44 protein-coding genes and 2 tRNA genes (2 of these 46 only partly in view) are annotated in these 57671 nt (G+C 64.4%); 19 read left to right on the forward strand and 27 right to left on the reverse strand.

Features of this window, described 5'->3' with window-relative positions; all coding sequences use genetic code 11:
• From SH602x_RS19705 to SH602x_RS19720, 4 genes are all read right to left on the reverse strand, one after another.
• Positions 1 to 2873, reverse strand: the 5' portion of a protein-coding gene (locus SH602x_RS19705; protein WP_479473935.1) for a transglutaminase family protein. The gene continues 565 nt to the left of window position 1, outside the view; only the first 2873 of its 3438 coding nucleotides appear in the window; it begins with the start codon at positions 2871 to 2873; its stop codon lies beyond the left edge, outside the window.
• Positions 2874 to 2929: 56 nt separating this feature from the next.
• Positions 2930 to 4033: an alpha-E domain-containing protein gene (locus SH602x_RS19710; protein WP_479473936.1), complete on the reverse strand. Its 1104-nt coding sequence runs from the start codon at positions 4031 to 4033 to the stop codon at positions 2930 to 2932.
• 36 nt (positions 4034 to 4069) lie between these two features.
• On the reverse strand, positions 4070 to 5521 hold the full coding sequence (locus SH602x_RS19715; RefSeq protein ID WP_479473937.1) for a circularly permuted type 2 ATP-grasp protein: 1452 nt from the start codon (positions 5519 to 5521) through the stop codon (positions 4070 to 4072).
• A gap of 328 nt (positions 5522 to 5849) precedes the next feature.
• A complete protein-coding gene (locus tag SH602x_RS19720) occupies positions 5850 to 7568 on the reverse strand; it encodes a SpoIIE family protein phosphatase (RefSeq protein WP_479477120.1) in 1719 nt (572 codons plus the stop codon).
• 252 nt (positions 7569 to 7820) lie between these two features.
• On the opposite strand from SH602x_RS19720, the gene SH602x_RS19725 reads away from it, so the two are divergent.
• A complete protein-coding gene (locus tag SH602x_RS19725; protein WP_479473938.1) occupies positions 7821 to 8444 on the forward strand; it encodes a DUF6580 family putative transport protein in 624 nt (207 codons plus the stop codon).
• 3 nt (positions 8445 to 8447) lie between these two features.
• Here SH602x_RS19725 and SH602x_RS19730 read toward each other — a convergent pair whose 3' ends face one another.
• Positions 8448 to 8882, reverse strand: a complete 435-nt coding sequence (locus tag SH602x_RS19730) for a hypothetical protein (RefSeq protein WP_479473939.1) — start codon at positions 8880 to 8882, stop codon at positions 8448 to 8450.
• Between the two features lie 348 nt (positions 8883 to 9230).
• On the opposite strand from SH602x_RS19730, the gene SH602x_RS19735 reads away from it, so the two are divergent.
• The 11 genes from SH602x_RS19735 to SH602x_RS19785 all read left to right on the forward strand — a co-directional run bounded on the left by SH602x_RS19735 (position 9231) and on the right by SH602x_RS19785 (position 22397).
• Positions 9231 to 10586 carry a formylmethanofuran dehydrogenase subunit B gene (locus tag SH602x_RS19735; RefSeq protein WP_479473940.1) on the forward strand — a complete coding sequence of 452 codons (1356 nt, stop codon included), beginning with the start codon at positions 9231 to 9233 and terminating at the stop codon, positions 10584 to 10586.
• Positions 10583 to 11686 (forward strand): DNA polymerase III subunit delta, encoded by a 1104-nt coding sequence (gene holA / locus SH602x_RS19740; protein WP_479473941.1) that lies wholly within the window; start codon positions 10583 to 10585, stop codon positions 11684 to 11686. The genes SH602x_RS19735 and holA overlap by 4 nt, the downstream gene beginning before the upstream one ends.
• The gene (locus SH602x_RS19745) at positions 11683 to 12453 is read left to right on the forward strand and encodes a phosphatase PAP2 family protein (protein ID WP_479473942.1); all 771 of its coding nucleotides are present in this window, start codon (positions 11683 to 11685) and stop codon (positions 12451 to 12453) included. The genes holA and SH602x_RS19745 overlap by 4 nt, the downstream gene beginning before the upstream one ends.
• A gap of 289 nt (positions 12454 to 12742) precedes the next feature.
• Positions 12743 to 13555, forward strand: a complete 813-nt coding sequence (gene pstB, locus SH602x_RS19750; RefSeq protein WP_479477121.1) for a phosphate ABC transporter ATP-binding protein PstB — start codon at positions 12743 to 12745, stop codon at positions 13553 to 13555.
• A gap of 26 nt (positions 13556 to 13581) precedes the next feature.
• The gene (locus SH602x_RS19755) at positions 13582 to 14202 is read left to right on the forward strand and encodes a riboflavin synthase (protein ID WP_479473943.1); all 621 of its coding nucleotides are present in this window, start codon (positions 13582 to 13584) and stop codon (positions 14200 to 14202) included.
• A 230-nt stretch (positions 14203 to 14432) separates the two neighbouring features.
• The gene (locus tag SH602x_RS19760; RefSeq protein WP_479473944.1) at positions 14433 to 15005 is read left to right on the forward strand and encodes a hypothetical protein; all 573 of its coding nucleotides are present in this window, start codon (positions 14433 to 14435) and stop codon (positions 15003 to 15005) included.
• A 153-nt stretch (positions 15006 to 15158) separates the two neighbouring features.
• Entirely contained in the window at positions 15159 to 15647 is a 489-nt protein-coding gene (locus tag SH602x_RS19765) for a hypothetical protein (RefSeq protein ID WP_479473945.1), read from the forward strand.
• A gap of 93 nt (positions 15648 to 15740) precedes the next feature.
• Positions 15741 to 16862, forward strand: a complete 1122-nt coding sequence (locus SH602x_RS19770; RefSeq protein ID WP_479473946.1) for a sialidase family protein — start codon at positions 15741 to 15743, stop codon at positions 16860 to 16862.
• A 263-nt stretch (positions 16863 to 17125) separates the two neighbouring features.
• Positions 17126 to 18733: an SHD1 domain-containing protein gene (locus SH602x_RS19775; RefSeq protein WP_479473947.1), complete on the forward strand. Its 1608-nt coding sequence runs from the start codon at positions 17126 to 17128 to the stop codon at positions 18731 to 18733.
• Between the two features lie 165 nt (positions 18734 to 18898).
• Positions 18899 to 20119 carry a GTP cyclohydrolase II gene (gene ribA / locus SH602x_RS19780; RefSeq protein WP_479473948.1) on the forward strand — a complete coding sequence of 407 codons (1221 nt, stop codon included), beginning with the start codon at positions 18899 to 18901 and terminating at the stop codon, positions 20117 to 20119.
• Positions 20120 to 20372: 253 nt separating this feature from the next.
• Positions 20373 to 22397, forward strand: a complete 2025-nt coding sequence (locus tag SH602x_RS19785) for a vWA domain-containing protein (protein WP_479473949.1) — start codon at positions 20373 to 20375, stop codon at positions 22395 to 22397.
• Positions 22398 to 22497: 100 nt separating this feature from the next.
• Here the strand turns inward: SH602x_RS19785 and SH602x_RS19790 are convergent, their stop codons facing one another.
• From SH602x_RS19790 to SH602x_RS19825, 8 genes are all read right to left on the reverse strand, one after another.
• Positions 22498 to 24669, reverse strand: a complete 2172-nt coding sequence (locus SH602x_RS19790; protein WP_479473950.1) for an alpha-amylase/4-alpha-glucanotransferase domain-containing protein — start codon at positions 24667 to 24669, stop codon at positions 22498 to 22500.
• Between the two features lie 264 nt (positions 24670 to 24933).
• Positions 24934 to 25992 carry a galactose-1-phosphate uridylyltransferase gene (locus SH602x_RS19795; RefSeq protein ID WP_479473951.1) on the reverse strand — a complete coding sequence of 353 codons (1059 nt, stop codon included), beginning with the start codon at positions 25990 to 25992 and terminating at the stop codon, positions 24934 to 24936.
• A 581-nt stretch (positions 25993 to 26573) separates the two neighbouring features.
• Complete coding sequence (glgA, locus tag SH602x_RS19800; protein WP_479473952.1) at positions 26574 to 28070, reverse strand: glycogen synthase GlgA; 1497 nt, start codon at positions 28068 to 28070, stop codon at positions 26574 to 26576.
• A 225-nt stretch (positions 28071 to 28295) separates the two neighbouring features.
• A complete protein-coding gene (locus tag SH602x_RS19805; protein ID WP_479473953.1) occupies positions 28296 to 29753 on the reverse strand; it encodes a DUF1501 domain-containing protein in 1458 nt (485 codons plus the stop codon).
• A gap of 128 nt (positions 29754 to 29881) precedes the next feature.
• The gene (locus tag SH602x_RS19810) at positions 29882 to 32356 is read right to left on the reverse strand and encodes a DUF1549 domain-containing protein (RefSeq protein WP_479473954.1); all 2475 of its coding nucleotides are present in this window, start codon (positions 32354 to 32356) and stop codon (positions 29882 to 29884) included.
• A gap of 211 nt (positions 32357 to 32567) precedes the next feature.
• The gene (locus tag SH602x_RS19815) at positions 32568 to 34034 is read right to left on the reverse strand and encodes a hypothetical protein (protein WP_479473955.1); all 1467 of its coding nucleotides are present in this window, start codon (positions 34032 to 34034) and stop codon (positions 32568 to 32570) included.
• Between the two features lie 83 nt (positions 34035 to 34117).
• A tRNA-Gln gene (locus SH602x_RS19820) sits at positions 34118 to 34188 on the reverse strand.
• A 214-nt stretch (positions 34189 to 34402) separates the two neighbouring features.
• Positions 34403 to 35089, reverse strand: a complete 687-nt coding sequence (locus SH602x_RS19825) for a hypothetical protein (RefSeq protein WP_479473956.1) — start codon at positions 35087 to 35089, stop codon at positions 34403 to 34405.
• A gap of 735 nt (positions 35090 to 35824) precedes the next feature.
• On the opposite strand from SH602x_RS19825, the gene SH602x_RS19830 reads away from it, so the two are divergent.
• Positions 35825 to 36856 (forward strand): DUF1559 family PulG-like putative transporter, encoded by a 1032-nt coding sequence (locus SH602x_RS19830; RefSeq protein ID WP_479473957.1) that lies wholly within the window; start codon positions 35825 to 35827, stop codon positions 36854 to 36856.
• A gap of 94 nt (positions 36857 to 36950) precedes the next feature.
• On the opposite strand, the gene SH602x_RS19835 is transcribed toward SH602x_RS19830, so the two are convergent.
• The 5 genes from SH602x_RS19835 to SH602x_RS19855 all read right to left on the reverse strand — a co-directional run bounded on the left by SH602x_RS19835 (position 36951) and on the right by SH602x_RS19855 (position 44126).
• A complete protein-coding gene (locus SH602x_RS19835; protein ID WP_479473958.1) occupies positions 36951 to 37124 on the reverse strand; it encodes a hypothetical protein in 174 nt (57 codons plus the stop codon).
• Positions 37125 to 37250: 126 nt separating this feature from the next.
• Positions 37251 to 37323: transfer RNA gene (locus SH602x_RS19840), tRNA-Ala, on the reverse strand.
• A gap of 239 nt (positions 37324 to 37562) precedes the next feature.
• Positions 37563 to 38147, reverse strand: a complete 585-nt coding sequence (locus tag SH602x_RS19845) for a hypothetical protein (RefSeq protein ID WP_479473959.1) — start codon at positions 38145 to 38147, stop codon at positions 37563 to 37565.
• 104 nt (positions 38148 to 38251) lie between these two features.
• The gene (hrpA, locus tag SH602x_RS19850) at positions 38252 to 42202 is read right to left on the reverse strand and encodes an ATP-dependent RNA helicase HrpA (RefSeq protein WP_479473960.1); all 3951 of its coding nucleotides are present in this window, start codon (positions 42200 to 42202) and stop codon (positions 38252 to 38254) included.
• A gap of 229 nt (positions 42203 to 42431) precedes the next feature.
• Positions 42432 to 44126, reverse strand: coding sequence for a S8 family peptidase (locus SH602x_RS19855; protein WP_479473961.1), 1695 nt, complete (start codon positions 44124 to 44126; stop codon positions 42432 to 42434).
• 603 nt (positions 44127 to 44729) lie between these two features.
• Here SH602x_RS19855 and SH602x_RS19860 point away from each other — a divergent pair.
• The 5 genes from SH602x_RS19860 (at position 44730) to rpiB (ending at position 49063) form a co-directional block, all read left to right on the forward strand.
• Positions 44730 to 45611 (forward strand): hypothetical protein, encoded by an 882-nt coding sequence (locus SH602x_RS19860; protein WP_479473962.1) that lies wholly within the window; start codon positions 44730 to 44732, stop codon positions 45609 to 45611.
• A 106-nt stretch (positions 45612 to 45717) separates the two neighbouring features.
• Entirely contained in the window at positions 45718 to 45978 is a 261-nt protein-coding gene (gene rpmA / locus SH602x_RS19865) for a 50S ribosomal protein L27 (RefSeq protein ID WP_479473963.1), read from the forward strand.
• Between the two features lie 121 nt (positions 45979 to 46099).
• Positions 46100 to 47116: a GTPase ObgE gene (gene obgE, locus SH602x_RS19870; RefSeq protein ID WP_479471313.1), complete on the forward strand. Its 1017-nt coding sequence runs from the start codon at positions 46100 to 46102 to the stop codon at positions 47114 to 47116.
• A gap of 238 nt (positions 47117 to 47354) precedes the next feature.
• A complete protein-coding gene (locus tag SH602x_RS19875) occupies positions 47355 to 48506 on the forward strand; it encodes an arsenate reductase/protein-tyrosine-phosphatase family protein (RefSeq protein ID WP_479473964.1) in 1152 nt (383 codons plus the stop codon).
• Between the two features lie 77 nt (positions 48507 to 48583).
• Positions 48584 to 49063 (forward strand): ribose 5-phosphate isomerase B, encoded by a 480-nt coding sequence (gene rpiB / locus SH602x_RS19880; protein WP_479473965.1) that lies wholly within the window; start codon positions 48584 to 48586, stop codon positions 49061 to 49063.
• Positions 49064 to 49227: 164 nt separating this feature from the next.
• Here rpiB and SH602x_RS19885 read toward each other — a convergent pair whose 3' ends face one another.
• The 8 genes from SH602x_RS19885 to SH602x_RS19920 form a co-directional block, all read right to left on the reverse strand.
• Positions 49228 to 49623, reverse strand: coding sequence for an ASCH domain-containing protein (locus tag SH602x_RS19885; protein ID WP_479473966.1), 396 nt, complete (start codon positions 49621 to 49623; stop codon positions 49228 to 49230).
• Positions 49624 to 49722: 99 nt separating this feature from the next.
• Positions 49723 to 49914 carry a hypothetical protein gene (locus tag SH602x_RS19890; RefSeq protein WP_479473967.1) on the reverse strand — a complete coding sequence of 64 codons (192 nt, stop codon included), beginning with the start codon at positions 49912 to 49914 and terminating at the stop codon, positions 49723 to 49725.
• Positions 49915 to 49939: 25 nt separating this feature from the next.
• Complete coding sequence (gene ettA / locus SH602x_RS19895; protein WP_479473968.1) at positions 49940 to 51613, reverse strand: energy-dependent translational throttle protein EttA; 1674 nt, start codon at positions 51611 to 51613, stop codon at positions 49940 to 49942.
• Positions 51614 to 51869: 256 nt separating this feature from the next.
• Positions 51870 to 52709 carry a GNAT family N-acetyltransferase gene (locus SH602x_RS19900; protein ID WP_479473969.1) on the reverse strand — a complete coding sequence of 280 codons (840 nt, stop codon included), beginning with the start codon at positions 52707 to 52709 and terminating at the stop codon, positions 51870 to 51872.
• 150 nt (positions 52710 to 52859) lie between these two features.
• Entirely contained in the window at positions 52860 to 53327 is a 468-nt protein-coding gene (locus tag SH602x_RS19905) for a hypothetical protein (RefSeq protein ID WP_479473970.1), read from the reverse strand.
• A gap of 62 nt (positions 53328 to 53389) precedes the next feature.
• A complete protein-coding gene (locus SH602x_RS19910; protein ID WP_479473971.1) occupies positions 53390 to 54403 on the reverse strand; it encodes a DUF1559 family PulG-like putative transporter in 1014 nt (337 codons plus the stop codon).
• A 235-nt stretch (positions 54404 to 54638) separates the two neighbouring features.
• On the reverse strand, positions 54639 to 55049 hold the full coding sequence (locus tag SH602x_RS19915) for a hypothetical protein (RefSeq protein WP_479473972.1): 411 nt from the start codon (positions 55047 to 55049) through the stop codon (positions 54639 to 54641).
• A gap of 56 nt (positions 55050 to 55105) precedes the next feature.
• Positions 55106 to 56092 carry a DUF1559 family PulG-like putative transporter gene (locus tag SH602x_RS19920; protein WP_479473973.1) on the reverse strand — a complete coding sequence of 329 codons (987 nt, stop codon included), beginning with the start codon at positions 56090 to 56092 and terminating at the stop codon, positions 55106 to 55108.
• 375 nt (positions 56093 to 56467) lie between these two features.
• On the opposite strand from SH602x_RS19920, the gene SH602x_RS19925 reads away from it, so the two are divergent.
• The gene (locus tag SH602x_RS19925) at positions 56468 to 56797 is read left to right on the forward strand and encodes a FliM/FliN family flagellar motor switch protein (RefSeq protein WP_479473974.1); all 330 of its coding nucleotides are present in this window, start codon (positions 56468 to 56470) and stop codon (positions 56795 to 56797) included.
• Between the two features lie 128 nt (positions 56798 to 56925).
• On the opposite strand, the gene SH602x_RS19930 is transcribed toward SH602x_RS19925, so the two are convergent.
• Positions 56926 to 57671: the 3' portion of a hypothetical protein gene (locus tag SH602x_RS19930; RefSeq protein WP_479473975.1), read on the reverse strand. It continues 256 nt past the right edge of the window; 746 of the gene's 1002 nt are visible here — the last part of the coding sequence; its start codon lies beyond the right edge, outside the window; its stop codon occupies positions 56926 to 56928.

Below are 57671 nucleotides of genomic sequence, written 5' to 3' on the forward strand. Positions count from 1 at the left end.
AAATGCGGAGCGAACCATTCCCAGGGAAGCGAAACGCCCCGACGCTCCAATTCGCCGAGCGCCCGGCGGAAGTCCCGTATCGCGATCAGGGGGAGCATGAATTCGTCGTGCAGCCGGGTCCCCCACTCCGCGAGCGGCCGTTCGTACGGCTTCTCCCAGAACGCGGCGACGATGCCGCGAATCAGGAGTTGCTGCACCAGACTCATCCGCGCGTGAGGCGGCATCTCCATCGCGCGAAGCTCGACCAGACCCAGCCGCCCCGTCAGCGAGTCGGGCGAAAAGAGTTTGTCGATGCAGAACTCGGCCCGATGCGTGTTTCCGGTCAGGTCGACTAGCAGATGGCGATAGAGCCGGTCGACCAGCCAGGGGGGACAGTGTTCTCCTGCGGGAGGCGTCTGGGCGAACGCGATCTCCAGTTCGTAGATCGAATCGCGGCGACCTTCGTCGACCCGGGGCGCCTGACTGGTCGGGCCGATGAACTTCCCGGAGAAGAGATATGACAGCGACGGGTGGTTGTTCCAGAACCCGAGCATGCTCTTCAGCAGATCGGGCCTGCGAAGAAACGGACTGTCCTGCGGCGTCGCTCCGCCGAGCACGATGTGGTTGCCGCCGCCCGTTCCTGTATGACGCCCGTCGACGTCGAACTTGTCAGTGCCGAGCCGGACCTGCCGCGCCTCTTCGTAGATCGCCTGCGTCGTCTCGACCAGTTCCTGCCAGTTCTCCGACGGGTGAACGTTGACCTCGATCACGCCGGGGTCGGGCGTATTCTTCAGCGCGTTCAGCCGCGGATCGTGAGGCGGAAGGTAGCCTTCGAGCACGATCGGCATGTCGAGTTCGACCGCCGTCGCTTCGACCTGCGCGACGAGATCGAGGTAATCCTCCAGTCCGTAGACGGGCGGCATGAAGACGTGCAGCCTGCCGTCGCGCGGCTCGACGCAAAGAGCCGTTCGCACGATCTCCGCATCGACGACGGGATCCTCGTCCGTTTCGACCGCCTGCTTTCCGGTACCGCTCCCGCTAGCCACCTTCGCCCACGCTTCGCGTCGCACCTTGCGGACGCGTTCGACCTCTTCCGGCGGAATCTCGAGCGTCTGAAACGCGAGCCGAGAACGATCCGTCGAGAGCGAGAAGTCGACGTACGGTTGCCCCGCGATCCCGTCGACCAGCGCCAGCGGATGGGCGGGAAGCGCGTCGAGTTCCTCGAACGGATCCCGCTCCGGATCGACGGGAAGCAGCTTGGTCGGAACCCACGGTAGCGTATCGATCGGCAGCCGCAGACCCATCGGCGAATCGCCGGGAAGCAGGAACATCTTCTCCGCGCGGACGGGCCACTTCCCGCTGATCCACGGGGCACGCGCCTGCTGCGACTGACGCTTGATCGGCAGGACGCAGCCGACGGGCGCGTTCACCCCGCGTTGAAAAATGCGGATCAGTCGGTCGCGTTCCTCCGCGTCGCCGAACTTCGGATCCCAAGGCGGAACGTTATAAGGAAGCTTGTTCTCTTTCCAGAGATAGTAGAAGACGTCTTCGTACGCGAGGACGACATGCTGCGAACCGACGCCCAGCCGGTCGGCGAGTCGCGAACCGAACGCTCTCGCCTCCGCGGGACCGAAGCCGTAATCGGTTTCAAGATCGGCGAACAGATCGTCGTTGATCCAGATCGGGACGCCGTCCTTCCGCCAGTAACAGCCGAAGGACCAGCGGGGAAGCGATTCGCCCGGATACCATTTGCCCATGCCGAAGTGAAGCAGTCCGCCCGGCGCGAAGCGTTTCCGCAGGCGAAGAAGCAGGCTCTGCGCGATGCGGCGCTTGTTCGGCCCGACTGCGGCGCCGTTCCACTCCGCTCCTTCCATATCATCGATGGAGACGAACGTCGGCTCGCCGCCCATCGTCAGGCGGACGTCCTGGCGATCGAGCTTTTCGTCGATCGCGTCGCCCGCTTTCAGAATGTCCTGCCACTGCTCGTCGGTGTAAGGCTTCGTGACGCGCGGCGCCTCGATCTGACGCTCGACCGTCATCTCGTGATCGAGAACGCTCTTCGCCTCCTCCATCATTCCGGTGATGGGCGCCGCGCTCGTCGGATCGGGACTGGCCGCCAGCGGAATGTGCCCTTCGCCCGCGAGCAGACCCGACGTCGGGTCGAGCCCCACCCAGCCCGCGCCGGGCAGATAAACCTCGCACCAGGCGTGCAGATCCGTGAAATCGCAGGTCGGACCTTCGGGACCTTCGAGCGGCTTTTCGTCGGGCGCAAGCTGGATCAGATAGCCCGAGACGAATCGAGACGCGATGCCCAAGTGGCGGAAGATCTGCACGAGCAGCCAGGTCGAATCCCGGCAGGATCCCGACGCTTTCTCCAGCGATTCGTCGGGCGTCTGAACTCCGGGCTCCAGGCGGATGACGTACTTCAGCGCCTGCTGCACGCGACGGTTGACTTCCACCAGGAAGTCGTTCATCGGCACGTCGGTCTTCCGGAGTTCGGCGACCATCGCGTCGAACGCCGGTCCGTGTTCAGTGATCTCGAAGAACGGATCGAGTTCGTGCTTGAGCGCCTTCGGATACTCGAAGGGATACTTTTCCGCGAACGGTTCGAGGAAGAAGTCGAACGGGTTGATCGTCACCATCTCCGCCAGGAGATGGACGTCGATCTCCAGATGGTCGGTCTTCTCCGGAAAGACGAGCCGGGCGAGATAGTTCCCCTGCGGATCCTGCTGCCAGTTGAGGAAGTGCGTCTCCGGCTTCACGGTGAGCGAGTACGCCAAGATCGGAGTGCGGCAATGCGGCGCCGGACGAAGTCGAACGACCTGCGGGCCCAGCGAAATCGGGCGATCGTACGTGTAGCTGGTGCGGTGGCGCAGGGCGACCCGAACGGACATCGAGAACTCGTTCTATCTCAAGAAGCGGGGCAGGGCGGCGGCGAAGGAGCGCTGGTTCAACCTTGGGTCTGCGACCGCGTCTGACCCTGCGTCTGAATCAGGACCGGCGATCGGCTGGCCGGTCGATGCGGGGCGCCGTTCGAGGAGGGTTCGACGTTCGCGGCAGACGAAGCGGTCGAAGTCTCTTCGTCGTCCGTATCGGCCAGGCTGCGGTACTGCAGAAAGGTCTCGTAGATACCGCCGCCGATCTCGTTGAGTCGTCTCTGAAAGCCGTCGACGAACTCGTGCAGGCCGTATAGCAACACGGCCTCGACCGAGGCGTACTCGAACTCGCCGATCAGATTCCGCAGCAGGATCTCGGGAACTAGGCGAGGCTGGTCGATCGAGTTGCCGCTGATCGCGTGGAGCGAACGACTGGCGCTCTGCAGGCAGTGCAGGGCAGATCGCGGAAACTCGCGGTCGAGGAGCAGAAACGCGACGACCTTCGAGGGTGCGATGAGATGATGCTGCTTGCGGTACATCTCGAAGCCGGAGACTGATCGCAGCACGGCGGTCCACTGCAGGTTGTCCGTCGGCGAACCGACGTCGCTGATTCGCGGCAGGATCGTGAAGTACTTCACGTCGATCAGCCGGGAAGTCTTGTCCGCCCGTTCGACCAGCCGACCCATATTGAAGAAGTGCCATCCTTCTCCGCGGGTCATAATGTCGTCGGCGATTCCGTGGAACAGGTGGGACTCCATGCGGATGCGCTTGTAGAAATCCGCCAGCTCGTCGGACGCCATCCGGTCGGCCGACTGATCGCGCACGAGATGGTAGAAGCCGTTGAGCTGCTCCCAGAGCTCCGACGGGATCGCCTCGCGAACGGATCTCGCGTTCTCGCGAGCGCATCGCAGGCAGGCGAGTATCGAATTGCCGTACTCGCGGTCGAACGTGAGAAACTTGATTACGTTCTGCCGCGTGGGGGCGCCGTAACGTTCCTCGAAGATCTTGTCGTCGCCCGTGGCCGCTACGAGCGGGCTCCACGACTTGGCGCCATGATCGGGCAGGTCGATCTCCAAGTAGAGATTCACCTCGACGAAGCGGGCGACGTTGTCGGCCCGTTCGACCAGGCGACTCATCCAATAGATCGAGTCCGCGACGCGGCTGAGCATGCTGGGCATCGACTCGCTTTCGAGATCGTCAGTCCGAGGTGAACCTTAGGCGGTGTTCTCCACCACCCACGTATCCTTGCTGCCCCCGCCCTGGGACGAGTTGACCACCAGCGAGCCCTTGCGCAGCGCGACCCTCGTCAGCCCGCCGGGCAGCACCCAGATCTCTTCGCCGTACAGTATGTAGGGCCGCAAGTCGACGTGCCGGCCCTCGAACTTATCGTCGCAGACGGTCGGAACCCGCGACAGCGCGAGCGTCGGCTGGGCGATGTAATTCCGCGGATTGTCGCGAATCAGTTGCCCGAACTTCGTCCGCTCTTCGGGCGTGGCGCGGGGTCCGATCATCATGCCGTAACCGCCCGACTCGTTCGCGGCCTTCACGACCAGTTCGTCGAGATGCGCCAGCACGTACTCCCGCTCGTCCTGGTAACAACAGCGGTACGTCGGCACGTTCGGCAGGATCGCTTCCTCGCCCAAGTAATACCGGATGATGTCCGGCACGAAGGCGTAGATCACCTTATCGTCGGCGATGCCCGTGCCCGGCGCGTTCGCCATCCCGAGGTTTCCGCTCCGGTAGACGTCCATCAGGCCGGGGGGTCCCAGCACCGAATCCGCGCGGAAGCATTTCGGATCGATGAAGTCGTCGTCGATTCGGCGATACAAGACGTCGACCCGCTCGAACCCGGACGTCGTCCGCATGTAGAGAAAGTCGTTCTTCACGACCAGGTCGCGACCCTCGACCAGTTGCACGCCCATCTGCTGGGCGAGAAACGAGTGCTCGTAATAGGCGGAGTTGTACATGCCCGGCGTCAGCACCGCGATCGTCGGATTCGCGACGCCTTCCGGCGCGACGTGCTGCAGCGTCTCGAACAGCTTCCCGGGGTAGTCCGAGATGGGGCGGACCGCCGCCTTCTCGAAAATCTGCGGAAAGGTCTGCTTCATCACCAGACGATTCTGAAGAACGTACGACACGCCCGAGGGGCAACGGAGGTTGTCTTCCAGAACGTAGATCTTCCCGTCGCCGTCGCGAACGAGATCCGTCCCCGTGACGTGGCACCAGATACCCCGAGGAGGATTGAGCCCTCGACACTGGTCGCGGAACGTCGTCGCCGACTCGACGACATGAGCCGGGATGACGCCGTCCTTCAGGACGCGCTGCTCGTGGTACATGTCGTCGATGAAGGCGTTCAGCGCCTTGATGCGCTGTTTCAGCCCTCGCTCGATCAGGTTCCACTCGTTCAGCGCGACGATCCGCGGAACGACGTCGAACGGCCAGATCTTCTCCGTCCCGGCTTCGTGACCGTAGACGGTGAACGTGATGCCCATCTGCATCAGGGCTCGGTCGATCGCCTTCTGCCGGCGCTGAAGATCGCCCGGTTCGAGCGCATCGAGGGCCTGAATCAGCAGAGTCGTCTCCGGCCGCGGGGCGCCGCGGGCGGTGAAGTACTCGTCGTAGAAGTCATCCGGCGAGTAGGCGCCGAACGTGAGCTGATCCGCCATTTCCCCTCCCGCGTCGATGCGTCGACGCGCCGATTCTACGCGCGGATATGCAGAGCCGCGTCGTCCGCTGAATCGCTCGAAACGCTCCGCGAAGCGGAGCAGCCCGAGCGCAATGTCGCACGTGGGTTCGTCGCACAGGGGAGGGAGAGACGCCGCGCGAAGAACGCCTGGATTGTAGACCGACGCTTTTCGTCCGCAAGGCGTAAGACTTACGTCGCCTGTAACGCGGGTCCGACCTGATGCGTGTCGCACTGACCAATAGCGTGCGCGGCGCACTGAATCAGGGCGAAATCGGCGAAAGAGCCGCTACAGTTTCGCGAAAGACGCTCTAAGGTCGCCTGCCGAACGTGACCAGACACATATCGTCGTTCTGCATCGCGTCGCCCAGAAATCCTCGCACGTCCCGGACGATCGAGCCTCCGAGCGCCCCGGCGACCGGCTCGCTCGCGCGCACCATGTCGCGGATCCGGTCGATCCCGAAGAAGTCTCCCGCTCCGTCCATGCATTCGTTAATGCCGTCGGTATAGAGCGTCGCGATCGCCCCGGGCGGGAAAGGGACGACGACCTGTTCGTAGTCCATCTCCTCCATGATTCCCAGCGGCATGCCGGCCTCTTCTTCGCCCGGTTCGACCAGTTGTCCGTCGGGCATCCGAATGATCGGCGCCATGTGCCCCGCGTTCACGACGGTCAACTCGCCTTTGACCGGATCGACGACGGCCATGACCATGGTGATGAACCGGTCCAGCGGCAGGGCGCTGAGCGCGTCGTTCAGCCGCGTGACCGCCTTCGCCGGATCGTTCTCCGCGGCCAGTCGGTAACGAATCTCCGACGAGAACTTCGCCATCATCAGCGCGGCTGCGATCCCGTGACCGACCACGTCCGCCACGACGACGGCCAACCGGCCGTCAGGCATCGGGATGTAGTCGAAGCAGTCGCCCCCGATGCCGGTCGCGGGCTCGTAGTAGTCGTAGAATTCGAAGCCTTCGATCTCCGGCGGATGGTCGGGCAGGAAGCCCTTCTGCACTTCGTGAGCGAGTTCCAGATCCTTCTCGATCGCATGCTGCCGGATGGCTTCTTCATGCAGGCGCGCGTTGTCGAGCGCGACGCCCGCCTGTGCGGCGACCGCGATCAGAACTTCCAGGTCGGACTCGCGGAACTTGCGACGCTGGTCGGCGGTATCGATCTGCAACACGCCGAAGGCACGGTCTTCGCTGTCGAGCAACGGCGCGCACATCATCGAACGGATCTTCACGTTCGCGATGCTCTCGGACATCTCGAACTTCGAATCGTTCTGCAGATCGGCGGAAAGAATGGCCCGCTTGCTCCGGATCACTTCCCGGACGACGGTCCGGCTGATGCGGATCGTTTCGTTCTCGGCGCCCGCGCGGCGACTCTCCGCCCACTTGGGAACGAGTTCGTCGTCGTCCGTCTGAATGACGATGAGGCCGCGGTCGGCCTGCAGGAAGATACGGAACAGCGAACGCAATACCTGCGGCAGCACCTGCTCCAGCGCGAGCGCCCGGGCCAGCGCGCGGTTGATCTCCAGCAACGCCTGCAGAGTCTGTTCCGGGGACGCGGAGAGACCGCCGTACGACGACGACGCGTCGAGTTGCTTCATGATGGTCGACGACGATGCGTCGTCGTCGACCATCACCGCGCCCGTCGGAGGCGACGCGGGACGGAGCAGGGGATTCGCGCTCCGGAGGCCGGCGTTGGAGGGCGTCTCCGGCGCGGCGGGAAGCGGCGCAGCGGACACGAAGCGATACCGCCGGCCGCAGATATCGAGCACGTCGTCGTGCTTCAGCAGCACCTTCTGCGCCACCTCGCCGTCGTTGAGCAGCGTTCCGTTCCGGCTCTTCAGATCCTCGAGCAGAAATCCGGTCCCGCCCCAGGTGATCACCGCGTGGCGTCGCGACACGGCGACGGCATCGATCGGGATCGTGCACTGGGCGGGATCGCGTCCGAGAAGGGTCTCCCCCTCGCGCAGGTCGAACAGCGCTCCCTTGTCAGGACCGTTCAGCGCCTCGAGCCGGGCCGTGATCTGCATCGCGTGCACGTCAGATACGCTGGAAAGAGATGCGAAGGCGGCGACGGGGCGTCGGCCTTCCGGCAAGTGCAGCGCCGATTCTAGTTGTCGTCAATTCCGACGGTCAATCTGGCGCGAAACCGTAAGCCGGGCCAGCTTTTCCGGCAGGCGAACCGGCCGAGGCTCTCCAGGACCTGAACGTTCGATTTACAATCTAATGAGTCGCAGGCGGCTTCGGCGCCTTCCCCTCCCCGCACGTTCGTTCGATCCGGCATGGTTTACCTGCTCCTGTTTCTCGTGGCGGCGCTGAGTCGTTACCTGCCTCACCCTCCGAACGTCACGGCGATCGTCGCGGTCTCCGTCATCGCCGGCGCCTACGTAAGCCCCCGGTGGGCCTGGCTCATTCCGCTGGCCGCGATTCTGGCGACCGACGTTTTCTTCCTGGAGCCCTACGGCGCGACCGAGATGGCGTTCGTCTACGTCGGTCACGCGATCGCGATCGCCGTCAGCCTGTTCGGCAGTTGGGCCTTCGTCCGCGAACGGAACCACCGCCGCAAGGAACGAGAAGCCGACGGGGCGAACCGGGTCAGCATGCGGTCGCTGCTCGACGGTTACGTGCTTTGCGGAGCGGCCGCGTTCGCCGGATTGTTCTTCTGGACGATCTCGAACTTCGGCTCGTTTCTCGCCTACTACCCGCAGACGCCGAACGGCCTGGCGACCTGTTACTGGCTCGCCCTGCCGTTCTTGAGGAATCAGCTTCTGGGAGATGTCCTGATCACCGGCGGGCTGTTCCTGACCGTCGAATCGCTTCGCGCCGTCGCCGGACCGGCGTGGGTGGGCTGGGGCCTGGGACGGACGCAGCGATCTGCGAAGCCTCTCTCGCGCCGAGAAAGCTGATCGTCAGTTCTTCAATCGCCACAACCCGTCGACGCGCACGAAGAGCAGCGGCCGGGCGACGCCATCCCCCAGCAACGTCAGACGATCCTGATCGGGTCCGGCTTCTGCGGGAGGTTCGGCGGCGACCGCTTGCAGGGCGGCGAGAAGGTCTTTCGCCTGCCGACCGCCGAAGTGTTCGACCAGCGTAGTGAGCGCCGCTTCGCGAGACTCTTCCAGCGTGGCGCCGGCAGCCGCGTCCGCTTCCACGCGACGTTGCAGGGCCTCCTCCAGATCGGAGGGGTCGACGTAGTTCTCGATCAGTTGCCGGTATTCCTGCTTCTCCAGCAGCGAAACCATCGCCGGTAGCGTCGTACCGATCTGCCGTCGGGGATCCTCAGCGGGTTCGCCGACCTGACACAGCGCGAGAGCGCCGATCCAGACGATTGCAAGCGAATTCATGCGGGAAGGCAGCGTTGGAAAAGCGATACGGAAGGCGGGCAGGCGAGGCAGGGGGGAATCGCTGATGCTCGCGAGCGACAAGCGAATCCGAAATCACGATAGCGGAGCGAGCGCCGATAGCCAAGCAACAATCCGATTTCTCGGATCAGTCTTCCGGCAGAGATCCGTGGCGATCCTCCAGGCAGCCGCGATCGATCCCGATAAAAAACGCGGGTCCCAATGAACCTGGTCGGCCTCCGAAATGCGACGGCGCTTGTCGAGGCCGTCTCGGGATAGAATCTCCCGTCGCAGGCGCCCCGATACGATACGCGGCAGCGTTCTCCTCCGTTCGATTCGATTCGCGACGCGATGACCGGCTCCGATTTCATCGTCCACGACGTCGCCTGCACGCTGTGCGGATGTACGTGCGATGACATCGGCGTCCATGTCCGAGGAGACCGTGTGGTCGAGGCGGAACGGGCCTGCGAACTCGCTCGTCCCTGGTTTCTGAAGCAGAACCAAACGACGTCTCCTGCCTGTGAAATCGAGGGAAAGCCCGCGCCCTACGCGGCTGCGATCGCGAGGGCGGCGGAAATCCTGAAAGCGTCGGACGCGCCGCTCCTGTACGGCCTCTCCCGGAGCAGTACGCCGGGCCAGCGAGTCGCCATCGAACTCGCCGATCGCCTCGGGGCAGTCGTCGATACCACCGCATCGCGACGGCACGCGGCGTCGATCATGGCGCTGCAGCGGGTAGGCGAGTCGACCTGCTCCCTGGGCGAAGCGAAGTCGCGGTGCGATCTCGTCATCTACTGGGGCTCGAATCCTGTCGAGACTCATCCGCGACACCTCGAAAGGTATTCCGTCGACGCTCCCGGCGCCTTTCTGGAGGGGCGTAAGCGGACGCTCGTCGTCGTCGACGTGAAGGAGACGCCGACCTCCCGCCGGGCCGATCTGTTTCTGAAGATCGCTCGCGGGAAGGACCTGGAAGCGCTCTGGGCGCTGCGGGCGCTCGTCGCAGGACGGTCGTTGCCGTCCGTTTTCGATGTCGGGGTTCCGAACGCGCAACTGGTCGACCTGGCTGCGCGGATGAAATCCTGCGGCAGCGGGATCGTCTTCTTCGGCCACGGGCTCGCTCTGGGATCGACTGTTCGCGCAGCCACGCACACTTCGGGCACAGGCGTCGCGAACGTCGAGACGCTGCTGCTACTGGTGACGGAACTGAACGAGCATGTGCGGTTCTATGCCCGGCGGATGCGAGTGCTCGGCGACGTGGCGGGCGCGGACAGCGTCCTCTGCTGGCAGACGGGCTTCCCGTTCAGCGTTTCGCTGAATCGCGGCTATCCCCGGTACTCCCCAGGCGAATTCTCCGCCAGCGAGCTACTTCAGCGACGCGAGTCGGACGCCGTCCTGTTCGTCGGCAGCGCCGGGGCCGCCGAACTTCATCCGGCGGCGCGACAGGCGCTTCAGGACCTCCCGACGATCGCGCTCGATCCGCCGTTTCAGGATCATCCGACGTTTCGTCCGACCGTTCTGATTCGAACGGCGGTTTACGGCGTCCACGCACCAGGAACGGCCTACCGCATGGACGAGATTCCGATTCCGCTCAAGGCCTTCCTGACGACGACGCTTCCGCGCGACGAAGACGTGCTGGCCGATTTGATGCGATCGGTTCGGCACGAGGACGAGAACCCGCTCGCGACGCTTCAGGGAGGGACCGAATCGTGAGCGGCGAGAACGTCGTGGACTTCCTGAAACGGCCGAAGCTCGACGCGAGCTTGTCTCTGCTCGTGCTGGTCGGATCGGACGCGTTCCTCCGTTTGGCCACGCGGCAGGCCCTGTTTCCGCCCGAGGGCGACACGGCGCCGACGATCTTCGCCGGCGAGACGGCGACGTTCGCGGACGTGATGGACGAGGTGGCGACGCAGTCGCTGTTCGACGTCGCCGGCTCGCGCGTCGCCTGGGTGCAGAACGCCGACAAGTTCGTCACCGCTCATCGCGCCGCGCTGGAGGCCTTCGCAGGGAAGCCGAAGGGCGCCGGGCTCCTCGCGTTGGAGGTCACCGCCTTCCCCGGCAACACGCGGCTCGCGAAGATCGCGGACGAGAAGGGCCTGATCGTGCAGTGCAAGCTGCCCGAGAAAAAGGTCGGCAAGAACACGGTGATCGACGAGAAAAAAGCGGTCGCGTGGATCCGCGAATGGGGCGAGTCGAAACATGGGGTGAAGCTGTCCGAGCCCGCGGCCAGGCGGCTGATCGATCTGTCGGAGGACGAAGCGGGCCTGATCGACAGCCATCTGGCCAAGCTCGCGCTCTACGCCCAGCCGAAGCAGGAACTCGGCCCGGAGGAGGTCCAGAGCCTCGTCGGCGGATGGAAGCTGGAGAGCGCGTTCGAAATGATGGATGCCGCCGCCGACGGCGACGCTGCCGGCGCGCTCTTGAAGCTGAATCATCTGGTCCGGGCGGGCGAAGCGCCGCAGGCGCTCTTCGGTTCGATTTCCTGGCATCTCCGTCGGCTGGCGACGGCGACGCGACGCTTCGAAGACGCGGAACGAGTCGGACGGAGGATCACGCTGCAACAGGCGTTGCTCGAAGCGGGCGTTCCGCAGTGGGGCGATCAGCTCGCCAAAGGCGAACGGCAGTTGAAACAACTCGGTCGCGGTCGTGCCGGCTCCTGTTTCGCGTGGCTGCGAGAGACCGACCTGGCCCTGAAGGGGTCGCACTCTCGCGACGAACGGGCGCTCAGGAAGCTCGAAGAGCTGCTGTTGCGTCTGGCCGCGAATACCCCGGCGCCAGCGACTTCTTCCTCGCCCGGAGGCAGAACGGCGTGAACTTTCGTATGCGAATCCTGCGCGTCGTTACCTGGCTCCGAAGCCACGAGCCGATCGTCTATATCGTGGCGTTGCTTATCGCCGCCGCGGCGTGGGGCTTCATCGAGATCGCGGACGTAGCCCTCGACGGCGACTCTTCCGCATTCGACGAAGCAGTCGTCCGGGGATTTCGGAATCCTGATGACCCCTCGCGGCCGATCGGGCCGGAGATGCTCGCGGAAATCGCTCGGGACGTGACGGCCCTCGGCGGCGTCGGACCGCTCGCTTTTTTCTCGGTCGTCGCAGCGGGATACCTTTTTTTCGATCGCAAGTTGCGGATGGCGCTGTTCCTGGCGTTCGCGACGGGAGGCGCCGTCGTCGTCAGCGTCCTGCTCAAGCAGATCTTCTCGCGTCCTCGGCCTTCCATCGTGCCGCATCTGACGGAGGTCTATACGAGCAGCTTCCCCAGCGGCCATTCCACGATGTCGGCGGCGATTTACCTGACGCTCGGTTCATTGATCGCGGCATCGACGCCGCGGATCACGCTCAAAATCTACGTGCTGGCGGTCGCGATCGGTCTTTCGATCGCGGTCGGCGTGAGCCGGGTTTATCTGGGAGTTCACTATCCGACGGACGTGCTGGCCGGCTGGATGGCAGGCATGATCTGGGCGCTCCTGTGCTGGTTCCTCGCGAGATGGCTCCAGGGCCAGCGCCAGGTGGAGCGAGAGCGGGAAACGACCGCGGATCTGGTCGATCCTGACGTCCGGCCCGACGGTTCCGACGCGTAAATTCCGTCCGATTTCGCTCGTGAAGTTTCGGCGAAGCCGCCGGGAGCGCTCCGTCGGCGGTTGACCTTCGGGACGCTCGCACGTTCAATTGGGCGGAACGCCGTTCTCGGACATCCTTTGGAATGACCGTGCGGTCCCCAGGCGAATCGATCTTCGTTCCGCTTCGCGATCTCGCGTCGTCGGCGCCTGATTCCGCCGCGTCCACGCCTCGCGCCTGTTTATGACGAACATTTCCGCCGGCGCCGAAATCCTGCCCGTCGATCGTCCGGTCGTCCCCCCGAGCGATCGCATGGCCAGTCTGTCCAATCTGGCGCAGACCCGGACGGCCGACCGAGCGGAGGGTGGTTCGGATGTCGGCATCCGGATCCGGGACTTCAGTTCCTGGTACGGCGATTTCCAGGCGCTGCGGAACATCGACCTGACGATTCGCGACCGGAGCGTCACCGCCTTCATCGGGCCCAGCGGCTGCGGAAAAAGCACCCTGCTGCGGTGGATCAACCGCATGAACGATCTCGTTCCGAGCGCGCGGGCGACCGGCGAGATCACGATGCACGATCTGGAAATCCTCGCTCCCCGGACGGACGTCGTCGATCTCCGTCGACGGGTCGGCATGGTCTTCCAGAAGCCCAATCCGTTCCCCAAGACGGTCTACGACAACGTCGCCTTCGGTCCGCGCCTGCACCTGAAGATGTCGCGGAGCGATCTCGATTCGCTCGTCGAATGGTCGCTTCGCCGCGCGGCCCTGTGGAACGAAGTGAAGGATCGCCTCCGGAAGCCGGCCCTCGGCCTCTCGGGCGGTCAGCAGCAGCGCCTCTGCATCGCCCGCGCGATCGCGACCGGTCCCGAGGTGCTTCTGATGGACGAGCCCTGTTCCGCGCTCGACCCGCGGAGCACCGACGCGATCGAAAACCTGATCGCCGAGCTGCGCAAGGAGTACACGATCGTCATCGTGACGCACAACATGCAACAGGCGGCCCGGACCTCGGACGACACGGCCTTCCTGTTCGAGGGGAACCTGATCGAGTTCGGGCCTACGCAATCGATCTTCACCAACCCGCAAAAGAAGCAGACCGAGAACTACATCACCGGTCGCTTCGGCTGATCGAGCCGCTCCCGAACGCTCCCCTTATGTTCACAGGTCTGGTCGAAGCTGTCGGCATCGTTCGTTCGCAGACGCCACGACCGCCCGGCCTGCGATTAACGCTCGCGGCCCCGGCGGAGTTCGTCGCTACGGCGCAGCTCGGGGAGAGCGTCGCCGTGAACGGCTGCTGCCTGACGGTCACCGATTTCGACGCCGATTCGCTCTCGTTCGACGTCGGCGATGAAACGCTGAAGCGGACGAACCTGGGCCAGCGACAGGCCGGGGCGAAGGTCAATCTCGAACGTGCCATGCGGCTGGGCGATCGCATCGGCGGCCACTTGGTCTCCGGGCATATCGACGGCGTCGGTCGCCTGTTGCAGCGGATCGACAAGCAGGACTGGGCCGACTTCCGCTTTTCCGTTCCCGGGGCGCTCAGCCGGCAACTCGTCTCGAAAGGATCGATCGCCGTCGACGGCGTCAGCCTGACCCTGGTCGAAGTCGACGCGAATTCCTTCAGCGTCATGCTGATTCCGCATACGCTCGCGATGACGACGCTGGGTGATCTTTCCGAGGGCGACGCGGTCAATCTGGAGACGGATCTCCTGGCCAAGTACGTCGAGCGGCAACTCGGTTTTCTGCCGGGAGTTCCTCAGCCCGCGGTCGGTTGAACGTACGAAGGGCGCTGCCGCTGCACGATCGCGAAGAATTCCCGCGCCGCTCGGAATGCCGATTGCGGCGATGTTCGATTGCGGGGCGTGATCCTCGCTGGCGGATGCCCGGTAGTTTGCTTCGCGAAACTTCGCCCGGCTAGAATGTCGATAGGCGCCCCGGCTCCGACGAGCGAACGGGACGCCGGTCATCGGTCCGCTTTCTCTGCGTCGTATTAAGGCCTCTCGCCGTGTGGTGGAACCTCATCGCGTGGTGCGACCTCCTGGCGATGGGCGCCACGGCGGCGGATGCGGCGCCTGACGCTGCGGCGGCAAGGCTGGCTTCCGTGAACTGGTGGCCCCTCGTCGGATTGGGCGCCGTGATTCTCGCCCTGCTCGGGATCGCGGCGAATTCGCTGATTCGCGACCTTCGCACGCTCAGGCGGCGTCGACTGACGGAACGCGGGAAACGCGATCTCCTCTACCAGCGCGAGCGGCTGGAGTTCGAATTCTGGAAGCGTGCCCAGGCGGCGGGCATTCCGCGCGGCCTCGTCTGGGAGGATTGCGACTTCGAGAAGCAGGTGACGTTCGTCCGCGATCGCAAGACGAAACGCCTCCGGGCGCTCGTCGGCGTGACGATTCAGTTCTCCGCCGTCCCCGGCGGAGCGTTGGAAGGGCACCCGAACGTCCAGCTTCTGCGGGCCGCGACGGCGGTCTTCGACTACGACGGCAAGCGCTGGTCGACCGCCGGCAGGGCTCTTTTCAATCTCGATCCGCCGCACGCGGTCGAACGTCTGCGGGAAGAGATCGAAGCCGCCGAGTGAGCCGCGCGACGCCGCTGCGTTCGGTTCGCTCGAAGCGAGTCCGCTCCACTGGGCTTGGCCTGTCTCCCTGTCTTGGCCCGTTCGCGGCCCGTGGGGTAGGATACAGCCTCTCCCTTCGCGACCCTAAAGACGATCTCCCCAGGCGGTTCTTCGATGACGCTCGACGACAAACTCCAGCAAGCCATCCAGCGCGGCGAGGCCCGCGCCAGAGAGCGCTCGGAGCATGACGTCCGTCGTCAGATGAACGCGGAGGAAATTCGCCGCCTGCACTCGACGCATCGCCTCCACCTGTCGGAGTACATCGAGGAGTCGCTCAAGAAGCTTCCCAACCACCTGCCCGGTTTCCGGTACGAAACCGTCTACGGCGAACGGGGGTGGGGCGCCGCGTGCAGTCGCGACGACTTCGGCATGCGAGACGGCACGCGAGCCAACTTTTTCAGCCGCGTCGAGATCACCGTCCGCCCGCAGTCGACGTTCCCTATTCTGGAGATCTCGACGAAGGGAACGGTCCGAAACAAGGAGGCTTTGAGCCGGACGCAGTACCAGAATCTGGACGATCTGGACGAGGCCGCGCTGAAGGAGATCATCGACGGCTGGATCGTGCAGTTCGTCGAACAGTACACGTCGAGCTTCAAGCAATAGTCCGCTCAGAAAGCGCCAGCGCTCGCTTCGGCGCGCCCGGGAATTTAGGCTGAGCGAATGCTCGCCTCGCCGAAGTCCCTCCCGGTCGCTCTTATGTCCGCCTTCCGCCGCCTTCGCCCGCGTTCGCTTCCCCGGATCTTCGCGCTGGGCGGATTGACCGCGTCGCTGCTGGGAACGCCGGCGTGCGCGAGCGCTGCCGAGCCGGACGTCCCCGGCGTGGAACGCGTGGAGTTCGTCTATGAGACGGCTTCGTTTCCGGAGTGCCACGCCTCGACGATCGCCGAGACGCCGCAAGGTCTCGTCGCCTCCTGGTTCGGCGGAGCGGAAGAGGGCGCCGCCGACGTCGGAATCTGGGTCTCCCGCCGGACCGCCGAGGGCTGGACCGCTCCGGTCGAAGTCGCGACCGGGCAGGGCGCCGATCCGTCGAATTCTTCGAAGCGATCGCCCTGTTGGAACCCCGTGCTCTTCCAGATGCCGGACGGCCCGCTGCTACTGTTCTATAAGGTCGGCCCCAGTCCCAGCGCCTGGTGGGGCATGCTGACCGAGTCGAGCGACGGCGGCGTCACCTGGTCGAAGCCGACGAAGCTTCCGGACGGCATGCTCGGCCCGATCAAGAACAAGCCGATCCTCGTCGCCGGCAAGCTGCTCTGTCCGACCAGCACGGAACATGACGGCTGGCGCGTTCATTTCGAGGTCTACGACCCGACGACCGGCGAGTGGTCGAAGACCGGCGTCATCAATGCAGGCGAGAAGCCTCAGGCCATTCAACCGACGCTTCTGACGCACGCAGATGGCTCTCTTCAGGCGCTTTGTCGCGACCGCGACGGCGACGGCGACGGGTCGATCCTCTCGACGCGATCAAGCGATGCCGGCGAAACCTGGTCGAAGCTGAAGGCCTTATCCCTGCCTAATCCCAACTCGGGCATCGACGCCGTAACGCTGAAGGACGGGCGTCACGTGCTGGTCTACAACCCCACGCGGCGCAGCGGTCCCGCTCCGCGCGGCAGGGAGAAACTCTCGATCGCGATCAGCGCTGACGGGGAGCAGTGGTCCGACATCGGCACGCTGGAAAACGAGGCAGGGAAGGAATTCTCCTACCCCGCCGTGATTCAGCTTGCCGACGGGACCGTCGCTATTGCCTACACCTGGCGCCGGGAACGGATTCGAGTCGTCTTCCTCGATCCGACTGCTTCCGGGAAGTCGGCCGGAAAGTGAGCGACTCAGGTCGCCGCGAGCGTTGCAGGCGGGCGGGGCGTCGGCGAACGCAAACTCTCGAAGGGAGAGGCCTCGGAAGCGTTCTTTTCCGTCTGACCCGTTTCTTGACGAAGAAATCGCTTAGCGCCGCCAAGATCGGATCGCATCCGGCGAATCGATCGTGCCGAAGCGGGTATAGTGACGTAAACGGATGTACCGGCGTCTAGTCTGGTCGCCTCCTTACTTCCCCCCGCTTCATCGATATTCGCATAAGGCGCTCTTCGATGTCGTACGGCTACTACCAGCCTCCCCCGCCCAAGACGTCCAATACCTGGATTTTCGTCTTGCTGGGCTGCCTATTCGGGGGCGGGTTCCTGATCGTCGCCGTTTGCGCGGGGATCGGCATTTTCTTCGTCACCGCCGCCGGTTCCGTCACGGAGGCCGCGCGGAAGGCGGCAGAAGCGCAGCGGGCGCAAGAAGTCGCCAGCTATCCATCGTTCGATCCTTCGGCGCCGTCAGCGCCGTCGTTTCCGGGCTACGTCCCGCCTCCCGCTTACGTCCCCCCGACGCAGGACAAGATCGACAGCTTCGACGAGGCGATCGCGGCGCTGAACTCGGGCGATACGTTCGACGATCGCGAGGCCGTCGAGTGGATCGCCGACCAGCCGGTCGACGCGATCCACAAATCGGATGTCATGGCTGGCTTCGTCGTCTGCCTGGAGCGGAAAAGTCAGGTACGCGAGGTCATGCCGCAGCTCGTCGCGTGGGCCGGCAATGACGCCGAGGCGCTCCTCCTCGGCTATCTGATGGACCCCGATTCCGTCGGCAACGATTCGTTCGTGCTGGAAGAGTCGATGAAGATCCTGCATGAGCGAAATCATCCCGAACTCGCGCCGGCTCTCGCTGGACTGGTGAAGTCGGGGAATATCCGTGCGTTCGAGGCCCGCCGGTATCTCAAGCTCATCGGGTCCGGCGCCGAGGAGGAGATCCTGCCGTTGATGAACGTCGCGGACTTCGGCGCACGTTCCGCGGCCCGGGAACTCCTGGACGAATTCGGCACTTCCCCGGAGAAACGGACCGCGCAGTGCCTGGTCGACCTCGATTCGTCCGACGAATCGACGCGTCAGGAAGCGGCGCGTTATCTTCGGGAAAAGGGGGTCTTCGACGCGAGCGGCCGCCAGATTCTGTTGACCAAGCTGGAGCCCCTGATCGAGAACGATCGCGGCTTCCAGAAGTTCGACAACTTCGAGCTCTACCTCGCCCAGGCGACCCTGGACAACGAGGAATTCGTCATCGCCTGCGCGGAGAGCGACGACCATCGCGTTTCGAGCGCGGCGATGAAGTGGCTCGGCGAGAAGGCTTCGCCGCGGGGATTGGCGATGCTCGGCAAGGCGTTCCTAGACCCGCGGATGCGGACGAAGGCGGCGCCCGCGCTCAAGGCGGCGGGACCTGCCGCTGAGGAGATTCTCCTCCCGCTCGTCGACGGCGGCGATCTTCCGACGCAGCTCGAAGCCCTCCGAACGCTGGAGGCCGTCGGAACCGAAAAGACGGTGACCGAGCTGCAAAGGAAACTCCGCGCGGCGATCAATCGTCGTGAAATCGTGATGACCCGCCCGATCCAGGACGCGATCGAGGCCCTGAAAATTCGCCTGACGCTGGAAGCCCGACGGGAGGGCGGAGCGGACGCTACCACCGGAACCGCCGGACCGACTCGCTCGCTGGAAAGCCGTACCTGGACCGACGTCACCGGCTCCTACACGATCGATGCGACGTTCGTCCGGCGCACGGGCGACGCCGTCACGATCCGTCGTCAGGCGGACGGCGGCGAGGTCGATCTTTCGCTCGAACAACTGAGCGAAGCCGACCGCAAGTACGTCGAGAGCGTCGACTGAATCGCCGTCGATCAAGCGTCGCGTCGCGTAACGCCTATAATGCTCTCTAAGCGACCGCAGTTTCGATGGTCGCAGGCTTAGCGAGAAGCTTTGCTTCGAGCTCGGCGAGGTCGATTTTCGCCGGAACGGCGAAGATCGACAGGCATTCAGGGGAGCGCGAGGCGCATGTCGGACGGCGGATTCTCTTCGATCGAGCAAGCGGTCGACGCTATCGCCCGCGGCGAGGTCATCATCGTCGTCGACGCCGAAGATCGCGAGAACGAAGGCGATTTCGTCTGCGCCGCGGAGAAGGCGACGCCCGAGAACGTCAATTTCATGCTCGGCGGTCGCGGGCAGTTCTGCCTGGCCGTGTTGCCCGAAGTCTGCCGGCGGCTCGATCTGCACTCGCTCGCCGACAACAACACGACGCGTTTGACCACCGCGTTCGTGACGCCGCTCGATCATATCTCATCACGGACCGGCATCACCGCGATCGAGCGTTCGAGGACCGTTCAGGAAATCATCGATTCGCGCACCGGACCGGACGATTTCGTGCGACCGGGTCACGTGCACGTGCTGCTCGCGAAACAGGGGGGCGTGCTGCGTCGGGCAGGGCATACCGAAGCCGCCGTCGATCTGGCGAGGATGGCCGGCGTCGCGCCCGCAGGGGTCGTCTGCGAAATTCTCGACGAAACGGGCAACCGGGCGTCGCGAGAGCACCTGTTCGGGCTGGCGAAGCGATACGGCCTGGCCATTGTTTCGATCGAGCAGTTGATCCAGCATCGTCGCCTGAGCGAAAAGCTCGTTTCCCGCAGCGCCGAATCAGATCTGCCGACGCCTTACGGCACGTTCCGCATCATCGTTTATTCGGTCAAATACGAGACCCAGGAGCCGATCGCGCTGACGCTGGGCGATTTGACCAGCGCCGAACGGCCGCTCGTCCGGATGCACTCCAGTTGCTTCACCGGCGATCTGCTCGATTCGCTCCGGTGCGATTGCGGCGACCAGCTCCGCACGGCGCTCGCGCGAATCGGCGAAGAGGGGACCGGAACGCTCGTCTACCTGCCGCAGGAGGGCCGCGGCATCGGTCTGGCGGAAAAGATCAAGGCGTACGCCCTCCAGGAACAGGGACTCGACACGGTCGAGGCGAACCAGGCGCTGGGACACGCGGCGGATAAGCGAGACTACGGCATCGGAATTCAGATCCTGAAGGATCTGGGCCTGAAAGAAATCCGCCTGCTGACGAACAATCCGAAGAAGATGGAGGCGTTCAACCTCCTCCGCAGCTTCGACTTGCGCGTGATGGATCAGGTCCCGATCGCGATCGCTCCCAACCCCCACAACGCCCAGTACCTGGCGACGAAGAAGCGAAAACTGGGGCACCTGCTTCCGGACATCGAAAACTGAGCGGTCGTCGCGACCAAACCCGTTCTGCAACAAGAACTTTGAGTACGACTGGCCCGGTCCGACCGTTCCTCATAAGGAAGGTTCGCGGCAACCGCGCGAATTCATTGCTTGGCGTGCAGAATTCAGTAACAATGAAGCGGTGCACGTCGATGAATGAAGCGCGGCGACCGGGCTAGCCCACCTGCGCTGGGCCAGTTCTTTTCGCCGAACGCTCCTGACCGCAGTTCAGACGAAGCCGATAGGAAACTCCCGAATGAATCCCATTCGCGGTATGCGACAGTGGTGGCAGCGAACGACCGGGGAAGAGGAGACGCCGTTCGACGGCGACGCTCCGACTTGGGTCGTCAGCATGCTGTTTCACATGGCGTTGCTGCTCGGCCTGGCCGCGATTCCTTCGGAACTCGTCGAGCCAGAGCCGGAGTTGATGATCGTCTCGCAGCCGATCGAGGAAGAGGAAGAGCTGATCGAGATTCCGGACTTCGCGTTCGACCCGCTCGAGCAGGAACTCATCGGCGCGAACGGGGACGAACTGGCGAATTCCGTCGCCGAGTCGTTCGCTCCCACGATCGCCGAAGCCTTCGTCGAACCGACGGTCGACCTGGACATCACGACCGAAGATCCCATCTTCGAAGTTAATGTGGCGGTCGAAGAAGCCGCCGCGCATAGCTACAGCGAAACGCTGGTCGTCAAGGGCGACGCCGGTTCCTCGGCCACCGCCGCAGCGGGCGCGATCGACCGGATCACGCACGAAATCATGCTCTCGCTCGACCAGCGCAAGACGCACGTCGTCTGGCTGTTCGATCAGACGGCCTCGCTGGAAACCGCTCGCGAGACGTTCGTCGAGCGGCTGGAGAAAATCTACGAAGAACTGGGCGTGATCGAGGCCGCGGGCGCCGAGCAGTTCGCCAAGCACGACGAATCTCCCCTGACGACGTCGATCATCGGCTTCGGCAATTCGGTCAATCTGTTCACTCCCGAGCCGACGAGCAACCTTTCGGAGATCGTCGCCGCGGTCCGGAACATGCCGCAGGACGACTCGGGCGTCGAACGCGTGTTCGGAGCGCTTTACGAAGCGGCCAACAAGTTCAAGCACTATCGCCTGCAGGAGGGGGGCCGCGAGCCGAAGCGGAACGTGATGCTGGTCGTCCTGACGGACGAAGCGGGCGACGACGCCTCGACGGGCCTCGAAGAGACGGTGAAGCTCTGCCGTCGGTACTCGATGCCGGTCTACGTCATCGGAGTGCCCGCTCCGTTCGGTCGGAAGGAAACGTACGTGAAGTGGGTCGACCCCGATCCGAATTACGACCAGACGCCGCAATGGGCCGCGATCGATCAGGGCCCTGAAAGCATGGAACCGGAAGGCATCCGCCTCAGCTTCGGCGCCCGCCGCGGCGAGGAGGAGCCGATCGTCGATTCGGGCTTCGGACCGTTCGCCCTGACCCGCCTTTGCTACGAAACGGGCGGCATCTACTTCACCGTCCATCCGAATCGAAACGTCACGCGCGTGGTCAGCCGCCGGGAAACCGACGCCTTCGCGGCCCACCTGGAACAGTTTTTCGATCCGAACGTCATGCGGAAGTACCGCCCCGACTACGTGTCGCGGGACGAGTACATGCGCCGCGTGCAGTCCAGCCAAATGCGATCCGCCCTGGTCCAGGCGGCGCGGCTCACCTGGCTCGAATCGATCGAGCAGCCGACGTTGACGTTCGTGAAGCGGGACGAGGCAGAATTCGTCGTCGCGCTGACGAACGCCCAGCGGGAATCGGCGAAGTTCTCGCCGAAGATCGACCAGCTCTTCCAGGTTCTCCGCATGGGCGAGGCGGATCGGGAGAAGGAAACGTCGCCGCGCTGGCAGGCGGGCTTCGATCTCGCCTACGGGCGCGTCCTCGCCGCCAAGGTTCGCACGGAAGGCATGAACGCCATGCTCGCCGAGGCGAAACGCGGCCTAAAGCTGAAGGATCCGAAGTCCAACACCTGGACGCTCACCCCTTCGGACCAGGTGACGGTCGACTCGCAACTCGCCGCGTCGGCTGAGAAGGCGAAGATGCTGCTTACCCGGGTCAAGGAACAGCACTCCGGCACGCCGTGGGCGCTGATGGCGGAAAAGGATCTCGAACTTCCGCTCGGCTGGAGTTGGGAAGAGTCCTATACGGCTCCTCCCGCCCCAATGCGACAGGGCCCGGCGAATCCGGCGGCCAATCCGGCCCCGAATCGTCCCGCTGAACAGGCGAGAATGCTCGAGAAGCCCACGCCCCGCCGGGCGCCGCCCAAGCTGTAAGCTGGGCGATCAGCTTCGAGGCGCCGTTACACGAAGAAAGGCCTGCGACCGAAGTCGCAGGCCTTTTTATGTTCAAAATAGTTAGGCGGTTCGGACCGAATCAGGTCGCAATGGTTTCCGCCGCCAGGTCGTTCATCCGGCTCTCGGCGAGCGCCGTGTCGGCGTCCAGGTGCAGCACGACGGTCCAGGTCCCCTGAGCGTCGGGGCGAACGATCCAGTGCGGCATGACGCAGACCGACTGATGGACCAGTTCGAAGCCTCCCTCGGACTGGCTGACGGTCTCGATCGGGTAGGTCCAGAAGCCGGTCGAGCGGTTCGCCGTGAGACGAACGTCGATGCCGAGCCACTCGTCGACCAGACCCAGCGTCCGTTCGTCCGCCAGATCGAGCTGGGTATCCAGCCGCCCCTGACGAAGCTTCTGACCCGAGTAGAACCAGCGGTCGTCCGCGCCCGAGGGCAGCCCGGCGAAGTTGAATTCCACCGCCAGGCAGAACGAATCGTCCGGCGAGAGTCCTTCCAGCTTGTAGGCGATCTCCAGACGGGAACTGCCCGCTTCCAGCGTCGCCGCCTTATGCAGACGCACCTTGCGACCGGCGACCAGTCCGTCTCGCGTCATCCAGGCCTGAACGCGGTCCGGGTTGCGGCGGATCTTCGCTTCGAACGGGGCGAGCACGAAGTCGCCGAGGTCAGGGGTCGTGTTGTCTCGTACGGCAGCGTGGGACGCGTCCGTCGCGAAGAAGCGATCGATCAGGCTCTTCCGCGGCGTCGAATCGTACTGCAGGCGCTGATCCAGCCCCTCCTGCTTGAACACGACGCGATCGTGAATGCTGGCGACCTCTTCGTCGCCCTGGTGGGCGCCGGCGAGAACCTTCTGGTGGTACGACTCCGGACGACGCGTCATCGTCGCCCCCAGGTTGTGGCAGATGGTCCGCGCGTCGAGTTCGTAGAGCAGACCTCCCCGCGCGGGCGCGAAGTAGGCGGTCAGTCGATTCGACGACAGCATGATCTCCTGCCGACCGTCGAAGTCGAAGTCGCCCGAGGCGATATCGACGTAAGGCGCCGTCCGACCGGTCGCCTGATCCATCACATTGTCGGCGGCGATCAGGTGGTTGAACACCGCGTTGCGCAGGTGGGGCAGGTAGATGCCGCCGAACGCGCCGTGCCAGTAACTGCAGTTGCACTGGCCGCGGTAGAGCTCGCGGGCTGCAGATTCCATCGCCGACGCCGAGGCGCCTTCGCGACGCAGGCGATCGACTCGCTTGCTGACCTGCATCATCCGGGCGTACATCTCGTTGGTTTCGGGGTACTTCACCTTGAAGTTCCGCCAGAAACCGCCGCGAACGAACCGCTTGAGCGACGACCAGCGTGGATCGTCGTGAACTTCGTGCGTGACGCGGTCGTACTCGATCTGCTTCGCGACCGGCAGCGACCACTCCGTCATTTCGCGATAGCTGCAGTCAGGAAGATAAATCTTCCCAGCCGGCGCCGTCTTGTCGGCAGCTTCGCCCAGTCGGACGGTATGCAGCCAGTCGCGGTTTTCAGTCAACGCGTCGAGAAACTGACGCAGCCACCCCCGTTCGTAGACGTGGGCCTTCGTGTCGGGCCAGGTGCCGAATTTCTCACCGTCGTCGCCGAAGACCGCGACGAAACCAGGCGTCTTTTCCGCGTTCCACCGGAGCCAGTCGATCGTTTTCTGCGGCTCGGCGAACGGGATGTAGTACCGAAGCTGTTCGCTGCCCGGGAAGATGCGGACGATCTCCCCGTCGTCTTCCGACAGGAAGTATCCGACCAGATCGTCCTCCGACAGGCCCGCCGCCTTGAAGTGGAAGTCGTCGAGGATCGTGTACTCGATCCCGGCGGCGGCCAGGTCGGAGACCAGAGCAGGTTCCCAGACGCGTTCCGGCGTCCATTGGCCGCGGATCTCGGCGCCGAGCCGATCCTGCAGCCACTTTCCGTAGGTGCGAATCTGCCCGATGCGATCCCGCGACGGGATCATCGTCAGGATCGGCTCGTAGAAGGGCCCGCCGATGATCTCGATGCGCCCCGCGGCGACGAGCGCGGCGACGCGATCGAGGTATTCGGGATGCTTCAGGTCGAGCCACTCGGCCAGCGGTCCGCTCGTATGGAGCGAGATCCGGAGGTGCTCGTACGGCTCGAAGACGTCCAGGAACGGAAGGTAGCTGTCCTGGTACGCCTGCTCGAAGACGCCGTCGAAATTCCCGACCGGCTGATGATTATGCAGGACGAGACAGAAATGAACGTGCGGCTGCATGAAAGGCGATCCGTTCCTCGTGGCGAAAATCCTGCGGCACGTCGGCAGCGTCCGGCGATCGTCTTCGATCGGAGAGCGGACGAAGAGCCGGGAAGCGAGCTGATTCCGGCCCTCCGACGTTCTCGACGGCATCGACGCGTCTGCCGCCGCTCAGTCGCCGAGAGTTCCGGCAGCGCCTGACTTGCGGCGCTTCCGGGTCGAGCATTCAAGCTATCGGATCGGGACGACCGGCTCAATCGCGAACGATCGCTCCGCACGTTCGAATCAGCGAAATTCGGCGTCGCAGGCGGCGGAATCGGAAGAGCTTAACGGAGAGCTCAAGGGAGCGGGCAGCCCCTCCCGATAGAACTCCGCAGCCAACTCCGGAGCGACGGCATTGATGAAGCACTGCGTCCCGAACTCGAATCCTGCGGCCTTCGCCGTTCGGGGGAGAACTTCCAGACGCCAATGAAGCGAATCCTCGACGTCGCCGGAGAAAGGCGCCGTTTGCAGCACCAGGTTGTATTGCGGCTGACGGAAGTCGAGTTCGATCCGCCCGAGCACAGCGCGGACGAGCGACGCAAGTTCCAGAAGCCCGGCGTCGTCGACTCCGTCGAATCGTGCGGCATGTCCCTTCGGAGCGATGCAGACCTCGTACGCGAAGCGGCTCGCGAACGGGCACCACGCGACGAGCCCCTCCGTTTCGGCGATGACGCGCGAACCGGCGGCGATCTCCTGCTCCACCAGTCGGCAGGTCATGCACGTCCGCTCGCGTCGGCGATGCTCCCAGGCCGCCTGCCACGTCGTTTCGACGTGCGGCGGGACCATCGGCAGAGCGACGATCTGACTGTGCAGGTGTTCGAGCGACGCTCCCGCCTCAGGGCCGACGTTCTTGAAAACCGAGGCGTAGGCAAGGCGCCCGTCAGCGGCGAATTCGGCCAGTCGCGAACGATACGCCGCGAACATAAGGGGCAGGATCGCCGGATCGGCCTCCGTCACCCGGCCGCAATGTCGCGGCGATTCGATGACGACCTCATGCCGTCCGACGGCGGGTCCGACCGCCGCCAGGTCGCAAGCTCCCTCGCGAGCGATCGAACTGGCGATCGCGGCTTCGCCCAACGTCGAGCGACGACCGCGCGAGGCCTGCCGGACGGCGGGGTAGCGGTTCGGAACGACGCGCACCCACCAGGGATCTTCCGAGTCGCCCAGGTCCGTCACGGAGAATCGCTGCGAGGCCCGGGTCGGCACGGCCCCGTTACGCGAGGCGGCCGCATGCTGCATCTGCGCATAATCGCGCTGCCCCAGTCGCAGGATCTCGGGAGGCGTCTCCGACTCGAACCCCACGCAGAAGGGGCAGGAGCGTGTCGGCCGGACGCGACTGACCGCCTCGAAATCTGCCGGACGACCCGAACGTTCCTGGGCGACTAAAGCCCAGGTTTGATGCAGCGGGTCGAACCGGTATTCAGACATTGCCGCCTCTCGAACGAGCGCTGCACCACCGTTCCCGCTGCGTTCCCTTATGCAGCGATTCCCTACGTTATCACGGTCATCGGTCGAGGACAAAGCGCGTCTCGACGCGATTAACCCTTTTCAGGCGAACGGCATCCGGCAAAACCGGGGAAAGTTCTCAGGCTTAGCAGAAGCCCCGTCAGGAGCCGGGTTTACCCCTATCCCGAGGCGGTCGCTTCACTGCTGAAGCCGAGTCCCTGGATGCAAACTCAGCGGAAGAGAAAACCCCGCTGCGGTTAGGTCACATCCGCATCTCAACGCCTGCGAATGGCGTGCCGTAAGGGCGTTTAGAAAGTCCTTCCGCGCATCGGCCGATCGCGAAAATATTTTCGCTCGCACACGCGGACGCTCCCGCCTCGAAGGGGTTGAAACGAACGAAGCGCCCAGTACGCCGATCGGAGCTCCCGGTCGACGAACTAGGAGAGGGACTGCCGCCACTCGCGATGGACGCACATCGCTTCGCGATAAACCTCTTCGTAGCGTGCGGCGCTTTTCTCCCAGGACCAGTCCTGCCGCATGCCGATTTCCACCACGCGCGACCATTCGTCGGGTCGATTCCGGTAGGCCTCCAGCGCCCGCTGCATCGCCGTAACGAACGAATCGACGGTCAGCCCGTCGAAGCTGTAGCCGTTCGCCCGTCCCTCAGCCAGCGTATCGGGGGCGACGTCGGTGATCGTGTCGGCCAGACCGCCCGTCCGCCGGACGATCGGGACCGTGCCGTAGCGAAGGCTCTGCAACTGGGCCAGCCCGCACGGTTCGAACACGCTGGGCATCATGAACATGTCGACGCCGGCCTCGATCTGGTGGGCGAGCGATTCGGAAAACTCCCGGCGGAACGACACGCGACCGCGATAGCGGGTCTGCAAATCATGCAGTTCGGCTTCGATCTCCCGTTCGCCGGTGCCCAGGATCGCGAACTGTACGTCGCCTTCTTCGAGCAGGGCCTCCATCGCCGGGAGAATCAGCCGCCAACCCTTCTGCTCCGTCAGACGCCCCACCTGTCCGACCAGCGGAACGTCGGGCACCGCGTACAGGTCGAACTCCTTCTGCAGAGCGGCCTTGCACGACGCCTTGCCTTGCCGCCAGTTCGACAGGTCGTAATTGGTCGCGATTTCGCGATCCGTCGCCGGATTCCAGACGTCGACGTCGATGCCGTTCACGATGCCATGCAGGCGGCCCGAACGGAAACGCAGGGTCGAATCCATCCCGCAGCCGAGTTCCGGCCCCTGGATCTCGTCGGCATAGCGCGGACTGACGGTCGTCAACTGATCTGCGAAGACGAGGCCCGCTTTCAACAGGCTGATCTGACCGTAGAACTCCAGGTAGTCCCAGGAGAAGTACTTCCAGTCGAGTCCCGTCAGCGGCATGTCGTAATGCCAGAACGCTCCCTGGAACGCCAGGTTGTGAACGGTGAAGACCGTCGCGAGTTCCTGATACCCGAGAGCCTTGGCGTATTCGGTCTTGAGGTAGGCCGGGATCAGGCCTGTCTGCCAGTCGTTGCAGTGGACGACATCCGTCTTCAGGTCGAGCAGCCGGATCGCCTCGACCGCAGCGCGACAGAAGAAGACGAACCGCTCGCAGTTATCGTAATAGTCCTTGCCCCCTTCGCCGTAGAGGGCCATCCGGTCGAAGTAATCGTCCTGCTCGACCAGGATCAGTTCGACGTCCGAGCCGGGAATCGTCGTGCGGTGGTAAGAACCCTGCACGAGCCGGTCCCGGATCGGCACGTCGACGGTGACGCCGAGACTCTCGGTCCTCGCGCCGTAGTCCTTCACGCAGCGATAGTACGGCAGGATCACGCGAACGTGATGGCCCATCCGCGAAAGCGCGACGGGGAGCGCCTGCATCACGTCGGCGAGGCCGCCCGTCTTGGCGTACGGAGCGACTTCGCTGCCGACGAAGAGGAGATTCAACGCTGCTGTATCCTGGCTGGAGGGTGGCCGCGACGCTGCTTCGCCTCGTTGAACGGCAGCGTTCGCCGCAATTCGAGGGACGGTCCGTACAGCGTCGCCGACAGTCTAGTTTCCCCCTCCCGCCCAGGCAACGCGACCGGAACGGTCGAATCGATCGAATCGATTGTCCGGGCGAATGCGAGGCCTCGAATCCGAATCGTGCGGTCCGGATGCCCCCTGGAAGGGCTAAGCGATGATCTCCCGGATCGCGTTCCCGGCGACGTCCGTCAGTCGAAAATCGCGGCCGTTGTAGCGATAGGTCAGGCGCTCGTGCTCCAGCCCCATCAGGTGCAGGATCGTGGCGTGCAGGTCGTTGACGTGGACCCGGTTCTCGACGGCTTCGTAGCCGATCTCGTCCGAAGCGCCGTAGGTGACGCCTCCCTTCACGCCGCCGCCGGCCATCCAGGCAGTCAGAGCATGAGGATTATGGTCGCGACCCGGCTTATCTCCCTTCTGAGCGATGGGCAGGCGTCCGAACTCGCCGCACCAGATGACCAGCGTCTCGTCGAGCATCCCGGATCGTTTGAGATCGTCCAACAGCGCCGCGACGGGTTGATCGGATTCCAGCGCGAACTCGGAGTGATTGCCCTGGATATCGGCGTGGCCGTCCCAACTCCGCTGGTTCTCCATGCCGCCGGAGTAGATCTGCACGAACCGCACGCCCTTTTCCACGAGCCGCCGGGCGGTCAGGCACTGCCGGGCGAAGTGGTCGCAGTGCGGGACGCCGACGCCGTACTTCGCCAGCGTCTCCGCCGACTCGCGATTCACGTCCAGCGTCTCGGGCGCCGCCGCCTGCATGCGGAAGGCAAGTTCGAACGATTCGATCCGCGCGGCGATATCGCTCTCCTGCGGATTGGCCGCGATGATCCGGTTTTCGACCTGTCGAAGGAGATCGAGTTGCGACCGTTGCAGGTCAGCAGTCAGGTCGCCGGGCCGAGTGAGGTATTCGATCGGCTCGCCCTGCGGCTTGAGATGCGTCCCCTGATAGACTCCCGGCAGAAAGCCGGCGCTCCAGTTGTTCGCGTTCCCCTTCGGCAGCCCGCGACCCTTCGGATCGGTCATCACCACGAAGGCAGGAAGGTCGCGACTCTCGCTCCCCAGGCCGTAGGTCGCCCAGGCCCCGACGCACGGGAAGCCCATCCGCGGCAGGCCGCAGTTCATCATCAGCAGAGCCGGCGCATGGTTGTTCGACTCGGAGAAGCCCGAGTGAATGAACGCAATGTCGTCGACGAATTCGCCCAGCTTGGGAAAGATCGACGAGACCATCTTGCCGCACTGACCGCGCGGCGAGAACGCGAACGGGGACTTCATCAGTCCGCCGACGGCGTCCTTGAAGAACCCGGTCGTCTCCTGAAACTCGGGGTTGAACTCCTTGATGGACTTGCCGTCGTGCTTCTCGAGCGCGGGCTTGTAGTCCCACGTGTCGACCTGGCTCGGCCCGCCGTTGACGAAGATCCAGATGACGGACTTCGCCTTCGCCGGAAAGTGGGGCGCCTTGGGCGCGAGCGGGTCGAGCGGCGCCTCCGCCAGCGCAGGTCGCAGCAGGCCGTCCTGCGCCATCGCGGCGATCAGGCCCAGGTAGCCCGCTCCGCAGCCGGCACGTTTGAGCCAGTCGCGACGGGAGAAGAGATGGCGGTCGTCCATCGGTCGCCTCATCCGTAGGGTGGGTCATCGACCCACCGTTGTTTTCGGTCAATTTCGAGAGGATGCGTACGGACCGCGTCCGCGCTGCAAGCATGGTGGGTCAATGACCCACCCTACGGAGGAAACGGCTACGGCAGATACAAGAACTCCGAACTGGCCAGCAGAATCTGGCAGAGGTCGGTCCAGGCGGCTCGTTCCGCACCGGCGGGCGAGTCAGGCTGACGCTGCTTCATCTGGTCGGCGAGGAAGCCTTCGGCAAGCGTTCGTTCGTCCGACGTCGGCGCTCTGGCGAAGAGCGCGGCGTAGAGCGAATCGAGCCGCTGCGCCGGTTCCATCGCCAGCGTCGTCGCTGCCAGACTGGCCGCCGAATCGCGAACCGTGGGCGAGTTCAGCAGAAGCAGGGCCTGAGGAGAAACCGTCGTCGTCGGACGATCGCCGATGCTGACCAGGTGCTCGGGCCAGTCGAAGGCGAGCATCGAAGGAATGAGGGCGCTGCGCTTGATCGTGAAGTAGATGCTGCGGCGCCGCATCCGCTCGTCGAGCGTGCCGGGGCCGTACATCCGCCCGTCGAGCCGTCCCGACGCCGCCAGGATCGAATCGCGGATCGCCTCGGCTTCGAGCCGGCGGGTCGGAAAGCGCCAGAGCCAGACGTTCTGCGGATCCTTCTGGGCATCCGCCTCCGATCCGACCGCAGTCATGCGATAAGCGTCCGACAGGAGAATCTTGCGATGGAGCGACTTGAACCCGCCGTCCCCTTCGACGAGTTCGCAGGCTAGCCACTCCAGCAGTTCGGGATGCGTCGGCGGCTCTCCCTGCGTGCCGAAATCGTTCGGCGTCGCCACGATTCCGACGCCGAAGTGATGCTGCCACAGGCGATTCGCCAGCGTCCTGGCGACCAGCCTTCCGGCGCCGCTTTCGACGTCGGTCATCCACCGGGCGAGGCTCGCCCGATCGTAGCCCGACAGGGCGTTCGCCGGAGCGCTGACGTCGAATGCAGAGGCTTCAAACGCTTCCCTCTTCAGGACGGCCAGGAATCCCGGCTGAGCCACTGCCTGCTTCTGATTCACGCTGCCGCGAGATAGGACGTGCGTCTCGGGATAGAAGTGCGGATATCCGCGACCGTCGGCATGATGCGACAGATGGGGCAGTCCCTCCGAAGCGACCAGCGCGGTCGCCAGAGTCAACTGCGGCCCCGCCTTCTCCAGCGCTGCCAGTTCCTTCTTCAAGCCATCGAGGTCCGTCTGCTTCGCGGGCTTATCCGCTTCCGCAGCGCTCGCCAGTTCACTCTCCGCCGTCGCGACGCGCTGTTTGAGCGCCTCGACCTTCTCGGCATGCTCCGCCTTCCGGCGTGCGTTCGCTTCAGGCTCCAGGTCCCACGTCTTTTCGCAACGAATCGTTCGCGTAAAGTGCGCGGCGAATTCGTAATACTCCCTCGCGGGAATCGGATCGAACTTGTGATCGTGGCAGCGGGCGCAGCCGATCGAGAGCCCGAGAAACGCATTGCCGGTCGTCGCGACCATATCGTCGAGTTCGTCGTACCGCGCCGATTCGAACTCCATCTCCGTGAGCTGCGTCGGAAAGGCTCCTCCGGCGAGAAAGCCGGTCGCCGTCCACGCCTGGCGGCTTTCCGGGGCGAGTTCGTCGCCTGCCACCTGCCAGCCGACGAAGTCCTTCCACGCGAGGTCGTCGTTCAACGCCTCGATCAGAAAGTCGCGATACCAGTACGCCGTCGGCCGGTCGTAATCCTGTTCGTAGCCGTGCGACTCGGCCCACCGCGCGACGTCGATCCAATGCCGGGCCCAGCGTTCGCCGAAGCGAGGCGAGGCGAGCACGCCGTCGACCAGCCGCTCCCACGCGTCGGGATTCGCGTCGTCGACGAACGCTTGCGTCTGCTGCGGCGTCGGCGGGATGCCGAGCACGTCCAGATAGACGCGACGAACGAGGGTCCGGCGATCGGCCTCCTCCGCGGCGCCGACGCCGACTTCGTCCCGCTTCTGGGCGAGAAACCGATCGATCGGCGACCCGACATGGGGCGGTCCCGCTTGCGGCAGGGCAGGGCGGACCAGCGGCAGGAAGGACCAGAAGGCCTTCGACTCTTCGGTCACGACCAGCTCGCCCGCCTCGTTCGTCACGCGATTCGACAGCGGCCCGTCGTACGGCGCTCCGAGGTCGATCCACTTGGCTAGCAGGGCGATCTCCGCCTCGGTCAGCTTCGGCTGTTTCCACGGCATGTGCGGCTCGCTCTCATGCCGCACCAGTTCCATGAGATAGCTCTCCTCGGCCGTCTCGCCGAGATAGCCGCTCTCCGCCAGCTTCTCGCGTGTCGTCAGGTCGAAGTCGGCCTTCACCGACGTCCCGCCGTGACATTTATGACACTTGTGAATCAGCAGGTTCCGGACGTCGCTCTCGAAAAGCGCCAGGCCCGGATCCTGCTCGCCGGCTGCGTCCAACGCCGGCTCTTCCGCGACTGCGACGTTCGAAGCCGCGAAGGCGAAGCTGGCCGTCGCCGTTAGCGCCGCGAAGAGGCTCCGCAGCGATCTGAACTGAACGACCGCCGGGCGATTCAGTCGGCGCACGAAACGAGAGGCCGAGGCGAACGTCATGGGCCGTCTGCGCGGTAGGGCGGGGGAGGGGAGGAGAAGCGTGCGACGCTCGACGAAGATCCGCCGAACGCCGCGAGGAGGGTCTCGACGACCCGCCTGGATTATCGCCCCGCGCTCGTCGCGACGCAAACCGATCTCGTTCGACTCCTTCGCTTCGGGGCCGCGTCGCGAGTCCGCGTCGCAACTCTTCGGGCGCGTGCAGTACGAGATCCTACTCGTACGCCTCGTAGGGATCGTCCGAGCGAATTGCAGGCTCGGGTTCTGGCTCCGGAACGTACGGCTCGCCCAGAACATGGCTGGCGAATCCGTCTTCCAGCGTTCGCATGTCGGGCGAGTTCTCTGGACGAAAGTGCACCATTGAATGAACGATCATTCGCTCCCCGTCCACCTCGTACCGGAGCGGTTGATCGTCGACCGGGTCGAGCGGAACCTCCGCAAGGTACTCAGGAACGAGAAGACTGAGCGACGCCGGCCATTCGCCGTACATCTGACGATAGCGCTCGCACGCGCAGCACGCGGCGCACATCCGCGCCTGCGCCTCGGCACGCAACGCGCCGTTCAGAAACGGTTCGAGGAGGGTGGCGAACTCGATCGCAATGACGTAGCGGTACCGATCCACGATCTCAGAGTCGCGGAGAGCTTCGATCCGGGCTTCGACGTCCGCCGCCGCGCGTTCGGCTTCCGGAAAACCCGCCTCGACTGCTTCCAGGAACTCGCGATGCAGGTCAAGCAGCATCGCCTGATCGCCGCCGCGAAACGGTAACCACCGCACGCGGTCGAACTCCGGCGAGCCCGTCGGCTCGTCGCTCGCATAGAAATGCATCGCCTGAAACTGGCTGGCCTGAACGGCGCGGATCAACTGCCGCTGGAAACCCTGCCTGGCGAAGGCCGCCTGCAGCCGCTCCAGATCCTCCGGCGAGAACTGCGCCCGATCGATGAGTTGCATCGCCAGATGCGCCGCGACGCCGAAGATAGCGGCGCGAACGAGGTAGGCCATTGGATCGGGCGCTTCCGCCAGCGTTTCGCCGGTTGCAATTAAAGTCAGCAGGCTTTCGGTCGCCTTCGTCAGTTCGCCTCTCGAACTATGCACCTCGGCTTCGAGCGATATCAGGTTCGCGAGCCCGCGCAACTCCATGATTTGCTCCAAGGATCCGTTCACGCCTTTCTCGAATTCGAACGAATACCGCACGTCCTTCGCCGAGTGTCTCGCGGCATGCGCGCGACGCAATGCCTCGCCGGCCTGATCTCGAAGAAACGGCTCGACGCGCGCCAGCGTCGCTTCGTCGTACAGGCCGCGCTCGTCGCGCGATTCTTTAGCGTCGCGCGAACCGAGAATGGGCATCCGGCGCGCTACAGGATCCTCCTCAGCCTTCTTCGCCGCTTCCAGCACGGCGATCCACTCCGCGGTCGCCGCCTCGCTTCGGGGTGTTTCGCCGTAGAGGGCGTACATCTCCCCGGCGGTCAGCGGATCGCCAGCGTCGCGGGCTCGCTGCCTCGCCTCGGCTGCGAGTTGTCCGTCGGCGATCGCGAGAACCATCCAGACCAGCGCCAGAATCATCAGCGGCGCAAGAACCGCCATCGCCCCATAGGCGAGGCAGCCCCACTTTCGACGACGCTTGTCGTTCCGTTCCTGGGATTCGCGAGCTTCTTCCGCCGCGACGGTCGTTTCATCGATCATCCGCTCGATCGTCGCCGCCTGAACGCCCGTTCGCAAGCGCGCACGAAAAAAGCCGGCCACGTTTCCGAAGCCGGCTTTTCAAGTTCGGGGACTAGGATTCGAACCCAGACAAAGAGAACCAGAATCTCTTGTGCTACCGTTACACCATCCCCGAGTAGCTGTCGAAGCGGGCGACGCTTAAGCGATCGAAACCGCCAGAGCGTCGCCTCTTCGATTCGACGCATATTACGGCGATCGGGGCGGCGATTCAACCCCACCTGAGACCGCCTGCGATTCCCCTTTCGCCGACCTCGATATTTGACCGCGACAGGCCGACGGGGAAGTAGGTTCGCCGCGATTCCGACCGCGGCGATCCGATGCGAGTCCGCTTACCGCAACTGCGGCAGATCAAGGCCTGCGCTTCGCACTCCGACCGCTCCGCGGGAGTTCGATCCGAAAGACGCGGGTTGCACCAGTTCCGCCGGCAGATCGCTCGTCGCGGAACCTGAACGCGTACTGGGGGCGCCGAGCAGGTCGGACGACGCGATCGTGGAATCGAGTTCCGCCAGAGAGCCTTTCGGCGCCGCGGCACATTCCAGAGCGTCCTGACAGGCAAGCGCGATCCGGGCCGAACGGGTCGGGTCGATCCGTCGCGAAAGCGTCTCTGTCGCCCACTCGGAAAGCAGTTCGGCTTCTTCGCCGCCGAGCGTGGGGCCCTGCGAACCGCAACGCTCCAGAGTGAGCAGCGTCCGCCGATCCCGTTCGTCGGCGTCCAGCAAACGCCAGCTATTCCATTCGTTCCGGAGCGCCGTTCGGGCAGCCTGGCGAATGGGAGCTTCTTTCTCGCGCAGCAGATCGATCAGGGCGAGCAGGCCCTCGTCACCGAGCCGAGCCCAGCGCCGAACTTTGGTCGCCTCGACGGCGTCAGGATCCCGACGCAGGGTTTCCAACTCGCTGGCGAGCCAGCAGGACGTCAACAGGGGCCTGGAGAGCGCCTGCGCCGCGACGACGGCGAACAATGCCGCCGCTCCCGCCGCCAGACTCATCCGGAACCGTCGGGTTTGCCACCATTCCATGGCCAGCGCCTCCTGCGCTAGACGATCCGACCCGTGCCGGGAATCGCGTCGGTCGGGGCAATGACGAGAACCCCGAAAGATCGACGCGCCCGCTCGGCTGGGCTCTGAGATCGCGTATTTCCGCTCGCCCGCCTCTCATCCGTGGGGCGGCCGGCATTCTGCGTGAGCGTCCTACGCCGCTCAAGATCAATTGTTCGCGGCTCCTTCCGCGAGTCCCCCAGTTTCTCATCAGATTTTTCGTCAGGGCCGCATCGGGAGAGGGCGACGCTGACGACGCGCTTCTGCGGTCTCGATTCTTGTTTTCGAGTCTCCGACCGCCGCGGCTTCCGAAAATGAGGCGGCGTCGTTACGAGCGGCGCTTTCCGACAACCTCGCTGAACGAGCACAGAGCGCTACGAGTTGCCTAATCGCACATCGCATCAATGGCGACCTATGCACCATTCCCGGGCCGCACGTGAGCCAGTTGTCCATCGCACAACCGCGCGAAATTCCGCGAAACCGACGCTGAACGGCTGATAAAGCGATTCTCCAAAAATTCAAGCAAGGGCGTGAAGATGCCTATAGAGATTGAATTTCTGCCACCTACGGTCCAGCCGATTCCGCAATCTCCAGCGGCTCCGTCGCTCCCCGATTCGCGGTCCCTTGATACTTCTGGACTCGGGAATAGATTTGACTGATCCGGGGCGATTTGCGCTACGGCTTCCTACCTTCCCTCCCGCCTGAGGTTCTCCCCTGATGTCTTCTGTCTCGCTTCGTCGACCGAGCGGATTCACGCTCGTCGAGCTGCTGGTCGTCATCGCGATCATCGGCGTGCTCGTCGCGTTGCTGCTGCCGGCCGTTCAGGCCGCCCGCGCCGCCGCGAACCGCATGAGCTGCAGCAACAACGTCAAGCAGATCGGTATCGGCCTGCACAACTACCACGACACGTTCAAGACGCTCACCCCGATGAACGTCGGCGGACCGTGGGAAGTCTTCTCGTGGCGCGTGCACATTCTTCCGTTCATCGAGCAGGGCTCGGTTTACGACGGAATCACCTTCTCCAACATCACGTCGCCCACCCAGCACGTCCCCTGGAGCTCGACGCAACCCGATGCTCTGGGTCGCCTGCCCGGTTATCGCGGCGTGGAGATCTCGGCCTACGTCTGCCCCGCGGACGGCGGTTTGACCGCGGCGGCCGCCAACACGAACACGATCGGTCGCACGAGCTACCGCGCCAGCGTCGGCACGACGATCAACAACAACTCGACCGGCGACACGAACGGCATGTTCCGCCCCGTCATCGGTCGGAACTTCGCCGAGACCTTCGACGGCCTGTCGAACACGGTCATGATTTCGGAAATGTGCATGGCCAACATCGGCAACCGCATGGACGTGAAGGGCAACGTCCTGCACAGCATCGCGGGCGGCGCGGACGCCGCGTTCGCGCAAGCCTGCCTGGCTGCTTCCGAAGGGGGTACCGGCAAGAAGATCCCGCAGGGCTCGATCGGCAACGTCGTGACCGCGTACAGCCCGGGCCAGCGCTGGCCGGACGGACGCCCCGTCTTCTCGGCGGTCACCACGTATCTGGCTCCGAACCAGATCTCCTGCAAGGAAGGCGGCAACACCGACCAGCAGTACGGCGCCTACACGGCGAACAGCCGTCACTCGGGCGGCGTGATGGCCGGCATGGGCGACGGCAGCGTCAAGTTCGTCAGCGAGACCATCGATCTGGTGACGTGGCAGGCCTCGGGAACTCGCGCGGGCGGCGAATCGCTCCAGCTTCCGTAACTCCGAAGCCCTCGGCTTCTCGGCGGGAAAACGAAAAACCGCGGCCGGATTCCGGCCGCGGTTTTTTCGTGCGCCAAGCTGTCGGAGACGGCGATCAGCCGCGACCGCCCGTCTTGCGCATCTGCTCTTCGTACGATTCCGTCTGCTCCGGCGTCATCTCCGCGGGCGCCGGTACGTCCGACGGCGTCTCGCCGCAGCCGGTCAGACCGAGCAGGCTGAACGTCGGGAGGGTCAGGGCGATCGCGAGCGACCAGCGCTTCAGGGACATCGAAGGGTTCCTGGCGGGAAAGGTGGGAAGGCGACGAAGCCGCCGCGCCGGCGAAAGCGCCGCACGCGACGACGTGCCGAAAAAGCGAAAGGCTCGCGAGCAACGAATTGCAGCGAGCCTTTCAAGTGGAGCGGAAGGGAGTCGAACCCTCGACCTCTACAGTGCGATTGTAGCGCTCTCCCAACTGAGCTACCGCCCCGACGGACGTTCACGGAGCCGAGGCTCGCCGCGAACGGTTCTATCTTCGACCAGATGCCCGAAGGTCTTTAGGCGACACGCTTTGCCGCCGCCGGGTTCGGGTCCGGGCGAAGAATTTCCGTTTGTACTTTCCCCTCTTCGCGCTGTCTAGGGCGGGAGCGGAAAAAGGAACGAAGCGTCCCGGCGCAGTTTTCGCGACTGCCCGCGAAGGGCCTAATCCCCGAGTTGGTCCGGTCACCGTTATTCCCGATCCAGGGCCGCCAGCAGGGCCTCCCCCCGCGGCGAGAGGCGGTAGCCAGGCTGCAGGCTCTCCGTCAGACCGAGCGTCTTCAGCTTGCGAACGTTCGGCTTGAGCCATTCCTTCTCGTACCCCAATGCCTGAGCCAGTTCGACCGCCGGGACGCCTTCCGAGTTCGCCAGCGTTCTCAGAAACCGTTCCGTCCACGGACCGTTCGCCGAACGAGCGTCAAGTCGCGCGAGCCGCTGCACCAAATTCGCGACGTCGGCCTCAGTCAGCCGGTCGTCGCTCCGCAGGGCGATCCGCGGATCAGGGCCGGCGTAGTGCAGTCGGATGCGATAGATCCGTCCCTCCCGTCCGCAGTCGACGCGCTCGAAGAGCTTCTCCAGCGACTCGAACCCCGCCCGGGCAGCCTCGAACTCGTCGATCGCCTCCCGCTCGATCGGCGCCGCCTCGTCGATGGCCAGCAGTCCCACCCGCGTGACCAGCGTCCCGCCCGTCTTCACCGTCGCCCGCTTCCACGTCCGGAAAGTGCGGTCGATCTTCCCGGAGCGGATGCCTTCGAGTTCAGCGTTGGTTAAAAGCATGTCGCGAATCCTCTAGATCGCGTCTCGCGAAACTATAGCGGCTTGTGCGTCGGCTTCGCGGCGATTCAGATCGCCGGGAACGCTACAGGTGAGTGCGACACGCACTAAACCGCTCGGACCTTCTCCCACTGCTTCTCCAGCCGCTTGTCGCTGATGGGGAGGCTGGTGCCGAGTTCCTGTGCGAAGAGGGAGACGCGGTACTCTTCCAGCATCCAGCGAAAGAGGTCCAGTTCCGGGTCGACCAGCCGCAGATCATCGTGCCGCTGACGACGCTCGGCGAGGCGTGTGACCCAAGGGGAGACGGACTTTCTCGCCTGGGCATCCTTGTCCGCGGCGCTGGCGAGCTTTTCCAGCCGCTTCAGCGCGGCCTTGAAAAACCGCGGGTAATTCGCGAGCCAGCGCCAGGGCGTATTCGACAGGAACCCGGGCGCGGCGAGCGAGGCGAGCTGATCGCGCACGTCGCTGACGGCGTGGGCCTGTTCGGGCCGCTTCATTTCGTCCAGTTTCAGGCGGACTTCCTGATACGCCAGCAGCATCGCGGGAAGAGTCTTCGCGACCTCGGCCACCGCCCGCGGGATGTTCTTCCGGGCGACCTCGACGAGCGCCTCGAAGTCCTCCTGCGTCCTGGGAAGTTCGGCCTTCGCGGGCTTGAGCGCGAACTCGTCCCGCTCGTCGCCGAAGAGCGCCCGCTCGGCCAGCAGCGTCGCGACCTGCCGTTCGAAATCGGGCCTGCCGGGCAAGATGCCGGCGACCAGCTTCATCCGGTCGGCCTCGGGCAGCCATTCGATCTGGTTCCGCAGGTCGCGCCGGACCATCTGCATGAACAACCGTCGCACGCCGGCCCGCATCTCGCGCTCGGCGCGGATCGGATCGTCCAGCACGCGGAGCGCGACCTTGTCGCCTTCTTCGACCAGCGTCGGGTAACCGAGCAGGGCCGTGTCGCCGCGCTTCACGGGGATCGATTCGGGCAGGTCGCCGAAGTCCCATTTCAGAACGTCGTCGCGGTTGAATCGCGGATCGTCGAACGAGCCCGACCAGTCGCTCACCGCGGCGGTCTTGCCGCGGACCTCGACCAGGTCGCGGGACGACGCGACGGTGGCGCCCTCCGCATCGACGACGCGGACGTTCATCTTCAGGTGCTGCGGAAGTTCCGCGCCGGCGAAGTCTTCGGGAGTGACGGTCTCGCCCGAGATCTTCCTCAGCGCCTTCGCGAGTTGCTCTTCCAGCGAGCCCTCGCCGAACCTCAGAAAGGGGAGCGCCCGCTTCGCCGTCTCCGGCGCCGGCACGAAGTTCCGCCGGAGATTCCGCGGCAGACCGCGCAGCAGCTCGGTCACCTTCTCTTCGAGCAGGCCCGGCACGAGCCAGCCCAGCCGTTCGCGATCGAGCTGATTCACTCCCTCCTCGGGCACGACGATCGTGACGCCGTCGTCGGCGTCGCCGGGGGCGAAGCGATAATCCAGCGGCAACTCCGACCGCTGGATCTTCAGCGAATTCGGAAACTCCTGCTGGACGTCGCGCTCCGGTCGCTGCGTCACCAGGTCCTCGAGGGACATGAAAAGAACCTGCGGATCGCTCTTCTCCGCGATGCGTCGCCACTCGTCGAACCGTCGCAGGTCATAAGCGCCCTCGCCGACGTGGGCGTCGTAGAAGTCGTAGATCGCGCCTTCGCCGAGGTAGAGATCGCCGCGACGCAGCTTGTTCTGCATCGTTTCGATGTCGTGACGCAGCGCGCGATTGTGCGACAGGAAGGGCGCCTCGATCGTGATCTGCCCCTCGACGAGCGCCTGCTGCACGAAGACCTGGCGGGAGACGACCGGGTCGATCTTCCCGTAGCGAACGCCCCGCTTTGGCACGATGGGCAGGCCGAAGAGCGTGATCTTCTCGCTCGCCATCACGCAACCCTGCCGGGGCGCGTAATGGGGCTCGCTGTAGGATCGTTCGACCAGGTGGCCGGCGAGCGGCTCGATCCACTCGGGCAGGATCTCCGCGGCCGTGCGCAAGAAGCGACGGCTGGTCTCGACCAGTTCGCCCGCCATGACCCACTTCGGCTTGGCGGCGAAGAGCGCGGAGCCGGGCCAGAGGTTGAACTTCTGACCGCCCGCGCCGATGTATTCGTGCCCGTCGCTCTTCATCGCGACGTTCGACAGCAGCCCCGTCAGCAGCGCGCGGTGGATCGCATGTAGATCCTCGCGCTTCGACTTGACGGTCAGCGATCCGTCGCGGCAGAGATCTCGAAGCTGACTGTGCAGTTCGACCCACTCCCGCATCCGGACGTACGACAGAAAGCGCTTCTCGCACTCCCGGCGGATCTGACTGCGGCTGTGCGTCTCCTTCAGGCCCTGAAAGAATTCCCAAAGCTGCAGGTAGCTCAGGAAGTCCGACTTCTCGTTCCGGAAGGCCCTGTGCGCCTCGTCGGCGGCCTGCTGTTTGTCGACGGGACGGTCGCGGGGATCCTGAATCTCCAGCGCCGAAGCGATGATCAGCACCTCGGCCAGGCAATGTTCGTGATGCCCCCCCAGAATCATCCGCCCGATGCGGGGATCGACGGGCAACCTCGCCAACTGGCGTCCGATGGCGGTCATTTCCCGCCGATCGGTCACCGCCCCAAGCTCGAACAACGTGGCGTATCCGTCCCGAACGGACGCCGGTTTGGGCGGATCGAGAAACGGAAAGGTCTCCGCGTCGCCCAGCCCCAGCGACATCAGTCGCAGCGCGACCGAGGCGAGGTTCGTCCTTTGAATCTCGGGCAACGAGTATTCGTCTCGCGTTTCGTAATCCTCTTCGTCGTACAGCCGGATGCAGACGCCCGGCCCGACGCGTCCGCAGCGTCCCGCCCGCTGATCGGCGGAGGCTCTGCTGATCGGCTCGATAGGGAGCCGCTGGACCTTCGTATGGGCCGAGTACCGGCTGACGCGGGCGGTCCCTTCGTCGATGACGCTGCGCACGCCCGGCACCGTCAACGACGACTCCGCAACGTTCGTGGCCAGCGTCACCCGCATTCCGCGATGGTCGGCGAAGATTCGTTGCTGCTCCGCTTGCGAAAGGCGTCCATAGAGGGGCAGAATCTCCAGCGGACCGGCCGGCGTGAACTGGTTATGGAACCGTCCGCGCAGGGCCTTCGCCGCATCGCGAATCGCCCTCTCGGTCGGCAGGAAGGCGAGGACGTCGCCCGGGTGATTGGCGATCAGTTCCCGCAGCGCCCCTTCGAGCGCGTCGTGCAGCGTTGCGTCGTCGTCTTCGCTCGCCAGCGGTCGATAGCGCAGTTCGACCGGGTAGGTGCGCCCCTCGACCCAGACGATGGGAACGTGACCTGCAACCTCCGAGAAGTAGGCTGCGAAGCGTTCGGCGTCGATCGTGGCGCTGGTGACGATAATCTTCAGATCGCGGCGTTTCTCGATCAGTCCTCGCAGGTAGCCCAGCAGAAAGTCGATGTTCAGCGACCGCTCGTGCGCCTCGTCGATGATCAGGCAGTCGTAGGCTTCCAGGAACCGGTCGCTCACGATTTCCGCCAGCAGAATACCGTCGGTCATCAGCTTGATCGCCGTCGTTTCGCTGGTCTGGTCGGCGAAGCGGATCTTGGAGCCGACGACGCTCCCCGGCGTAGTCTTCAGTTCCTCCGCGATGCGGGCCGCGACGCTCCGTGCGGCGATGCGGCGGGGCTGCGTATGACCGATCATGCCGGAGATGCCGCGACCCAGTTCCAGGCAGATCTTCGGAAGCTGCGTCGATTTGCCCGATCCCGTTTCGCCGCAGACGACGACGACCGGGTGCTTCGCGATCGCGGCGGCGATCTCGTCCTTGCGGGCGACGACCGGCAGATCGAGATCGTAAGTCGGCGGCGGAATGGCAGCCGCCCGGGCGGAGCGTCGTCGCGAGGAGGCGTCGAATCGCTCCATCCATCGCGAGAGCAGGCGATCGAAGGGCTTCCCGCCGCGGGCGAGCGACTGCATCGTGCCCAGATCCCGGCGCAGCGGCGCCCGATCGGCGAGCATCGTCTCTTCGAGACGCGCCCCCAGCGCGCGGAAATCCGTTTCGTTGCCCGAGGCGTGCGACATCGGCTAGCAGTTCAGTGATGCGAGCGGTGCTGAGTGAGCGAACCATTGTAGAAACGAACGTCGTGCCGAGGTTCGCGTGCCCGACAGGTCGTACGGCAAGGCGATCCGCCCGGGAACGCGGCTGCCGGAAAGGCTCGTCCGTTCCGTCGCGCGAAGCCAAATGAAAACCGGCCCCTCCGCAGCGGCGGAAGGGCCGGTTCGTTCGACTCAATCAGGCAGCCGCGGTTCGTCAGTACGACAGGTCGTACTGAGCATAGAGATAGGCGTAGTACGAATAGAGCGCCGCGTTCGAGAGGTACGCGTTGTCGATATACGAATCGGCGCTGTACAGGTAGGTCGTGGACGTCGCCATCAACTGATAGTGCTGGGACCGACCGGCCTTGTAATCCCGCTGAACCTGATCGTAGCTGTCGGTATCGTAGGCGATACGGTACGGGATCTGGGTCGTGGCCAGGTATCCGTAATAAGCGTACTGATATCCGATATAGACGTTCGTGTCGAAACCGCCGTAGTAGTACGCGATCATCGCGTTCTGATAGGCGTACGCGGTGTAAATGGTGGAGTAATAACCCTGCGTGCGGAACTCGATCGTGGGGCTGAGCGACTGGTTCGAGATCGACCGGCGAATGTTCAGGCGTCCGCCGGTGACGTTCGTCCCCGTGAGCGAGGCAAGGCGGTCGGCGCCGTCGAGCATCCGCTTACGAATGCGGCGATAGCCTTCCTTGCGGTACTTGGCCCAGACGAGCGCCGTCGCCCCGGCGGTCATCGGCGTGGCCATCGACGTGCCGTCGTACAGGTCGTAGTCCGGGGCGCCGTCATCTTCGATGACGGTGCTGAAGACCTGCTCTCCCGGCGCCGCGATGTCGACGTTGGCGAAGCCGTAGTTGGAAAACGCCGTCAACTGATCGTTCGCGCCGGTCGCTGACACCGCGATGATATTGTCGGACTGGTAGCTCGCGGGATACGCCCTAACGCGGTCGTTGTCGTCGCCGAGGCCGTCCGGACCGCCGTTACCCGCGGCGCAGACCACGATCACGCCCTTGCTCCGGGCGTAGGCGATCGCCGATTCTTCCGCTGCGTTGCGACCGTAACCGCCGAGGCTCATGTTGATGACCTTGGCGCCGTTGCGGACCGCATACTCGATCGCGGCGACGATCGCCGCCGACGAGGTGAAGCCCGTGTCGTCGAAGACGCGAACCGGCATGATTCGAGCGCGCCAGCAGACGCCGGCGAATCCGATTCCGTTGTCGCCCTGCGCTCCGATCGTTCCGGCCACGTGCGTGCCGTGGGAGTTGGCGCTGTAGGGCTGGCCCGGGAAGGGATCGTTATCGTTGTCGATGACGTCCCAGCCGAGCGTATCGTCGATGAAGCCGTTGCCGTCGTCGTCGATACCGTTGTTCGGAACCTCGCCCCGGTTGATCCAGATGTTTTCCGCCAGATCGGGATGCGTGTAACCGACGCCGTCGTCGATCACCGCGACGATAATGTTCCGCGCGTCCGTACGAACGTCCCACGCTTCGTACGCGTCGGTCACGTTGAATATGTAATAGTCTGCCGGGTCGGGCTCGGGACCGTCCAGCGAACCCTTATAAAGGGTGCGGACATAGTTCGGCTCGAGTTGGCCGACGCCGAAGATCTTCGTCTTCGCGAGTTTGACCTGGAGATCCCGCTTCGCCGTGCCCGCGGGAAACTTCACCCGGGCGACGCGCAGTTCGGGCGAGACCAGGCTTACCTCGGCGCCGTAAGTCGCGGCGATCTCCTTCACCTTGGCCTGCAAGTTGAATCCGACGCCGATCGGAACGAGATACTCCCCTTCGACCACGGCCGGCGTTGTGCCGTCGCCGAAGACCTTGGAGAGCGTCGACGTTCCCAGAACCGGGAGGGATAAAACAGCGGCTGCGAGCGCAACCAATCGGAACTTCATGACTTCAGCGCTCCGCCGGCGGGGAGAAATTCGTGCGGAAGAATCGAACGAACGAAAGCAGAATGACCGCGTGCCGAGAGGCCGAAACGGTCGAATACCCCGGGGCCGACCTGACGCACATGTCGGGTCCAGGATTGAAATTCACTCTAGACAGCACGTTTTCGAGGGTCAATGAAAAACCGCAAAGCCGTAGAAACGCGCGGCTTGCGGCGAAAATCCGTCGACTTGCATCCTCGAATACGTCGATTTTGACGGTTATCAGGGTGTGCCCTCTCGCCTACCGGATCAGCGACCGATCCTGAGTCGACGATAAGACAGTTGGCCGAATGAAGACGCGTTGAGGGCGGATCGGCGCTGCGTTCTGGCTGGAACGGATCGTGATCGCCGGGCGAAACTGAAATTCCTTGATTCGCCGTAAAATGGGCAACTATACTCTGCGTAGCGAGTTGCGCTGATCTTTTCAGCGCTGGCGTTCGTAAGGATCCCGCGATGCTCTGCCGCTTCTCGACTTCTCTCCTAAGCGCTTGCATAGCAATCGCTTGCGCACTTCTTCCGCTCGCTAGCGGCTACGCCCAGGCGCCGTCGGCAGAAATTCCTGCACCGGTGCAACTCGCCCCCGGGATTCTGCGCACCATTCCCGGTCATGTGGCAGAGAAGTCGACCTTCAACGGTCCCTTGCCGCTGGTCGAACTGATTCAGGACTTGCAGGCCGCCGAGTACCAGCCGCAGTCGTTCCCCCCGACCGAGACGCTCGCGGCCAAGGCGAAGGACGTCATCCTGCGGCACCCCGCCTGGACGCTGGAGTTCTCGTTCAAGCCGGTGCGGATGATCGACATCGACGTTCCGCAGCCGAGCGGCGTGATGAAGCGGACAAAGATCTGGTACATGGTCTACCGGCTGACGAACCGCGGCCAGCGGCTCGTTCCGTCCGAGGTGGTCGACCGCTTCGGTCATAAGACCTACACCACCCAGATCGCTCCGGAACCCGTCCGCGCGTACCCGATTTTCAAGCTCGAGGGCCTGGTCCGGAACGTGGAGACCCAGGAACTGGAGCATAAGACCTACATCGACCGCGTCGTTCCGATCGCCATTCCGGAGATTCAGCGTCGCGAGCGTCCGCCGATGCCGCTGCTCGACTCGGTCGCGATTTCCCGGCAGCCGATCCCCGTCACGCCGGAAGGCGAAGAGGGGGGCGTCTGGGGCGTGGCGATGTGGACGGACATCGATCCCCGTATCGACTACTTCTCCATCTTCGTCCAGGGACTGACCAGCGAGTACGAGATGGAGGTGAAGGGCGCCGACGAGTTCGACTATCGCTTCGAGACGCTCCAGCTCAATTTCTGGCGCCCGGGCGACGCCTACACGGAGAACGAGAACGAGATCCGTTTCGGCGTCCGGCTGGTCGATTCGCCGGTCGAGCAGGCGGAGATTCTGGAATACTACGGTCAGACCGAGCCCCTTGATCATCGGTGGATTTTCCGCTAAAAATCCGGTTTCCGACTCAGTCGGCCGTTCGGCCCGAGTCGCACCGAATCTGCGCCTTTCGCCGGCTGCCTCGCTTCCGGCGCTCGATCGAGGAGAACTCTGCGTCATGGCTCATAAGAAGGGACAGGGCTCCAGCCGCAACGGTCGCGACTCCAACGCACAGCGTCGGGGCGTGAAGCGTTTCGGCGGCCAGGCCGTCACCGCGGGCAGCATCCTGGTCCGTCAGGTCGGAACGAAGTTCCACCCCGGCAAGGGCGTCGGCATCGGTCGCGATTACACGCTGTTCGCGCTCATCGACGGCTCGGTCATGTTCGATCAGGAAGGCCGTCGCGTGAACGTGATGGCGGCTGAAGCTTCGGCGAACTGAACTCGCTGAATCGTTTCCGCAGACGAATCACAATCCCCGCGTCGTCGGTCATTCCCGGCGGTGCGGGGTTTTTCATTACATCCGCCGCTCGGAACGAGTCGCGGGAGGAAAGGGTCCGCTCGTGTTCGTCGACCGCGTCGAAATCGAACTGGTCGCCGGTGACGGGGGCAACGGCTGCGTCAGCTTTCGTCGGGAGAAGTACGTCCCGAAAGGGGGTCCCGACGGCGGCAACGGCGGTAACGGCGGCAGCATCATCGTTACCGCGGACGACAAGACGAAGAACCTCGCCAACCTGGCGCAGCGCAGCCGCTGGGTCGCCGACAAAGGGACCCACGGGCAGGGCTCGGACCGTCACGGTCGCGCGGCGAAGGATCTCCGCATCGGCGTCCCGCTCGGAACGCTCGTGCTCGACGCTCAGCACGGCTTCGTGGTCAAGGACCTCACCCAGCACGGCGAGACCTTCGTCGCCGCCCGGGGCGGCAAAGGCGGGCGCGGCAACGCCCAATTCGTCACTTCCACGAATCGCGCTCCCCGAACGGCGACGCCCGGCGAGAAGGGCGAAGCTCGCAAGCTGATTTTTGAACTCAAGGCGATCGCCGACGTCGGACTGTTGGGTATGCCCAACGCCGGCAAGAGCACCATGCTCAGCCGCCTGACGAACGCGCGCCCTGAAATCGCCGACTATCCGTTCACGACCAAGATCCCCAATCTCGGTCGCGTGCAACTCGACATCGATCGCTCCTTCGTGATGGCCGATATTCCCGGCCTGATCGAGGGCGCTCACCGAGGCGTCGGCCTCGGGCACGAGTTCCTGCGGCACATCGAACGGGCGGGCATTCTCGTCCACTTGATCGAACCGCTGCCGATGGACCAGTCGGACCCGATCGCGAACTACCGCGCCATTCGGGACGAGCTTTCCCGCTATCGCGAGGAACTGGGAAGGCGACCGGAGATCGTCGTCGTCACCAAGGCCGAACTCCCGGGCGCCGAAGAAGTCCAGAAGCGACTGAAGGAAGAGGCGGGCGTCGACTCGCTGCTCGTCTCCGCGGTGACGGGTTCCCACCTGAATAAGCTGACGGCCCGGATCTGGGACGAACTTCAGCGCCAGCAAGCGAGCGCTGCGGCGGACGCCTCCTGAACCTGATTCGTCAGGAAAGGCATCGAAGCAGGGAGCGACGGCGGTTCGCGCTCCGTTCGCACGGATGACTCTCGGCCGAACCGTTCAGCGGAAGTCGTTGCCTGACAGCGGCTTCCGTACTTGACCCGGCCTCCGGACGCTTTCTATAACGAGCGAGCGGCGGCTCCGTACGTCCTGTCGGCGCCGGAATCCAGATCGCGCTTCCCGACTACGCAGCTTCGCCTTTATGCCGCCGCATGTGATCGATCTCAACCGGACCGACGACGTTCGGGACGTCGTCCACCGGGCGGTACAGGCGCTGGCGGAAGGGGGGCTCGTCGCGTTTCCTACCGAGCCCGCGTACTCGATCGCTTCGAGCGCGCTCGATGAAGAGGCGGTCGAGCGACTCGTCGAGGCGTTGAGTTGCGTCCCGGATTGTTCGATCCGCATCGCGGTGCGGGGATTCGACGACGCGATCGACTACGCCCCCCATATGAGCGCCAAGGCTCAGCGGCTCGCGCGGCGGGTCTGGCCCGGGCCGATGGCGCTCTCCATCGACGCCGACGATCCGGACAGCCTGGCGACCCGACTTCCCGAGTCGGTTCGGCGCCATACCGTGCGCAACGGGCGGCTGACCCTGTGCGTTCCGGACGATTCGGTGCTGTTGACCGTACTCAAGTATTCCCTCGGTCCGCTCGCGCTCGCCGAGGCGAAACTGCCGGACGGAACCCTGGCGACGGACGCCGCGACCGCCGTTCAGGCGGCGGGCGATGCACTGCGGCTCGTGATCGACCGCGGCCCCTGCATGGTGGGCGAACCCGTGACGGTCGTCGAAGCGATCGGCGACGAACTGCGGATCGTCTCGCCCGGAGCCCTCGACGAGGAGACCCTGCGATCGATGGCGAATAAGCAAGTCCTCTTCGTCTGCACGGGCAACACCTGTCGCAGCCCGATGGCCGAAGCGATTCTCAAGAAGAAGCTCGCCGATCGCCTGCGATGCACGCCGGCGGAACTCTCTTCGCGAGGCTTCACCGTCGCCTCGGCGGGGATGTCCGCCATGCCGGGCGGTCGGGCGACCTTCGAAGCGATACAGACGGTCGGCGCGCTCGGCCTGGATCTGGAATGCCATCGCAGTCGCCAGGTCACCGAGGCTCTGGTACGACAGGCTGACCTGATCCTGACCATGACGCAGGCCCACCGGCACGGGATCCTGTCCCACTTTCCGGACGTGGCGCCCAAGGTGAAAACCGTCTGCGTCGACGGTCGCGACGTCGCCGACCCTGTGGGACACCCGCTGCCGGCGTACGAGCGCGCTGCGGAGATCATCGACAGCGAACTCGATCCCTGGGTCGACCACCTGATCCAGGAGGCGGAAGCGGACGGCGCCGACGACCAGCCGGGCGCCTTGTAAAGCGCTTCCGGCAGTAGGAAACTGAACGACGAACGACCGATCGCACGGCGTTTCCCTCTCCCAGACATAGCGGTTCCATGCGCATCGCCGTCGGCAACGATCATCGCGGAGTCGAAATCAAACGCTTCATCGTCGAGCGCCTGCGCAGCCAGGGACATGAGGTCACCGACTTCGGTACGGCCACCGACGAAAGCGTCGACTACCCCGATTTCGCACGCCTCGTGGCGGGGCAGGTTTCCCGCGGAGAGGCCGACCGGGGCATCCTCGTCTGCGGCTCGGGCATCGGCATGTGCATCGCCGCCAACAAGTTCCGCGGCGTCCGGGCGGCGATCGGCGAAACGCCCCTCGCGATCACGACCAGTCGGCAGCACAACGATCTGAACGTGCTCTGCTTTCCGGAGACGATGTCGGATCCGAACGTCGTCATGCCGATCGTCGACGCTTTCGCGAATACCGAGTTCGCCGGCGGCCGCCATCAGCGCCGCGTCGACAAACTCGCCCAGATCGAGCAGGAGCAGGGCTCGCTCGAAAACGAAGCGAAAAGCTGTCAAAGCTGAGCGACATCCGCTTGGCTAGCGGGGGACGGAAGTCCCCCGAGTTCGTCGATCGAGCGAAGCGACGATCGAATCCTTATCGATTAGAGCGAGTTCAATGCTCGCGGTCTGCGACTGCGTTCCAGACTCGCGGGACGCCCGTCCCCCCGCTAGGCCCGGCAAATGCGTCACGTCCCTTTGAACGTCGCGTCGTCTTCAGGCTTCCCGAACGGGTGAAAAAACCGGGGCTGGGGCTTAGTGAGCGACAGCAGGGGCGTGCGGAGACGACGCGGGTTCTGCAGCGGCCAGCGCCAGATAGACTCGCTCGCATCCCACCGGCAGTCGACTATCTCGACCGTGCCGACGATCCAGCCGCGGGGCAGGGCATCGAAGTCGGCGATCTCGTACTTCTGCGCGAGATCCCTTTCGAACGCTTCGTCGTAGCGCTGCTTGCTCGCGTACAAATACACCCGCCCGCGGACGGCCGTGCTGGTCGACCGAAGCTCTTCGGTCTTGCGCCCCGACAGGATCAGCTCGATCCAGGGCTGGCGAACGCTGAGAGCCTTCAGCCGCTCCATCGCCATGGAGGTTCCTACCTGTAGGGCTGGCGCCCTCGCCTGCCGGAAGCTGGTACCACCCGCGCTCGGAGGGCGCACGCCCTCCGCTCCCCTAAGAAGACGAAGCTACTCGTCCTCTTCGTCCTGATCCGTTCCGCGGGGCGGGTCGACGATCTCCTCCAGTCGGTCGAGCCGGCGCTCGATCGACGTCAGCTTGTCGAGGATCAGGGCGTGAACGTAGACCGGGTCCATGCCGACCGGACTGGCGTCCGACTTGATCGCCTGCATGAACTCCTGAAGTTCTTCGCGAGTCTTCATCCGCGCCCTCGTTATCCGGTTCGTTCTACCGCACCAGCTTCTTGTACTTGAACCGCTTCACGTCGTCCGGGTCGATGCCGAGGCGTTCTTTCCGCTGGGCTTCGTAGGTCTGGAAGTTGCCTTCGCACCAGTGAACGTAACCGTCCCCTTCGAAAGCCAGGATGTGCGTCGCCAGGCGGTCGAGGAACCACCGGTCGTGGGTAATGATCACCACGCAGCCGGCGTAGTTCTGAACCGCCTCTTCCAGCGACCTGAGCGTGTCGACGTCGAGGTCGTTCGTGGGTTCGTCGAGGAGCAGAACGTTCGAACCGCGACGCAGGAGCTTGGCCAGGTGAACGCGGTTGCGCTCGCCGCCCGAAAGGACGCCGACCTTCTTCTCCTGGTCCGGTCCGCGGAAGTTGAAGCGGTTGCAGTACGCCCGGGCGTTGATCTTGCGTCCGCCCATCTCGAGCGTCTCGTGTCCGCCCGAGATCTCCTCGAAGGCCGACTTTTCCGGATCGAGCGAATCGCGGTTTTGATCGACGTAGCCGAGTTCGACCGTCTCGCCGATTCGCAACTCGCCGGCGTCCGGCTTTTCCTGCCCCGTGATCATGCGGAACAGGGTCGTCTTGCCCGCGCCGTTAGGTCCCAGGATCCCGACGATGCCGCCCGGCGGCAGTCGGAAGTCGAGATTCTCGAACAGCACCTTATCGCCGAACGCTTTGGTCAGGCCCTTGGCCTCGATGACGAGGTCGCCGAGCGGCTTACCCGACGGGATCTGCATTTCGAGTTCGTCCGGCTTCTCCTCGAAGCGTTCCTTCGACATCCTCTCGTAGGAGGCGATACGGGCCTTGCTCTTCGCCTGGCGGGCCTTCGGCGAAGAGCGGATCCACTCCAGTTCGCGTTCGAGGGCCTTCTGCTTCGCGACCGCGGACTTCTCTTCCTGGGCGAGACGCTTCGCCTTCTGCTCCAGCCAGCCGGAATAGTTTCCCTCGTACGGGATGCCGCGGCCCCGCTCGATTTCGAGGATCCACTGGGCGACGTTATCCAGGAAGTACCGGTCGTGCGTCACCGCGACGATCGTCCCCTGGTACTGGGCCAAGTGCCGTTCGAGCCAGTCGACCGATTCCGCGTCGAGATGGTTCGTCGGTTCGTCCAGCAGCAGCAGGTCCGGCTTCTTGAGCAGCATCTTGCAAAGCGCCACGCGCCGGCGCTCGCCGCCCGACAGGTTCGTGACTTCCGAGTCGCCGGGCGGGAGGTTCATCGCCTGCATGGCGACCTCGACCTCGCGATCGAGTTCCCAGGCGTTGGTCGCATCGATCTGGTCCTGCAATCGGGCCATCTCGTCGCAGAGCTTGGTCATTTCGTCGTCGTCGATCGGCTCGCCCAGCCGAGCGCTGATCTCGTTGAACCGCGCGACGACCTTGCGGCGATCGCCGAGGGCGTCCTCGATATTGCCGGCGACCGTCTTCGCGGGATCGAGCTTCGGCTCCTGCGAGACGTACCCGACGGTGAAGCCGTTCGTGAGCCGGGCTTCGCCTTCGTAGTTCTTGTCCTCGCCCGCCATGATGCGGAGCAGGGTGCTCTTTCCGGCGCCGTTGCGACCGAGCACGCCGATCTTGGCGCCGGGGTAAAAGCTGAGCCAGATCTCCTTGAGCACCTCCTTCGGACCATGCTTCTTGGTCAGGCGCTCCATCTGGTAAATGTATTGACGATTCATGCGTGCAGAACGGGAGGTCGCGGGCGAGCGGAGCGGCAGGGCCGATGAACCCCGCCGAAGCGCCGGTCGAAACGCCGGCAAGGCCGGACGGAACAAGGACGCCCATTATACGGGCGACCGGTAGACCGGCTATCCCAAGCGGTCCGGCGGGCGGGAGCGCTTCCGGGGCGAGCGGAGGGCGTCAGCCCTCCGTGTCTCCCGAACGTCGATGCCGCATTCCACCCGACGGGCTCGCGCTCCGCTCGCCTGAAAGCGACTACGGCGAAGGTTCCATTCCCTCGCCCTGACGCGTCAGCACGACCTTCGTGTAGACCGTCCGAAAGCCGAGTTTCACGGCGTTGCGTCCCGTCGCGACGTCAGGTCGCGAGTGAACCGCCGCGTACCGGCAGCCGGCGTCGCGGGCCAGTTCCAGCCTCGCGAGCATCAGCGCCGACTGGACGCCCCGGCGGCGAAACCCCTTCCGCGTCGCCGCTCCGAAGAGCATCGCGCAGGGGGGCGAAGCGTCGACCGTGCCGACCCCCGCCGCTTCGCCGCCGATCTCTGCGATCAACGCCGTCACCCCGAACGCAGTGAGATATCGCCGCTCCATGCGTTCCGCCATCGCAGGGTCGGGCGGCCCGAAGCCCTCCCGGAGTATCGCGGAGTAGATCGAGCGCACTTCTTCATCAGCCGGATCGACGCTCCGGATGCGGAGGCCTTCCGCGGTCGACGGGATCGGCTGACGGTACAGGTCGAAGGCGAGGACGGTCTCGAACTCTCGCAGCACGAAGCGCCGCGCCGCGAGTCCCTCGATCAGCGAGAAATGAGCCAGCGGGCAAACCTCGATCCGCGGCTCGACGCCGCGGGACTCGAAGAAGTCGACCAGCCGGTCGAGATCCGCTTCGTCGACGGGGCCCTCCATCCCGAGGCCGATCGCCTGGTTGGCCCACGATCCGACGCCGGCGAAGCACATCCTTCCGCCGGCGATCTCTTCCCACTCGTCCGCGACGCAGGAAACGCCGACCGCCTGCCGACGCTCCTCCATGCTTGCGAACTGGGCGACGTCGATCGGACCTCCCTCGACGACGGGGGGCGAGAATTCGATATCTTCCGGCATCGAGCCCGATCCTTTCTCCCAGGCATGTTCATGGGGATTCTGTCGGGAGACAGCCGCTTCGCCTTCGGGGTTCGGCGGTAGCGAAACGAAAAAGCCTCGCCCGGGTTCGGACGAGGCTTTCGAGGGATCGACTCGACTTCGACGATCGACCTAAGGTCCGACGTTCATCGGTTGATCGATGAACTTCGGAGGATCCTTGCCGGCTTCCAGCGGAACGTCGATGTCGTGCGTCGCGTTTCCTTCGGCGATATCGGCGGTCGTTTCGTATCCGGAGAAGAGGCGCTTCGTGACGACGTCCGGCGAACTGCCAGGCGCGACGCCGCCGGGATCGTTTCCTTCGACCATGATCAGCACCGCGCCGGTCGGAGCGCCTCGTCCGCCAGCAGCCCCGGTGTCGTACTTACCGTCCACGATATCGGCGTACCCCGAAGCGCCGGTATTGCCCTTGGCGCCGTCAGGATTGAAGTAGACCTTCCCCGCCGGCACGGGCTTTCCATCGAAGGTGACGTTGCCCGACAGACGATTGCCGTCGCCGCCGCCGCAGCCGATGGCGAAGAGGCAAAGCGCTGCCGACGCGAACGCCGATGCAAAACGTGCAAGCAAAGTACCGCGAACCATTCGGGCAAACTCCCCGATCGGGGCCAGGAGGAGAAGAACGCGTCGAGGCGGACGATTCCCGATCAGGGGATCGGCGCCAGTTCGCCGGAGTTGAGGCTCGTCGCCGCCCGGTAGATATCCAGGTTGATCGTCTCGGCGACGAACCGCACGGACGCGTCTCCCAGTGCGAACTGACATCCGCCAGGGTGGTTGCTGCCGAAGCTGATGTCGTTGAAGTTGTTGGACCCGTTGTAATCCGTCGAGTTGATCGGATAGGTGGCGTTCTTCGTCGCGCCGGAGCCGCCGTGGTTGCCGCGAATCCACGAGCGATACGAATTGGTCTTCGGGGCCGGAAGATGGACCGAACGCTCCCCGATCATCAGCGTGTTCGACGTCCCGTCGAGGAAGTCGGACAGTCCGATCGTGTAGCCGGTCGTGATGCTCCCCGGCTCGTCGCGATACTGCGTGAAGGCGCCGTGAAATGCGAAGGCGCCGTTCGTGGCCGGGTTGCCGCAGCGATAGGTGTAGGTGGTCCCGTTCAGCACGATCGTGTGATTGTCGGTCGCTCCGCCCGGCCCCATGATGCCGTAGTAGTGCGTCGAGGGATCCCCGTTGACGCCGGCGCCGTTCGGATCCTTGTACGTCAGGGGTCCAGGACCCGAGGGACAATAGAAGGTGGGAACGACGGTCGATCCGACGGCGTCGTTGTTCAAAGGAGCGGTCGCCCCGCCGGAAGGAATGTTGTCGAACCGGACCGTGAAGTCGTACCGGTCGAACAGCGGTTGCTGCTCGATGAACGGCAGGATGTAAACGAGCCAGGTCGTCCCTGCGATGTAAGTATTAGTTCCCGTCGGATTCGGCTGAGGGAGAACGTTCACCTCCGCTCCCCGCGGAAGCTTCTTGTAGGTGTCGTGGAAATTGTGGACGCCGATCGCGAGCTGCTTGAGCTTGTTGCTGCAGCTCGAGCGGTTGGCCGCTTCGCGAGCCGCCTGGACGGCGGGAAGCAGCAGGGCGACCAGCACGCCGATGATCGCGATCACCACCAGCAATTCCACGAGCGTGAAAGCGCCACGCGCACGCGCAGAAGGAAGCGTCATGATTCGCTCCGGCAGGAAAAGAGAAGGACGAATGAGAAATCAGCTAGACGAGAGCGACGGTCGATCCTGAAATCCGTCAGGGACAGAAGGATCGGCCATTCGCGATAGTTATCAGATTACGCGAAGATCGCGTGTCAGTTCAAGCGACTTCGACGCGAAACGGAAGAAAGCCCCTTCCGCCGGAGCGAGCGAGGCTTTCGTCGATCGTCGGATCCAGGTGAAAAGGAATGACCTCTTACGGAGCCTCGCTCTGCGTCACGGCGGCGCTATCGGGAACGTCGAAGTCCTTGGCGTTCTTTCCCTCGGTGAACTCGGCGGTCGTTTCCCACTTGCAGAGGATCGGCCCCATCTCGCTGGACGAGGCGCCTTTCTCGAATCCTTCGATCCGCACGGCGACCGAACCCGTCGGAGCGCCCAGACCGGTCGACTCCGTGTCGTAAGCGCCGTCGACGATTTTCGCGACTCCCTGGGAGCCCGTCCCGCCGGCGGGATCGAAGTAGATCGTTCCTGCCGGAATCGGAGCCCCCTTGAAGGTCACTTTGCCGCTGACGTTATTCCCGACGCTGGGTCCGCGACCGCATCCGACGGAGAGCGAAACCGCGACGATGAAAAATGCCGCGACCCAGGTTGCGAACGAACGATCCATGAAGGTCCCGTCGAAGATCGAGAGAAGCGCTCAGCCAGATACCGCCCGAGCCCACGTTACGGAAGCTGGAGCGACTCGCCCTGATCGCGGGAACCTGCGGCGCGATAGACCGTCATGTCGACCGTCTCGGCGACACTGCGCACGGACCCGTCGCCCATGAGGAACTGAGCGACGCCCGGATGCTCGCTGCCCATGCTGACCATGTTGAAGTTGCCGCTGCCGTAGACTTCGACGTTGATGCCGGAGTTGAGGTTCTTCGCCGAAGCGCAGGCGCTGTCCCCGTACGCGTGGTTGGCTAGGCCGCCGCAGCCGCGGGACCAAGCACGCCGCGACGTGTTCACGACGCCGGCCTTCGAACGGGCGAACGCGCTTTCCCCCACCAGGAACGTGTTGGAGGTACCGTCAATGATCGACGCGAAGTTGTTCTCGGCGTCCGTGGCGCGACAGATAATCCCCGACGTCGCGAATCCGCCGTGCCCGGCAGTATCGTTGCGGAGAGGATAATTGGCGGCGGGATTCGAGTTCGGAATGACGCCGACCGGCCCGAGAATGCCGAGGTAATGCGCCGTGAAACACTTGGCGCCGCCCGAGGTCTCGCTGGCCGAATAGACCATCGTTCGCCCCGCGCTGGGGCAGATGTAGATGCCGGGATCCATCGTGCTCAAGGCGCCGTTCGACAAGCCCGACGGGTTCACGACAGTCGAGTTCCAGCCGAGCGCCAGGTTGAACTGGTCGTACATCGCCGACTCTTCCATGAACGGAAGAATCGCCACGTGCCAGCTGATGTTGGGCTGAACGATCGAGTTCGGCGTGCTCCGGCGGGAACCCGCGTCCGGCAGCGCCTTGGTCGTATCGTGGTAGTTATGAACCCCGATGCCGATCTGCTTCAGGTTGTTGCCGCAGCTCATGCGGTTGGCGGCTTCGCGGGCAGCCTGGACCGCGGGCAGCAGAAGGGCGACCAGCACCCCGATGATGGCGATGACCACGAGCAGTTCGACCAGCGTGAACGCCGATCGCTTGCTCCCGAAATGGGAACGCGACATGAACGAGCCTTGAGAAAAGCGATGAAGCGAAAAGAAGAACGCGTAGATCCAACACCTAATCGACCGCGGAAGTGACGGTCGTTACGCGGAAAAGTGCGCTAACCGTTGAATGTAGCCGTAAAGCGCAGATACGGTACGCCAATTTCGCTCGCATCGGCGAAAACTTCGGCGATCGTTGTCCGGATCGCGATCTGACAGCAAATTCGGAAACATCTTTAACGATATCCGGCCAGCGGTTCGGCAGCGGTCGAGGCATCGAATTGCCCGCAAGATCGATTCATGTTCGCACGCTTGGCGGTCGATAGGCCGATCTGCGACGCGCGTCGCAGAGTCGCGCCCGTTCGCTTCACCGGCTCGGAACCCAGCGTCAGCCCCATGTCGCAGTCCGCCGTCAGCCCCACGCGAAGCTACGTTCGCACGCTGATGAAGATCCCGCTGGAGATCCGGGTGTCGCTGGCGTCGACGTCGCTTCCCGTCGAGCGTATCGTGCAACTCGCGCCGGGCAGCATGATTCAGTTCGCCAAGTCCGCCGACGAACCGCTTGAGATTCGCATCGGCGACACGGTCGTCGCCCACGGCGAAGCGGTGAAGGTGGGCGACAAGTTCGGCGTTCGGTTGGTAGCCATCACCATGCCGCCCGAACGCTTCCGCAGCCTGCTGGAAACGCTCAGCCGAAAGCACGCGATCGGCCAGCGGGCGGGGTGATCGCGGACGCCGTTTCGATAGGTCAGGCCGTGCCTGACGACGGCAGTTCGCCGTGTCGAAGTTCGATCGATTGCGCCGACAAAGCAGACTGGCGACAGCCTCGAAGTAGCCGTCAGGCGATGCCTGACCTACGGAACGGTTTCTGCCTCGCTCGTCGATTCGGAGGCTCCTCCCAGGCCCGGCACGCGTTCGAGCAGCCAGTCGCTCCAGGAAGACTTGCGAAACTCGGGCAGCGACAGGACCAAGCGATCGCGGCGCTTCTCGATCGCCGCGTTCAGCTTCGCGGCGACGCGATCGCCTGACGATTCGACCTGCTGGCGAACGACGGATTCCAGCGCTTCGCCCAGTTCCTCGGCGACGTCTCCTTTCGCCTGGCCGATGCGATCGAGCCGGAACGAGTGCAGCGTCAGCGCCGCCGCGTCGACGTGCGGGTCAAGTCGAAGCGTCGGACCGAACGCCGTCGCCGCGGGCAGAATCCGACACGAGCCGTCGACGACCAGTTCGATCTCCGCCGTCGCTTCGGCGCCCAGCGAGAAGACCTGCACGCCGAGCGCCCACTGCGCCGTCTGGCCTCGCGCGATCAACGGCGCTCGCAGCGACATCCGGAACCGCGGCGTCCCCTGTTCGTCCAGCCTCGCGTCCAGGACCGACGCCGAAAGCCGATTCACCGGGTCGATCAGTTCGACCTCGTAGCGTTTCCAGAGGCCGTTGTTGACCTCCTTCCACTTACGGCGGGTCTCGAACTTGCCGCGATAGAAGGTGACGTCGACGCCGTCGATCCGACGGTCGGTCTTGTTCCAGCCCTTCTCGTCCACGTAACGATCGGGAAGGTTCGCGATCGCCAGCGAGCGCAGCGTCGCCTGCAATCGCTCCA

Source organism: Lignipirellula cremea, from assembly GCF_056501455.1.

Coding starts and splice junctions, on each gene's coding strand:
- SH602x_RS19785 (WP_479473949.1), top strand. CDS start 20,373: ATGAATCCCATTCGCGGTATGCGACAGTGGTGGCAGCGAACGACCGGG.
- SH602x_RS19920 (WP_479473973.1), bottom strand. CDS start 56,092: ATGTCGCGTTCCCATTTCGGGAGCAAGCGATCGGCGTTCACGCTGGTC.
- pstB (WP_479477121.1), top strand. CDS start 12,743: ATGGCCAGTCTGTCCAATCTGGCGCAGACCCGGACGGCCGACCGAGCG.
- rpiB (WP_479473965.1), top strand. CDS start 48,584: ATGCGCATCGCCGTCGGCAACGATCATCGCGGAGTCGAAATCAAACGC.
- SH602x_RS19885 (WP_479473966.1), bottom strand. CDS start 49,623: ATGGCGATGGAGCGGCTGAAGGCTCTCAGCGTTCGCCAGCCCTGGATC.
- SH602x_RS19810 (WP_479473954.1), bottom strand. CDS start 32,356: ATGACGTTCGCCTCGGCCTCTCGTTTCGTGCGCCGACTGAATCGCCCG.
- hrpA (WP_479473960.1), bottom strand. CDS start 42,202: ATGTCGCACGCCTCGGGCAACGAAACGGATTTCCGCGCGCTGGGGGCG.
- SH602x_RS19855 (WP_479473961.1), bottom strand. CDS start 44,126: ATGAAGTTCCGATTGGTTGCGCTCGCAGCCGCTGTTTTATCCCTCCCG.
- SH602x_RS19825 (WP_479473956.1), bottom strand. CDS start 35,089: ATGGAATGGTGGCAAACCCGACGGTTCCGGATGAGTCTGGCGGCGGGA.
- SH602x_RS19730 (WP_479473939.1), bottom strand. CDS start 8,882: ATGAATTCGCTTGCAATCGTCTGGATCGGCGCTCTCGCGCTGTGTCAG.
- SH602x_RS19765 (WP_479473945.1), top strand. CDS start 15,159: ATGACGCTCGACGACAAACTCCAGCAAGCCATCCAGCGCGGCGAGGCC.
- SH602x_RS19805 (WP_479473953.1), bottom strand. CDS start 29,753: ATGGACGACCGCCATCTCTTCTCCCGTCGCGACTGGCTCAAACGTGCC.
- SH602x_RS19755 (WP_479473943.1), top strand. CDS start 13,582: ATGTTCACAGGTCTGGTCGAAGCTGTCGGCATCGTTCGTTCGCAGACG.
- SH602x_RS19725 (WP_479473938.1), top strand. CDS start 7,821: ATGGTTTACCTGCTCCTGTTTCTCGTGGCGGCGCTGAGTCGTTACCTG.
- ettA (WP_479473968.1), bottom strand. CDS start 51,613: ATGAATCGTCAATACATTTACCAGATGGAGCGCCTGACCAAGAAGCAT.
- SH602x_RS19835 (WP_479473958.1), bottom strand. CDS start 37,124: ATGTCCCTGAAGCGCTGGTCGCTCGCGATCGCCCTGACCCTCCCGACG.
- SH602x_RS19900 (WP_479473969.1), bottom strand. CDS start 52,709: ATGCCGGAAGATATCGAATTCTCGCCCCCCGTCGTCGAGGGAGGTCCG.
- SH602x_RS19910 (WP_479473971.1), bottom strand. CDS start 54,403: ATGACGCTTCCTTCTGCGCGTGCGCGTGGCGCTTTCACGCTCGTGGAA.
- SH602x_RS19735 (WP_479473940.1), top strand. CDS start 9,231: ATGACCGGCTCCGATTTCATCGTCCACGACGTCGCCTGCACGCTGTGC.
- SH602x_RS19845 (WP_479473959.1), bottom strand. CDS start 38,147: ATGCTTTTAACCAACGCTGAACTCGAAGGCATCCGCTCCGGGAAGATC.
- SH602x_RS19905 (WP_479473970.1), bottom strand. CDS start 53,327: ATGGTTCGCGGTACTTTGCTTGCACGTTTTGCATCGGCGTTCGCGTCG.
- SH602x_RS19915 (WP_479473972.1), bottom strand. CDS start 55,049: ATGGATCGTTCGTTCGCAACCTGGGTCGCGGCATTTTTCATCGTCGCG.
- SH602x_RS19775 (WP_479473947.1), top strand. CDS start 17,126: ATGTCGTACGGCTACTACCAGCCTCCCCCGCCCAAGACGTCCAATACC.
- SH602x_RS19890 (WP_479473967.1), bottom strand. CDS start 49,914: ATGAAGACTCGCGAAGAACTTCAGGAGTTCATGCAGGCGATCAAGTCG.
- SH602x_RS19830 (WP_479473957.1), top strand. CDS start 35,825: ATGTCTTCTGTCTCGCTTCGTCGACCGAGCGGATTCACGCTCGTCGAG.
- SH602x_RS19720 (WP_479477120.1), bottom strand. CDS start 7,568: ATGCAGATCACGGCCCGGCTCGAGGCGCTGAACGGTCCTGACAAGGGA.
- SH602x_RS19715 (WP_479473937.1), bottom strand. CDS start 5,521: ATGGCGGATCAGCTCACGTTCGGCGCCTACTCGCCGGATGACTTCTAC.
- rpmA (WP_479473963.1), top strand. CDS start 45,718: ATGGCTCATAAGAAGGGACAGGGCTCCAGCCGCAACGGTCGCGACTCC.
- SH602x_RS19925 (WP_479473974.1), top strand. CDS start 56,468: ATGTCGCAGTCCGCCGTCAGCCCCACGCGAAGCTACGTTCGCACGCTG.
- SH602x_RS19770 (WP_479473946.1), top strand. CDS start 15,741: ATGTCCGCCTTCCGCCGCCTTCGCCCGCGTTCGCTTCCCCGGATCTTC.
- SH602x_RS19815 (WP_479473955.1), bottom strand. CDS start 34,034: ATGATCGATGAAACGACCGTCGCGGCGGAAGAAGCTCGCGAATCCCAG.
- SH602x_RS19790 (WP_479473950.1), bottom strand. CDS start 24,669: ATGCAGCCGCACGTTCATTTCTGTCTCGTCCTGCATAATCATCAGCCG.
- SH602x_RS19710 (WP_479473936.1), bottom strand. CDS start 4,033: ATGCCCAGCATGCTCAGCCGCGTCGCGGACTCGATCTATTGGATGAGT.
- ribA (WP_479473948.1), top strand. CDS start 18,899: ATGTCGGACGGCGGATTCTCTTCGATCGAGCAAGCGGTCGACGCTATC.